The 57,671-nt window shown below is 44.9% G+C and carries 30 protein-coding genes (1 of these 30 running past the window's edge); 11 read left to right on the top strand and 19 right to left on the bottom strand.

Annotation, left to right across the window (positions count from 1 at the left end):
- From ICN24_RS09060 to ICN24_RS09020, 9 genes are all read right to left on the bottom strand, one after another.
- Positions 1-9,092 carry part of the coding region annotated (locus ICN24_RS09060) for an autotransporter-associated beta strand repeat-containing protein (RefSeq protein ID WP_216223204.1) on the bottom strand (this coding region is incomplete at its 3' end). 2,584 nt of the annotated region lie to the left of the window's left edge, so 9,092 of the 11,676 annotated nt are shown.
- Positions 9,093-9,225: 133 nt separating this feature from the next.
- On the bottom strand, positions 9,226-10,974 hold the full coding sequence (locus tag ICN24_RS09055; RefSeq protein WP_216223202.1) for a ShlB/FhaC/HecB family hemolysin secretion/activation protein: 1,749 nt from the start codon (positions 10,972-10,974) through the stop codon (positions 9,226-9,228).
- Positions 10,975-11,082: 108 nt separating this feature from the next.
- Positions 11,083-11,691 (bottom strand): response regulator transcription factor, encoded by a 609-nt coding sequence (locus tag ICN24_RS09050; RefSeq protein ID WP_216223200.1) that lies wholly within the window; start codon positions 11,689-11,691, stop codon positions 11,083-11,085.
- Positions 11,692-11,897: 206 nt separating this feature from the next.
- The gene (locus ICN24_RS09045) at positions 11,898-13,385 is read right to left on the bottom strand and encodes a sensor histidine kinase (RefSeq protein ID WP_216223198.1); all 1,488 of its coding nucleotides are present in this window, start codon (positions 13,383-13,385) and stop codon (positions 11,898-11,900) included.
- A 169-nt stretch (positions 13,386-13,554) separates the two neighbouring features.
- On the bottom strand, positions 13,555-14,145 hold the full coding sequence (locus ICN24_RS09040; protein ID WP_216223192.1) for a hypothetical protein: 591 nt from the start codon (positions 14,143-14,145) through the stop codon (positions 13,555-13,557).
- A gap of 663 nt (positions 14,146-14,808) precedes the next feature.
- Positions 14,809-31,344, bottom strand: a complete 16,536-nt coding sequence (locus ICN24_RS09035) for an MBG domain-containing protein (protein WP_216223190.1) — start codon at positions 31,342-31,344, stop codon at positions 14,809-14,811.
- Positions 31,344-33,026 (bottom strand): ShlB/FhaC/HecB family hemolysin secretion/activation protein, encoded by a 1,683-nt coding sequence (locus ICN24_RS09030; RefSeq protein WP_216223188.1) that lies wholly within the window; start codon positions 33,024-33,026, stop codon positions 31,344-31,346. Before ICN24_RS09030 ends, ICN24_RS09035 begins: the two co-directional genes overlap by 1 nt.
- A 130-nt stretch (positions 33,027-33,156) precedes the next feature.
- On the bottom strand, positions 33,157-33,768 hold the full coding sequence (locus ICN24_RS09025) for a response regulator transcription factor (protein WP_216223186.1): 612 nt from the start codon (positions 33,766-33,768) through the stop codon (positions 33,157-33,159).
- 25 nt (positions 33,769-33,793) lie between these two features.
- On the bottom strand, positions 33,794-35,113 hold the full coding sequence (locus ICN24_RS09020; protein WP_216223177.1) for a sensor histidine kinase: 1,320 nt from the start codon (positions 35,111-35,113) through the stop codon (positions 33,794-33,796).
- A 537-nt stretch (positions 35,114-35,650) separates the two neighbouring features.
- On the opposite strand from ICN24_RS09020, the gene ICN24_RS09015 reads away from it, so the two are divergent.
- From ICN24_RS09015 to dacB, 4 genes are read left to right on the top strand one after another with little or no spacing between them, the layout of a single operon-like run.
- Positions 35,651-36,493 (top strand): diguanylate phosphodiesterase, encoded by an 843-nt coding sequence (locus ICN24_RS09015; protein WP_216223176.1) that lies wholly within the window; start codon positions 35,651-35,653, stop codon positions 36,491-36,493.
- Entirely contained in the window at positions 36,493-37,116 is a 624-nt protein-coding gene (locus ICN24_RS09010) for a response regulator transcription factor (RefSeq protein WP_216223174.1), read from the top strand. Before ICN24_RS09015 ends, ICN24_RS09010 begins: the two co-directional genes overlap by 1 nt.
- Positions 37,117-37,123: 7 nt before the next feature.
- Positions 37,124-39,541, top strand: coding sequence for an ATP-binding protein (locus tag ICN24_RS09005; RefSeq protein WP_216223172.1), 2,418 nt, complete (start codon positions 37,124-37,126; stop codon positions 39,539-39,541).
- A 48-nt stretch (positions 39,542-39,589) separates the two neighbouring features.
- Positions 39,590-41,125 (top strand): D-alanyl-D-alanine carboxypeptidase/D-alanyl-D-alanine-endopeptidase, encoded by a 1,536-nt coding sequence (gene dacB / locus ICN24_RS09000; protein WP_216223170.1) that lies wholly within the window; start codon positions 39,590-39,592, stop codon positions 41,123-41,125.
- Here the strand turns inward: dacB and ICN24_RS08995 are convergent.
- From ICN24_RS08995 to ICN24_RS08965, 7 genes are read right to left on the bottom strand one after another with little or no spacing between them, the layout of a single operon-like run.
- Positions 41,071-42,159, bottom strand: a complete 1,089-nt coding sequence (locus ICN24_RS08995; protein WP_216223168.1) for an L-threonylcarbamoyladenylate synthase — start codon at positions 42,157-42,159, stop codon at positions 41,071-41,073. The two genes, dacB and ICN24_RS08995, sit on opposite strands and share 55 nt — an antisense overlap.
- Before the next feature lie 2 nt (positions 42,160-42,161).
- Entirely contained in the window at positions 42,162-43,346 is a 1,185-nt protein-coding gene (locus ICN24_RS08990) for a 5-(carboxyamino)imidazole ribonucleotide synthase (RefSeq protein WP_216223167.1), read from the bottom strand.
- Positions 43,347-43,350: 4 nt separating this feature from the next.
- Entirely contained in the window at positions 43,351-43,845 is a 495-nt protein-coding gene (gene purE / locus ICN24_RS08985; RefSeq protein WP_216223165.1) for a 5-(carboxyamino)imidazole ribonucleotide mutase, read from the bottom strand.
- 40 nt (positions 43,846-43,885) lie between these two features.
- A complete protein-coding gene (locus ICN24_RS08980) occupies positions 43,886-44,782 on the bottom strand; it encodes a phosphoribosylaminoimidazolesuccinocarboxamide synthase (protein WP_216223163.1) in 897 nt (298 codons plus the stop codon).
- Positions 44,783-44,789: 7 nt separating this feature from the next.
- Entirely contained in the window at positions 44,790-45,854 is a 1,065-nt protein-coding gene (gene fba / locus ICN24_RS08975) for a class II fructose-bisphosphate aldolase (RefSeq protein ID WP_216223161.1), read from the bottom strand.
- A 48-nt stretch (positions 45,855-45,902) separates the two neighbouring features.
- Positions 45,903-47,339, bottom strand: coding sequence for a pyruvate kinase (gene pyk, locus ICN24_RS08970; protein WP_216223159.1), 1,437 nt, complete (start codon positions 47,337-47,339; stop codon positions 45,903-45,905).
- Between the two features lie 2 nt (positions 47,340-47,341).
- The gene (locus ICN24_RS08965; RefSeq protein ID WP_216223156.1) at positions 47,342-48,553 is read right to left on the bottom strand and encodes a phosphoglycerate kinase; all 1,212 of its coding nucleotides are present in this window, start codon (positions 48,551-48,553) and stop codon (positions 47,342-47,344) included.
- A 199-nt stretch (positions 48,554-48,752) separates the two neighbouring features.
- On the opposite strand from ICN24_RS08965, the gene ICN24_RS08960 reads away from it, so the two are divergent.
- The 5 genes from ICN24_RS08960 to ICN24_RS08940 are packed head-to-tail and all read left to right on the top strand — an operon-like array spanning position 48,753 to position 52,050.
- Positions 48,753-49,676 carry a branched-chain amino acid transaminase gene (locus tag ICN24_RS08960; protein ID WP_216223154.1) on the top strand — a complete coding sequence of 308 codons (924 nt, stop codon included), beginning with the start codon at positions 48,753-48,755 and terminating at the stop codon, positions 49,674-49,676.
- Between the two features lie 24 nt (positions 49,677-49,700).
- Positions 49,701-49,889 (top strand): zinc-finger domain-containing protein, encoded by a 189-nt coding sequence (locus tag ICN24_RS08955; protein ID WP_216223152.1) that lies wholly within the window; start codon positions 49,701-49,703, stop codon positions 49,887-49,889.
- 46 nt (positions 49,890-49,935) lie between these two features.
- Positions 49,936-50,967, top strand: coding sequence for a lipopolysaccharide heptosyltransferase II (gene waaF, locus ICN24_RS08950; RefSeq protein WP_216223150.1), 1,032 nt, complete (start codon positions 49,936-49,938; stop codon positions 50,965-50,967).
- Between the two features lie 22 nt (positions 50,968-50,989).
- Positions 50,990-51,424 (top strand): nuclear transport factor 2 family protein, encoded by a 435-nt coding sequence (locus tag ICN24_RS08945; protein WP_216223148.1) that lies wholly within the window; start codon positions 50,990-50,992, stop codon positions 51,422-51,424.
- Between the two features lie 2 nt (positions 51,425-51,426).
- Positions 51,427-52,050, top strand: coding sequence for a DUF2946 family protein (locus tag ICN24_RS08940; protein WP_216223139.1), 624 nt, complete (start codon positions 51,427-51,429; stop codon positions 52,048-52,050).
- Here ICN24_RS08940 and ICN24_RS08935 read toward each other — a convergent pair.
- Complete coding sequence (locus tag ICN24_RS08935; protein WP_216223138.1) at positions 52,047-53,747, bottom strand: M48 family metalloprotease; 1,701 nt, start codon at positions 53,745-53,747, stop codon at positions 52,047-52,049. The two genes, ICN24_RS08940 and ICN24_RS08935, sit on opposite strands and share 4 nt — an antisense overlap.
- Positions 53,748-53,770: 23 nt before the next feature.
- Between ICN24_RS08935 and moaC the strand changes: the two genes are divergently transcribed.
- A complete protein-coding gene (gene moaC, locus ICN24_RS08930) occupies positions 53,771-54,250 on the top strand; it encodes a cyclic pyranopterin monophosphate synthase MoaC (RefSeq protein WP_216223136.1) in 480 nt (159 codons plus the stop codon).
- Between the two features lie 108 nt (positions 54,251-54,358).
- Here moaC and ICN24_RS08925 read toward each other — a convergent pair whose 3' ends face one another.
- Positions 54,359-55,741, bottom strand: a complete 1,383-nt coding sequence (locus ICN24_RS08925; protein ID WP_216223134.1) for an autotransporter outer membrane beta-barrel domain-containing protein — start codon at positions 55,739-55,741, stop codon at positions 54,359-54,361.
- A gap of 237 nt (positions 55,742-55,978) precedes the next feature.
- A complete protein-coding gene (locus tag ICN24_RS08920) occupies positions 55,979-56,320 on the bottom strand; it encodes a hypothetical protein (RefSeq protein WP_216223132.1) in 342 nt (113 codons plus the stop codon).
- A 158-nt stretch (positions 56,321-56,478) separates the two neighbouring features.
- On the opposite strand from ICN24_RS08920, the gene ICN24_RS08915 reads away from it, so the two are divergent.
- The gene (locus tag ICN24_RS08915) at positions 56,479-57,543 is read left to right on the top strand and encodes a DUF563 domain-containing protein (protein ID WP_216223130.1); all 1,065 of its coding nucleotides are present in this window, start codon (positions 56,479-56,481) and stop codon (positions 57,541-57,543) included.
- Positions 57,544-57,671 lie beyond the last annotated feature (128 nt).

Raw genomic sequence — 57,671 nt, 5'->3', positions numbered from 1 at the left:
GTTGCACCAGAGCCTACGGTAACAATGATTGAGGTTGAATTGGTGCCCCCTAAGGAACCCACAGCCCCCATTTTGATGGTACCGGCCGTGATAGACATATTCCCAGTAAATGTATTTGAAGCGGACAGAGTTGTAATGCCTGTGCCAGATTGAGTAAATGTCGCCCCACTACCGGCCAATGATTCGGAAATAGTTACATTGCTGTTATTGGCAAAGCTATAGCTAGGGGCAGTTAAAACGCCTGTTCCAGAAATTGCACCACCGTTTGCACCTATATAGACTGCGCCAGATGTTTGTGAAACGCTGCCAAGCGCCAATGTACCGCCATTCACAATAATTGCATTACTAGAATTCAGGGTGCCAGGAGACAAGGTTCCAGCATTAATAAATAAACTACCCTGCGAAGATCCCGAAAGATTTAAAGCCCCGGATCCCATTTGTGTAATGGCACCAGCCCCAGTAAATCCAATGGTGTAGTTCTGTGTAGTGGAGAGGTTAAAAGCAAGATTACCGTTATTTGTTACTGCACCACTACCAATGGATCCTGTAGTACCCCCATTACCAAACTGAATGGTTCCTTGAGTAATGGTTGTAGTACCAGTGTAGGTATTATTCGCCGCAAGCACCAAAGTGCCATTGACTGAATTTGCATTAGTACTGCTTACTGTCACTGGTACACATGCTCCAGTACAAGTTTTAGTGACGCTTGTTGATCCAGTGACTGCACCAGTAATACTATTTGCAGCATTGCTGGAATTAATGGTGATGCTACCTAGATTAACGCCGCCACCAATAGTGACAGCACCACTGCCTGTATTCACTGACAGCGTAGTTAAATAGGAAGGAGGAGCAACGCCGTAACCAAGCATGACAACACCAGAGCCACCAAAGGCGCCATTACCAGCGCTATTACCGCCGCCGCCACCACCGGTGTTGGCTTGACCAGCTGTTGGACTACTTCCACCTATACCGCCGCCGCCAGATGCTGTTCCACCAGCAGCTGAACCCCCGCCGCCGTAATAAACCGTTTGACCTGTGATGTCAGAGGCAAGACCTGGGCCACCATTTGTCAGGGAGCCATTACCGCCTGAACCGCCACCGCCACCCGCGCTATTGGCGGTGCCAAGACCTGAAGAGTTACAAGGTATACAAGTACCTACCCCAGCATTTGAGCTGGTGTATGCAGTTGTCACTCCATATCCAACGCCTCCAAAGTTTGATCCCGAGAAACCATAGTAAAGAAGGCCGGTATCAGAGCCGCCATATCCACCTAAGGCGGTGACTGATAAACCTCCACCAATAGAGCTGCGACTTCCGCCGACGCCATTATCGTGACCCCAATATCCAACTACAGATCCACCCGCGCCAACAGTAATGCTGTAAGCAATTGAAGTTAAATTTGTTGAACCATACAATACGCCGCCACCGCCACCGCCGCCACCGCTGGCGCTACCATTACCCATGCCGCCGCCACCCACAACCAAATAGCTAGCATTCGCGTAAGTAGTTAAAGGTGTGAAAACATAATTAGTTCCGTTCCAACTTAAAGTTGCACCCCCTAAATTGACAGGAGTTCCTGTAGCAGTAAAACTACCGCCGTCATAAATATATGCTCCGCCGCCAAGTAGCTGAAGAAGGTTATATGACAGCGCAAATCCTGTCCCAGTCGTTGTAACTGATCCAGCAACACTGACGGAACCATTCTGGGTTGAGTTTAGATTGATGGCTACACCATTTAAAACAAGGTTACCTCCATAACTTTGATTCCCCGTGGTATTAACGTCAGCATTTAAGAATGTATTTTGACCAGTTGCTCCCGTGACAGTTAATGCGCTTAATGGCGTGACACCGCCGACGGTGCTTCCGAAAGTCACCGCTCCATTTCCTGGGTTGATAGTTAAAGCATAGTTACTTACTGAACTATCTAAAGTAGAGCCAAAACTCACGCTAGCATTGGTGGTATTTAAAACTGCATTAGAGACAATTAAGTTGGCGCCTAAATAATTTTGTGCGGCATTTGTAGTAACCGAGTTTCCAATAGAGCTGGCACCCAATACTGTCAATCCAGAATTATTCGTAGAATTAGTGATCGTTGCTGATGGGTCCATGCTGAGCGAGCCCAGGGTTACAGTACCTGGATAACGCAGATCCAGAGTGCTATTGGCGCCAATCGATACCAACCCAGAGCCTAAGGCTGTAGCACTTTTAGCAGCCAAAGTACCACTAGAAATTGTGGTGACACCGTTATAGGTATTGGCACCGGACAAAGTAACAACACCTGATCCGCTTTGCGTAATCGTACCTACTCCGGAAATATTGCCAGAGAGAATGACGCTTGCGCCATTAACAAAAGTAATACTTCCGTTATTAACGATATTGTCAGAGATCGATTGCGTGGCAGCCGTATCGTAGTTCACCGAACTTAAACTATTAATCTGAACTTTAAAGATAGCTCGTGAGCTTAAGATCAATGATATCGGCGCAATACCAAGGCTCCAATTGGATGCCGTAGACCACAAGCCACCATTGGCTCCCGTATAAACATCAAGCGCGATAAGAATGCCAGTACCGCCATTATTGGAGATACCTCCAGGGAAATTCGAGAGGCTAGTAATACTTAATCCAGAAAATATGACATTACCTGTGTTTGTCGTATCGCCAATATTTAAAGGAGTTGCTCCATTTGCAGTTACACCGCCACTGATCGTTGCGGTCTGATTTGCGGCAGCACCAATTTCATTTGTACCATTACCCAGAATGAAATTATTTCCAATGGTGCTCGTGGTTGAATCAATTAAAGTTCCACTATTCAGCGTGACATCACCTACTGAAAGATTAGACCCACTAGTACCACCGGAAGATACTTTTAAAGTAGCCCCGCTTCCAATCGTAGTACCACCAGCGTAGGTATTGGCACCAGTGAAAATAACAGTTCCCGCATAGCCAGTATTACCAACCTGCAAGCCAACTGTATTAGCACCAGCGCCATCTCCTACTACACCAGCGATTGTTAATGTTTGATTACCTGTTTTTTGGGCAATTACATCGGTAAGAGTTCCAGGGCTCGCAAAACTATTCGATAAAGTAATTGGCACATATTCAGTAACGGACGTGGTAGTGCTGCTATTAATTAATAGGGCTTGATTAGAACCAACACCTGTACCAGACAGAATAATTGTTGGTAAATTGCTTGTTTGAGCATTGCCACCAAAATTATGACCATTCAAATCTAGGATGCCGCCTGCATTAATCGTCACATTACCAGTGCCAACAGGTGATGATGTCACCGCAGAAGTGGTTACCGTGAAGTCAGAGCCCAACTTCAGTGTTCCGGCGTTAATTACAGTGCCACCACTATAGGTATTGAAATTGCTTGCACCGGATAGTGTTAATGCTCCAGATCCATTTTGGATTACTGAGCCAGATCCGCTAATGTTGTTGCTTACTATAATTGCATCATTACGGTTAAAGATTAAATTGCCATTATTAGCTAGTATGGCGCTACCTAAGTTTCCGCTTGTAGCAGCATTACCCACCTGTACTGATGAACCACTATTAATGGTGATTGTTCCAGAATAAGTATTACTTGTAGAGCCAGTCAAGATGACGGATCCACCCCCAGAAACAGACAGCGCACTACTTCCTGAAATGACGCCATTTAGATAGATCGGCGAGGCATTAGCATTGATAGTCGATGCAGACGTGACTGAGATATTGCCATTCCATGTTTGACCCTGAATATTGGTACCTTGCAAGGTGCCACCATTTAAGACTAACGCGTTGCCTAAAGAAGAACCATCAGTCAATAAAGTGGATCCAGAATTGATATTGACCGTTCCAGAGCCTAAGCCAGTATTTGCGCCGCTACCAGAGCCAAGAAATGCAGTGCCGCCATTCAATGTGGTGCCGCCAGAGTAGGTGTTGGCTCCAGCGAAGGTAAAGGTACCAGCAGATAAGACTACCGAACCTCCGGTGCCGCTGATAACCCCATTGAATGTGTCATTTGCATTAGTGATCGTTAGTATTTTTCCACCCAACACAGCTGTGCTAGTACTTGGGCCTGCAAGACTTACAATTGAAGCGCCGGTTGTTGTGCCGCTGATATCGAAGCTACCACCATTACTCGTAATCACACCTGCTGAAGTAGCAATTGAACCAGTACCAGTTAAAGCAAGCGTCCCATTGGTAATAAATGTTGTACCAGTAAATGTATTGCTTGCAGTCAGTGTTTCAGTGCCAGAACCATTTTGCGAAATCGAACAAGTAGTTGCTGATGCGCATGCAAGCGCTGTTGTCCAGCTCTGATTATTACTAAAGCCAAAAGCAAAATTGCCACTATTAGAGAGTGCGCCCACTCCAATTGAACCAGTAGTGCCGCCATTACCAATTTGAATTGTTCCACTTGTAATGGTAGTGGTACCTGTGTAAGTATTGTTTGCTGCAAGAATTAAGGTGCCGTTAACCGAATTAGCATTTGTTGCTGTGACCGCAACTGGCGTACAGGTACCGGTACAAGTTTTAATGAGATTAGTCGCCGTAGAAATCACGCCGCTAATAATGTTGGCAGAATTGCTAGAGTTAATCGTTAGATTTGGTAAGCCAGTGACAGTACCGCCAATGGAAACTTGGCCAGAACCAGAGTTGATGGTTAGGGATGTCGGAAGGGCTGGGTACAAAGTACCAAACCCAAGCATTACAACACCAGAACCGCCATATGCACCATTCTTACCATTACCTCCACCACCACCGCCACCGGTATTTGCTTGACCGGCTGTTGGACTACTTCCCCCTGTACCACCACCGCCAGATGCTGTTCCACCAGTAGCTGAACCCCCGCCGCCGTAATAAACTGTTTGACCAGTGATACTAGAGGCAACGCCTGGGCCGCCATTCACTCCAGAACCATTGCCACCAGAGCCACCGCCACCGCCAGAAGTAGTAGCTGTAGATAGGCCCGGAGAATTACATGGGGAACAAGTTTTACTACCTAAGCCAATATTTGATGCGTTGTACAAAATACCAACACCCCAATTGGCCCCAGCACCACCTATGTTAGATCCCGATGCACCGTTAGAGCCAGGTATGTAATCGGTGCCGCCATATCCACCTAAAGCGGTGACTGATAAACCTCCACCAATAGAGCTGGGATTTCCGCTGATGCCCAAATCATGATCCCAGTATCCAACTGGACCACTTGTGGGGACGTTTCTAGCTGAAGATCCACCTGCGCCGACAGTAATGCTGTAAGCAATTGAAGTTAAATTTACTGAACCAGACAATACGCCGCCACCGCCACCGCCGCCGCCGCCGAGCAAACCATTACCCATGCCACCGCCACCCACAACCAAATATTGTGAATTCGTAAAAGTGCCATTGGGATTAAAAGAGTAGTTGTAAGTCAGAATGCTATAACTACCGCTTGTACTACCAGAATAAGAAAGCGTTGCTGAAGTTGTCCCAAGAGTTTGATTGGTATAAGTTGTACTTGCACTAGGATTGGTAAAAGTAACGCCGTCAAAAATATAACTACCACCATCAAGTATTTGCAGTAAGTTGTATTGAAGTAAGAAGCTAGATCCATTTGTAACTACATTACCTGTAACTGTCACAGCGCTATTGGTTGTATTAAGTGCAATTGCTGAGCCAGTAAGCGTGAGATTTCCGCCATAACTTTGAAGACCAGTAGTTGTGACATTGCCACTTAGTGTAGTGGTCTGCCCAGTTGCATTACCACTGACACCCGTAATTGAGAGTGACCCCAGGGCGGTGGTTGTACCAACATTACCGCCAAAAGATACCGCACCACTTCCTGAGGAAATTGTTAACGCATTGTTTGTACTGGTATAGCTATCCACAGTGGAGCTAAAACTAACTGCGCTATTGGTGGTTGTCAGGGTGATGCCTGAAGCATTATTAATAACCACTGCACCAGTGTATGTCTGGCTGCCAGCAGTTGTGATATTGGCAGCGATGTTGATTGTGCCGCCAGTCAAAGTTAAGGTTGCAGAACCTGTTGTAGCTGAGATGGCGCTATTAACGAAAATGGTGTTGGCACTAGACGAACCAGTAGAAATACTAACGCTGGTACCACCAGTTAATGAAGAGTTAATAGCGCTAGCCAAAATCGTACTTGTAGCGCCAGCAGTAAAGGTTGCTGAATAAGCAGTCCCAGAAGCGCCACTAGCCGCAATGGTCACATCATAAGGATCTAACAACCAAGTGCCCGCAAGCCCATTTTGTGATGAAGCGCTAATTGCGATCGAATTAAGAATAAGCTGATTGCCTGAGGTTTCAATCAGGCCACCGTTGCCGCTTGTACCCAATGCCTGTGCATTGAAGGTTCCGTATGCCGCGAGGTTATCACCCCACACCAAAACATTGCCGCCATTGCCGCTAGTTATTGCATTTGCTGAGATGATGCTATTGGCATCCACTGTAGTTAGCTGGGAAGTTGGAACAGTAACTACTGAAGACAGACTTGGTAGAAGCGCATCTTGCGCTACGCTACCTGGAAGAGGACTTGCTTGGAAGTCGCGACCGGTGATGATGTTGCCGCCGCCTTGTTGGCCATTGGCTTCTAATGTTGCGCCAATGAGGCTGGTGCTGATAAGGCCTGACTGAGCAATCGTACCGCCTAGCCCTGCTCCGCCATTGGTTTGGACGTAACCCGTATTTTGGTAAGTACCCGCTGGGGAGCTGAGGATGATCAAACCACCGTTATCGGCATTGGCTTGAATAGTTGCTGCAGTGTTTAGGAAATTGTTGCCGGCAACGTAAATCTGGCCAGCTTGAGAATTGAGAACTACTTGAGGGGTGGAACTTGAATTACTACTTGCTGCATTCGCTGTGATAACTGTGGCGTTATCTAAAGAGGTATTACTTGAGAGAATATTGCTTGATGGTGTGAAATTAACCGCTGCTAATAAAGTAGCAACTTGGGAGTTAATAGAAGGGGGGGCTAAAGTAGAACCTGAACCCACACCATTGGCAATACCAATCTGAATTACCCCACCCTGGGTATATCCATCAGCAGCAATGAGTGCGCCATTAAAGGTATTGGTATTTTGGGCCGTTAATGTAATGGCGCCGCCAAGATTATTTTGGCCGACCGCATCTACGATACCGTAGTTATTAACATTACCGTTTACGGAAACAATATTAATTGAGCCACCATTTTGACCATTAGCAGAAATATAACTTGTCGCATTTGTATTGCTACCGATATTAATATCGCCGCTAGCGATGATATTAATAGCACCGCCATTTGAAGTGTAAATCGTGTTATCAGCAGTTAAGCCATTTTGGCCATTCATGCTATTACGGCGATTGTTTGCTGTAACGATATTTGCAGAATTTAAATTACTTGAGCTTGTATTGTTATTGCTATTACCGTTCGAATTAATATTACCCAGAATATTAATGATCGCACCAGCTAAGTAGATGCTCGAATTAGATCCACCATTGGTATTAAGCGACCCATTGATGTTGATCGTTTGCGCCACTGCATAGACAGTCCCTGCTGTGACATTGCTGTTCACATTAATAGACCCACCTTGGGCATTGAGGTACAGACTGGTCAATGGATTAGCGGAATACACATCAGCCAAGAAGGTAATGACAGGGGTACTACTTTGCGTGCACGCAACTATGCCGCAAGTTGCTGCTGTGGCATCTAAAGTAACGTTCGTTGTGTTCAGTGCATTAGAAAGCACGCTCGCATTGCTTGAATCAATGATGATCGTTAGCGGATCAGTCGTCCAGTTACCGGTTTTGCCATGGGGCGCAGTGGTATCAACAACTAAAGAACTACCGTAAGTGACTGTTTTTGCAGAGCTGGTATCGATGTTGCCACCATTACCGCTAATAGCGCCGCCCATTGCTTTGAGCGTGCCAGCAACCATCGTTTGCACTTGCGACCAAATGGAAATGGAACCACCGTTACCGTTTTTGGTAGCTGAGGCATCAACAATTGCGCCTTTAGCAACAGCTACAACATCAGCATTTACTTGGCTTTGCGCAGTATTTGCATTTGTTTTACCAATGAGAATTTGACCGCCTGATGTAGCACCCGTTGCAGTCGTTTTAGAGCTCTCATTGAGCTTAATTTGATTACCCGAAATAACTACTTGGCCAGCATTTTGAGTTTCTGAATTTGCACTCACAGCACCACTTTGATTTACTGTGCCGGCAGTTAAAAATACTTTGCCGCCTGATGTAGTAATCGAATCTGAATTAATCGTGCCGGTGTTATTAATCACGGAGGCTTTTAAATTAGAAGCAGCATTTGCAGCAATAATAATTTGACCACCGTTAGTAATAATCGCATGTTTATTACTAACTAAACTATTAATAGCAGAAGCATCAACAGTAACATCAGTTAATTGGCTGCCGTTAAAAGATAATGTGACTTTTGTTCCAGAAACTAATGCAATTGAATTTGAGTTAGCAATATTGGCAATTAAAATTCCTTGATTTCTTACCTCTGGCGCCATTAATGCAATATAGCCATTAACGCCATTAGCAGTAATCGTGCCTTTATTAATTACTTTTCCAGATTCACCCCCAGAAAATTTCATTTTTCCAGACATGTAATCAGAATCTTTAATATCCATCGTAGTGGCAACTAAACCACCAGTGTTTACTTCTGCACCTTTACCAAACACAACGCCATTAGGATTCACAAAAATCACTTGGCCATTAGATCGGATAGCTCCATCGATCATGGATTTGCTTGCACCGTTCACTCGATTGAGCGTTGAACTATTAGCATTGGGTTGGTTAAAGTTCACTGTGGCATTTTTGCCGACGTTAAAGCTATCCCAATTAATCACAGCACGTTGTGTGCTCTGATTGATATTCATAACATTGCCAGCTTGATTAATACTAGCTTGCCCTGCGACCACTTGACCGTTGGTCGGTAGAGCGTTGGCAGCTGGAGCAGCAAAGGCACTTGGCACAGCAAGCAATGAAGCACTCAGTACCATGCCCGCAATAACTGTTTTGCGAACGCCAACACCATGACCATCATTGCGATGTGCATGTTTCTTACTTAGCAAGAAAGAAATCCCCAAATTGCGGGAAGCGTTAGTCAAAGGGAATGCCCCAAATTAAATTGATAAGGTTGGATTATTCAGAACTTAGTGGTTACCCTCAACCCGTCGATCGGAGGGATTGGTGAAATTTTTTGTAATACGACTGTGAATGGCTCAACTTGCCTAGTTTTTCCTAGAAAGGAATTGATGCCCTCACCCAAGCTTGCACTGATTTGTAGGCGTTATCGACGTTGAGCTGCTGACCGCTAGAGTTATATAAAGGATTATTTCCAATGCGAGCAGCAAGTGAAGCGCTCACCAATAACCTCTCATATGAAAACCGCGCTGTAATACCAGCATCACCTAACTGGTAATTATTGTTGGCATTCGTTAAGCCCTGCCATCCGCTGTAGAGATTCACATACTGCTGGACCAAGCCCAAGTCACCAAAGGCGCCAACTTGCCAGTTTTCGTCAATCCGGTGCAGGAGCTCAGTCGATAGGATGGCGCCTTGAGAGCCGCCGCCTTGTGATGTTGGATATGCGCGTAAACCATAAGCACCACCCAAATATATCTGCTCTGATGAGTTCAAGTTCTTACTAGCAAACTGTCCATAAATGGAATTGGTCCAGGTGGTATCTTTTAAAAAAGAAAGGCTCTGCGTGTGACTTAAGTTAAAAGTCCACTTTGAATATGAGCCTGCGGTACCTACGCCATTTTGGTCCTGCTGAGACTGGGCTAAGTCACGAATGCCTAAATGACCCAATACATAGCCGGCGGAATAACTTAAGAATCCATTTTCATTAGTCGCCCAATCGCCACCGATACTCAGATTAGTAGCAGTGATTTGATAACTGCTTAAGGTTGCAATGTATGGGACCGTTTGTACGTTGTTATATGACCGGTTCTCGATACTCAATTTTGCTGTGGAGTTAGCACTTTGACTACGCTGTAATGCATAAGTAGTATTTGCTTGAAAAGTTGCTGCGGAACCCGCTGACGGTGTAGAAGAGTTCCAATTAGGCAGCGTCATATACTGCAAATAAGAGCTTTGCACCCCAACTTTCCATCCGTCATAGCCAATAGGGGCAATATAGTTACCCACTATATATCCAGAGCCTTGAGACTGAATCGCATTCAAATTGATTTGGTCACCAATTCCAGAAAGATTATTGAGGCTTAGATTGGCAATCGCCTGTGCGGCGCCGGTACTAGCGGAGCCATAGTTGCTAACAGCAACTTGGCCGCTAAACCAGGGTGTATCGGATACCTTGACCTTAAAGTTACTCAGGCCCGCACTATCTCCTGGCTCAAATGCACCGGTAGCAGATACCCCGGGCACTTCATTGAGCAACAACATAGCACGCTCGGTTGCCTGGGTATTGATAAAGACCTCACCACTCACACCATGGGTAATATATACCTTAGCTCGCTCTAAAGAAAAACGTTGACTTGACTGACCAGTTGTATCGACAGGCTCAACAATCACAGAGCCCATCTTGCCTTCCAAGATTTTGATCAGCACTATGCCATCTTTAATCTCTTGCGGAGGCAAGACTGCCTGAGCAATACGATGATTCACAGAGTAAAAATTTTGAATTGCTACTGCGGCATCTTGTAGCTCACTAATTTGCAGTGTTTTATTAGACCAAGGTGCTACAACTTGCTCTAACTCTTTACTACTAAAAAGTGTATTACCTTCAAAAGTAAAGCGTGTGATAGAAATCTTGGGTCCGCGGTTTTCGCTTGGTGCTTTTTGCTCTGGTTTTGGTGGCTGCACTAAAGGCGCCTGTGATTCACGCTGAATCTGCAAATCAAGCTGGTTTTGCAATGCGCCTGCGTCAGGGGCAGCTTGAGACCACGCCATTGTGGAAGCTGTCGCACCCATTGCGAATAGCGGGATATATAAAGCCGTTCGGGAAGACAAGGAAAATAGCTTCATTCGTATCCATTAAAAATAGGCAATAGCGAGCTCTTTGCTTGCCAATGGCGATATTGTTGCAACTAGGAAAGTGTTTGATAACCCTACTATCGTAGGGATAAAGCAATGCTAGAGCATCGCCAAGGACGTATTGAGTGAAATCAATTCTGAAAGAGACCGAAGACGAAGTTTGTACATCACTTCTGATTTGTATTCTTTAACGGTTGGCAGCGAAATACCTAATTCATCGACGAGCTCTTTATTGCCATAGCCTTTCGCTAATAAATCAAAAACTTGGCGCTCACGTGGCGATAATTTCTTGAGCGCCTCAGCTAAGCGCGTTTTACGGATAAGCTCCATCATCACAATCGCATCTTGCTCTATGGCTTTTTCAACGGCAGAAAGTAATGATTCTCGACTAAACGGCTTTAAAAGGAAGTCGAATGCACCATTTTTCATAGCCTTAATAATTTGCTCATCAGAACTTTCGCCGCTGATGAAAATAATGGGGATCTTATGTCCCTTGGCAAGTAAATCTGCTTGCAAATCAACACCAGAAAGCTGCGGCATACGCATATCAGTTACGAGCACAGCGGGAACCAATGGCTTGAACTCCCTCAAAAATTCTTCAGGATCGGCAAAGGAATGGGCAATATATCCGCAAAAGCGCAAAGTACGCTCAAGATCTGAGCGCAACTCATTGTTATCTTCGACCAAAAAAACGTATTTTTTATCCATAAATACTTATAAGACAGTCCTATAAACTACTAAATCCAACGTTAGCACTTCATCTGACATAAAAAGCGGCCATCAATTCAGTGATTGGGCGTCAGTATGATTGATTCTAGACTGTCTTTATACCCTTCGTTCGCAGGGTAAATTGAAAATCCCACCTAAGGTAGGGAAAGCAATGAAATCGATAAAAAAATTTGCGCAGAAGATGTTTATGCCGGCGCAATAGTAATGAAGAATGAAACCCCCTCGCGGTTTGGGAGATTCTTAAACTCTAAGGTGCCTTGATGGCGCTGCACTATATAACTTGAAAGCCAAAGACCAATACCCGTCCCAGATGGTTTATCACTGGAAAATAGACTGAACAACCTTTCTGCCTGTGCTGGATCAATACCCAAACCATTATCTGCAATCTCTAAGCAATATCGACCATATGCATCTAGGCTACTTTGAATTTGAATCTCCTTATTGCTTCTATCGACAATATCAAGTGCATCAATTGCATTTGCAATCAAGTTAGCAATTGCTTGCCGCATCAAAGAATCCCAAACCATAAACGATGCATTGGCTTGTAAATTCAATTTAATTTGAATTCTGGATTTTCTCGCCCGATCTTCATAAAGCGAGGCAATATCGAAAACTAAGGCATCTAGATCAACCGATACAGATTCCAGTTTGCCCGCCTGAAATAACTTCTTCAAACTAATGATTAGATTGGCGGCCGAGTGATTTGCTGTCAAAGTATTCTTAAGGTAAGGCTTCAGATCCTCTAACTCAGTTCCAGGGCGATTTATGTGCGCAAGCGCTTCATCGCTATTCATCTGAATCCGCGCCAAAAATTGATTGAGCTCATGAGCCAATCCCGCTGAGAGGGCTCCCGTTTCAACCAAGGCATTTTTATTCGATAAGTCCTGAATTAGTTGATCCTTTTCTATCAGAAGCTTGGCAATTCTAGCTTGGTTCTCATGCTCATCTATAGCTGACAACGTATAGTTTTGAGCCCAATAAGCATCCAGGATGATTATCAAAATACTAACTATACCGATATGAAAAAACTTGATGGGAAACAATTGGCCATAATCTTTGTAGCCAATAAGTCCCAGCTGATCAATCAATTCAGGGCTTAAAAGATAGAACTCGATATACACCAACCAAGCAACCAAGAGCAGAATAAAAATTGACAAGGTATTTTGAATAAAACTCATAAGAAAGTTTGGGTGAGTACGATCTTTTTTAGTTGCCTCATAAGAACACCAAATGATGGGTATCAGAACCCGAATAGGATCTATAGCAATATATAAAGTTGTCAGCTCAGTCACTAAATAGAGATAAGCCTTTTCGTTAAGTAAAGGAATAGTTAAAAGGAGAGATGTGACTGCAAATAAGGTCAGGGATATCACGAAGCAGCCACTAGAAACCCGCTTTCGAGTTGACCTAATGAATAATGGCATTAAACAAAAAATCAGATAAATTACTAATTCAAAAAATATTTCTCTCTGCTGAGGTAGAGCAAAATTCTCCCCGGAAAAAAGCTTGTAAAGCACTGCGAAAGCACACATTAATGCAGCAGAATTAAATGCCAAAAATATGAGAGTGGGTTGATTTTTTGGCGCCTTAATTAACAAAGGGGCAAACATGAGAAGGGGAAATAAAATCCCTCCAGCTATCAACATAAAAATTGAAAATAAGGTTACGTTCATTTAATACTTGTTTGCGGGGGCCATGGAATCTTTCATATAAGCATTCTATATCTCAAGAATTAATTTATGAGGGATTGGCTTAATCAATTGAGATTGGGGTGGCGGAAAATACGAAGGGGTTATGGAGCAGCCAGAGATATGAACCATGGAACAAGAGGGCTCATGGCGCCTAAAAAATACGAATTACCTTAATATCTTCGATTTTCTTAAGCGCATCGGCAAAGCATTCTTTGCCGAAAATCCCTAGCCTCTCATTAAAGTAGTCTTTTAATGAATCGGCGTATATCTTAAGAACCCGCTCAGATCTGGCTACTATTGTTGTTTTAACAAAAAAATAGAAAAGTATTGTCAGATACATCCAAGTAATTTTGTTTAAATTTGCTGCCTGTAAACCTAGCATCTCCAATGGGCTTACTGGATGCCGAACATCTATCTCGGGATTTCTTCCGTAACGCCAGCTTTCAATCTGCGGGAGGGGGTGTCGTTTCACTTGATGCTCTAGAAATACCTCATCAATTCGCTTAAGCACCTCTGCTTCACTAATTGAGTTCAGCTCAAACAAGTCCCAAAGCCTGGAATTAAAAACAATCGAGGTACCCCGACAATCAGGATGCGTCTCTACAGCCTCAACCAGCTCTTCAAGACCTCTTCTATGTCTAGCGTCCCGAGGATATATTCCACTTCGCCATATTTTTTCAAATGCTTTAGGGGGCTCAAAAAAAACTTCCTTAGGATCTTTGCCCAAAAACATTTCATCCAAGGCTTTATAAGAAAGATTTGTGCACCCCTTTACCTCCAGGCACCATAACTTAACCCGCGCTATTGCAAGGGGTGTCTTTTTTTGTCCACCTCTAGACTTTTTTTACTTCCAATTCCATGGGCAGGGGCGATTGAATCTCATTCATTGTTCCTTGAGTTTATGTGAACCCCGTCCCAAAATGAGCGAAATTTTGATACTCGCTAAATGATAAGAAACCCAGTTAATCAGGTTTGCCCATCTCAATAGGCTATGCGCGCCTGAAGTTGGGCTGCCTTAACTGCCCAACTACCCATTGAACTATTTGTTGGAGTTTTCTAAGGATTGAACTCTGGATACCCGTGATTGAACTGGGTAATCCTTAAAAATCAATGGGTTATGAAAATCGCCTCGAAAACCAAGGGATTTCAGCCTAAAAAATACTTTTTCCCAAGGAGGACTTTAAGAAAACTTCCTCTTAAATTCATCTAGCGGGATTAGCCCTTTTTGGGCGGTTTTGACGTACTTAAACTCGACTACCGAGACCCCATCAAGGTTGGGCATGAAAACGCGCTTAATGACCACGCTTTTGCCTTCCTTATCAACGCAAATTTGATTGACTAAGGGCTCAGAAATGAATTCTTGGGTCAAGGACATCCCCTGGCAAATAAAGCTCAAACGTGAGCTTTATTTAGTGACCAGAATCACCTTCTCAGCCAACACTTTAGACTGATTTTTAAGGGTTAATTTGACCTCAATGGGTAGATTAACCTTAGATAGCTGCTCAATGAAGAAAGTCTTGTTAGTGGCGTTAAAACGGATTCCCTCAGGCAATGGCTCGCCACTGACTAAGCTAGCCTCTACTGTCGAATCATTGGGCAATAAAAGTAACTTCACAACGCCTGCACTAGCTCCTTGAGCAATGGCACCACTAAAGCCATTGCCAGAGTTATTAATCAAATCCTGAACCGTTTTATCTGGCACTGGGAATCTAAATGCGCCACTCGAAAGCGGCTCAATCACCAACAGATGCTCTGTTAAAGAAGATGCATCTCTGACATAAATTGGCTCAGGTTTAGAGAAATAAGTCGGGCTAATCACCAAGCCATTCATAGCGAAGGAGTTGGCGCTCTCTTTGAAGCCAGCATTGTTATTTACTACCTGTAACTGACTAAAGGTCATATACGGCAGTTCATTTATCTTTGAATTATTGTTGTCATTACTTATATTTGGCAATGGCAGCACATTAATAATTACCTCGGAGCCATTACCATTATTTGGTCCAACAATAGGGTTGCCATTAGGGTTAATGTTACTAATGCTATTGTTTATATTCTGGCCATAAATAGTATTAAAAACTGCATAGTCACTTGCATTTACCCCGCTTAGTACCGTGCCAAGGTTAATAATTTTCTGATTACCAGGATTTACGCCAGCAAGCAAAAAGTTAGTTGAGCCTGAGACGTTTGTACCATTAAGCACGCCAGATAAAGTTGTCATGCTTGATAAAGAATTATTACCATCAAAAGTTTTTGTACCCGGCACAACATTTGCTATCAATGGTGCCGGCGAAATTGTTATGGCGCCGTTAACGTAAGAGATAACATAGTTACTCAATCCTGTACCTTGAGCGCTAGATAAGCTATCGCTATAGGTTCCAGCATGTAAACCAAAGCCTTGACCAGAAACGCTAGTCACGCTATCTGAACCTTGCAAACCGACAACGGTAAATGTATTGCGATTGGTCTGGATAGTGTTATTAAATACTACGCTAGTTGTTGTGCCAGTAATGGTCAGTGGAGCGGCATTAATAACAATGGCACCGCCCGGGATGACAGAAGGCGTCACAGTACCATTAGCGTCAGGTATTGGTGGTGCAATCGGATTAGAATTCGGAGTTACTCCGTTAGAACTATTGCTAATTAATAATGCGCCAGCAACCTCGTAATCACCTACCCGAGAGCCATTGAGTGCAGATAGAGTAGTTCCACCATATGAGATGGTCTGAATACCAGGATTCACGGAACTTGTATTGATAACAGATGAGCCAGAAATGTTGGCTATATCACTAGGCAGTGTGGTGTTGTTCGCTGAACTTAAAGTAGTAACAGAAGATATGCCTGTTTGGGCATTATAGGTTTTAGCTGATGGAGTAATGTTTGCATACAGCTGATAAGGCGTAATGTTTATAGCCCCATCAACATAACTAATGGTGTAGTTTCTCAAGTCGTTACCAGATGCCTGCAAACCAGAGCTGTATGTGCCAACGTGCACTCCAGATGCTAGACCACCCACAACAACATCATCGGCAGATAACAATCCTGGTGCAGTGTAGGCACCTACTTGCATTTGGCCGCTATAGACATATGAAGCTGGAGTTGCAGCTATTGTTACCGCTAATGGCGTAACAGCTAAATTACCATTTACTGCTGCGATTGTAGAAGTTAAATTGCTTCCTGTTTTTTGGAAATTCTGGGCTACTAACCCGTAATTAGATGCAGGTATATTGCCTGAGCCCGATGTGTTACCTGAAGTATTGGGCGCCAAGTTAAAGCTGACTGTTGTACCTGCACCATCGTTGAAGGTATATGTAGTCACTCCATTATTGGTTACAGAGGTGCCATTCAAATTACTAATAACCTGGTGCGCTGAATTCATATAACTAACCGTTGGCATTAAGAAAGTAGCCGTAGTTCCGTAAACTGTTGTCGTATTTCCTGTGTTAATTAGCAATTGGCCCACAGGAACTACCGTATAAGTTCCCGGTACATAAGTAATCGCATAATTAGAAAGGCCAGTACCTGTTGCACCAGAAATATTAATTGGATAGTTTCCTGCATTAGAAGAACTATTCACGACCGTACTCAAAGTCGCCCCTGTAACTGTGTCACTGCCCAGTAAGCCTATTGCAGGTGAAACTGTAAGCAAATTCGTATTTTGAGTTACGAATGAAGCCTGATTGTCAGCATAAATTGTCAATGGGGCCTTTGCAATTACGATAGTGCCGCCTTGATTTCCACTGGTATTACCATTTGGTGTCACCTGATTATTTGCAGAACCACTCGCACCATTATTAGCTACTACAGAAGAAGTAATGTTGTAGTCTCCAGCGTTTGAACCTGATAAGGTAGTGCCGTTATTAACTAAAGTTTGAAGGCCGGCACTTCCTGAACTAATAGACAAACTAGTGATGCCGCTGACATTAGTTCCGGGAATTACACCACTCAAAGTTGTTGTTGAGTTAATACTTTGCGCAACAGATGAGCCGTTATAAGCAGTCTGATTCGGTATGGCAACAGCAGTTAATTGCCCTGGAGTAATGGTCAAACCGCCATTGACATAGGTAATTGCGTAATTAGATAGGCCAGAACCTTGGGCAGCCAAATTATCAGAATAAGCAATTACATTACCGCCACTATCGCGATTTACATGCAAACCTATTGCTGAGCCCGTTACGCTTGTAATTACATCAGACCCATATAAAGTGCCAGTAATAGTATAGGTATTGGTAAAGGTCGTATTATTAAATGCTTCACTCGTTACCGCACCGGAGATGGTAATAGGCGCAGAATTAATAACAATAGAGCCTCCAGGAATTACGACTGGCGTAACGGTGCCACTACCATTGGAAGTTGGTGGCGCAATTGGTGTGATATTTGGAGTTACTTGGTTGCCATTTGCGCTAGCTAGAATCATCCCGGTAACCGAATAGTCAGAAGCCTGAGTTCCATTTGCACCACTCAAAATAGTTCCGGAGTAGTTAATGCCTTGTACGCCAGCGCTGCTGCCTGTCAAATTAATAGTAGAGCTACCAGTAAGCGTATCTGCAGGCAATACACCAACTAATTGAGTTGTGCTGACTAAACTGGTAGTGCCATCATAGGTTTTAAGATTGGGTGTTACAGTGGCCGTAATACTCTTCGGAGTAATCTGAATCGAGCCATTATTAACAGTGACAGCATAGTTCGACAAAAGTGTTTGGCCACCTGCTGTCACCAATAGGGCGTCAGGAACAATTCCTTGAGCTACGTGCGTAGCAACACCAGAACCTGTAGTGGTTACCGTATCACTGCCCAGTAAACCTGTGACGCTGTATGTGTTGGCATGACTTGTGCTGTCATAAGCAAGACTGGTTGTTGCGCCCTGAATAGTCAATGGCGCCTGTGCAATCACAATAGTTCCGCCTTGATTTCCACTGGTATTTCCGTTTGGCGTCACTTGATTATTTGCTGAGCCGCTTGCACCATTATTGGAAATAATTGAACTAATTACGATGTAATCACCGGCATTTACGCCCGACAATGTTGTGCCATTATTAATAATGGTCTGTGAGCCAGCATTACCACCTGTTGTTGATAGTGAGGTCGAGCCTGTAGCGCTAGTTCCCACAATTAAACCGGTAAGGACCGTGGTAGAGCTAATATTTTGGGTTGCTGAGCTACCGTTATAGATAAATTTATCGGGTATCGCTACTGCAGTAAGTGAAGCAGGAGTAATAGTTAAGCTGCCATTGATGTAAGTAATAGTGTAGTTTGATAAACCGGACCCAGTTGCATTAGATAGAGCATCTGCATAAGGCAGTCCACCGTTAACATGCAAACCGCTGGCCAATCCTGAAACGCCAGATACAGCGTCTCCATTTTGGATACCAGATACTTGGTAAGTATTAACGTGTGAAGTGTTATCAAACACTGCACTATTAGTGTCTCCAGTAATACTAAGTATTGCCTTATTTACTACAATTCCGCCACCCGGAATGACAGTGGGGGTCACGCTGCCATGGGAATCGGGTGAAGGCGGTGTGACAGGAGCGGTATTCGGTGTGACACCATTGTTGCCATTATTGACCAGCAATGCACCTGAGACTACATAGTCGCTAGCTTGGGATGAACCGCTAGCCGACAAGGTAGTGCCGCTATAGGCAATTCCTTGGGAGCCTGCGTTTGCGCCTGTCATAGAAATGGTGGAGCTACCAGTAATATTACCGGCATCAATTGGAAGCAATCCCGTCAATGATGTAGTACTGCTCAGATTCGTACCGGCGTTATAAGTTTTAGAGGCTGGTGTTATGTTGGCAATAATACTTACTGGCGTAAGGGCAATTGAGCCATTATTTGTAGTAATAGCGTAATCAGATAACTGAGTTGAGCCACTAGCAACAGCGCTCAAATTATCGCTAACAGTTCCGGTCGAAACGTGAGTAGCAGTAGCAGAACCAGTGGCAGTAACAAGGTCGGAGCCTAATAAACCAGTAACACTATAAGTATTTTTCTGGGCTGCACCGTTGTACTGATTGGTTGTCGTTGCACCTTGAATAGTTAGTGGAGCTGTTGTCAATGTCAAGCTGCCATTAGTGATATTTAAAGTGTAATCGCCTGGATTGGACAGAGTAACTTCAAGACTGTCATTTACTTTGCCTTGAGAAACATGAGTGGCTACGGCATATCCAGTAAGTACGCCAGTATCACTTCCTTTATATCCCGTTACAGTAGCGCCGCTATTAGTTTGTGCAGAACCGTTATACATAGCGGTATTGTTGACGCCAACCACAGTTAAGGTAGCAGGAGTAACGGTAATTAAACCATTCGTATAAGTAACGTTGTAGTTAGCTAAGACACTACCGGAGGCTGACAAAATATCAGCGTATGAGCCAGCGTGAGTTCCAGTAGCACTTCCAGATACTGTAATGCCCGCTAAATCTGAACCAAGGAATCCAGATGTAGTGTAAGTATTTGTTTGAAGGCTAGAGTTATAAGCATTAATAGTAGTATTGCCGACAATCGCCGCACTAGCTTTAGTAATAGTGATTGAACCATTGTTTGTAGCGCTAATAGAATAATCGGCGTTACTTACGCTCGCAGTTAGATTGTCATTATATGAACCAGCATTTTTACCTAAAGCAAGACCACTAACAGACAGTCCTGCAGTTGTTGCAGTATCTGTGCCACGCAAACCAGAAACAGTGTAGCTATTAGTCTGATTAGAGGCGTTATAAATAGTTGAGCTAGAGTTTCCATTAATAGTTAATGGCGCGGCCGTGACCTTAATTGAACCATTATTAACGGATATGTTGTAATCAGATAATGATGTGTTTGGACCAGCAACCGCAACCAAGCTATCCAGTACAGTACCATCAGCTACGTGAGTAGCAACACCTGAGCCTACTGCTGTTACCGAATTACTGCCAACCATTCCTGACACAAGATAAGTATTGGTTTGCCCAGCGCCGTTATAAATTTTTGTGGTGGTAGCACCTGTAATCGCTGCAGATGCAGGGGTAATGAATAAAGCACCGTTCACGATGCCACCATTCGCAATAGTTGGGACGATATAGTCAGCGGCCTGTGTTCCCGAGGCAAAAGCAACAGACAAATTATCAGCTACCGTACCTTGTACTACGTGAGTGGCTGACGCAAGACCGGAAACGACAACCCTATCATTAGCCACTAAACCAGTAGTGGTGAAGGTATTGGTTTGCGCATTGCCGTTATAAACATAGCTAGCCGTATTACCAGTAACAGTAATTGCTACGGGAGTAATGCTTAATGAACCCTGCTGAACGCTCGCAACAGTATAGTTACCGCTTGAGATAGTTGCAGATAAATTATCTGCAACAGAACCCTGGGATACATGAGTGGCCGCAGCATATCCGCTAATCGAAATACCAGCCGAAGACACGCTATCGGCCCCTAATAAGCCGCTAACAATCGCGCCACTATTATTTTGAACTAAACCATTGTATGAATAACTATTATTCTTACCAACAATAGTTATGCTTGCCGGATGTATAACCAAAGTATCAGCTGTGCCAGCAACAAAGTTATAGTTTGCGGCAGCGCTTCCGGAAGCGCTTAATGAACCAGTATAGGAACCAGCACTGGTGCCCGATGCTTGACCACTGATAGTGATATTAGACGCATCATTGCCTAATAAGCCATTAACAGTTGCGCCAGTATTGGTTTGTGCGCTGGCAGTATAGGTCCTACCACCAGTTGCGCCATTTAATGTTGCCGTAGCCTTACCAATAACCAAAGAACCATTAACGTAGGTGATGTTGTAGTCTGAAGCATTTCCGTTGCCCAATCCTACTGCGCCATTTAAATTATCTACATAGGTATTAGCATTTCTTCCACTTGCAACCCCCTGAACAGAGAATGTATCTCCATTTTTAGCTCCGCCAAAGGTTGGTGTTGCAGTATTTGTTTGTGTAGCAGCGTTATAAGTCACAGTCGTATTACCACCAGTGATGGTAAGGTTCGCTGGAATAACATTTAATATTCCACCAATAACTTGAACGCTCGAGAAATTACCGTTCGACAAGGATGTACCAGAAGTAGTGGCAGTCACACCGTTGGTATATGAACCCACATGTGACAATACACTCACCCCACTTGTTACTGGTGAGATAGTCAATCGGCCGCTAGCGGTATCGTTCCAGGTAATACCATTATCCGATGTTGTAAGTGTTGAAACAATTACCCCCGAGCCCGATGTCGTTGCATACTGCACTTTAGATACTGAATTGCTAGTTCCCGACGAATTTGCTGAGCCAACGCCAGTGAGTGTTGCGGCGGTACCATAAGTTGTTGTTGCATCAGCCATCGTAACAACAGCTACTCCAGCAGGAGTGATGGTCAATACACCTGGAACATAACTTACTGCGTAGTTGCTAGTACTTGTTGCACCGGTAGGAGTAATAGCGTACGTATTGGCAGATTCGCCTGCCGCACGTGAATTCGATGTTGTTAAGCCAATAGATGCCAAGGTGTCGCTACCTTTTAATCCACTAACAACAGAGCTTAATGTTGGGTCATTTTGAGTAATAAATTTCTGGGCATTATTGGCAGCAATAACTAAAGAGGCTGGATTAATAGTTAGTGTTGGATTATTAGAAACTGCAGTGTAGTTACCCGCATCAGCACCAACTAATGTGTAGCTAGAATTATATGTACCAGCATTAGTGGCAGTAGCGCCGCCATTGATGCTAACGTTATCTCCAGCAATCAAACCGCTTAGGTTAGCAGCACCTAGTGATTGAGCGCTAGCGTTATAGGTTACGGTCGAGCTCGTACCATTAATGTTTAATGTTGCAGGGGTAATATTGGCTGTCACATTAAAAGTGGTACCGCCAGCTAATTGGTAATCTGAGGCAGAAGGGCCTGATAAGGCAACGCCAGAGACAACAACACTCTTGCTTGTACCAACATTCTTATTGGCGAAAGTGCCAATAAGAGAACTAGTATTCAAACTCAAATTACCAGCATCAGCAGATAAAAGACCGCTATAGGTTGCACTAGAAGAATTTAATACTGCAGACGTTGTACCATCATAAATCTTATTATTGGCAGTTACACCGCTTACAGTAATGATAGCTGGGGTAATAGTTAATGCCCCATTGGTTACTGTCAAGTTGTAGTCGCTTTGATGAGCAAGGGTTACTGACAGGTTGTCAGCATAAACTCCAGTGTGTATACCGGAAGATAGACCAGTGACTGTAGCGGTATCCGCGCCAACCAAACCAGTAACAGTTGCAGCGGAATTTGTTTGTGTATTAGCGTTATAAACCTTCGAGGTATTTGCACCAGACACCAATAGATTTACTGGTGTCAATTTTATTGAACCATTATTAATGGTAAATGTATAGTTCGTCGCCGCACTACCTGACACTGAAAGCTGGTCGGGAACAGTGCCATCGGCTACGTGGGTTGCACTAGCTAAACCACTAACTGTGATGTGTGCAACATCAGAAGAAACAATACCAGATGTCGTGTAGGTGTTTGTCTGGGTGGAAGCATCATAAGAATTGACTGTAGTAGCTCCAGTAATCGTAGCAACAGCTTTATTAATGGTTAATGTGCCATTATTTACTGTCAATATGTAGTTTGATAATGGCGCGCCAGTTACCCCAAGACTTGAAGTGTAAGTACCGGCATTGGTACCAGTTGCTGCGCCAGTAATAGTAAGACTTGATGCATCGGTACCCTTAATCCCACTTAAGGTATATCCAGCAGTCTGGGATTGACCGTTATAAGTAACGATATTACTTGCGCCACTATTTAAACTCAAAGTTGCTTTATTGATAGACAAAAAGCCATTACTTTGCGTCAAATTATAGTTTGACAATGATGTACCAGGGACGGCAGCAACAACAAGATTATCTGCATAGCTACCAGCATTCGTACCAGATGCATACCCAGTAATAGAAATGCTGTCTGTGCCCTGAAGTCCGGTGATGTTCGCAGCTAAATTAGATTGTGAATTAGCGTTATAGGTTGTGGTGCTATTAACGCCAGACACATTTAGGTTAGCTTTATTAATACTCAATGTTCCTGGGTTATATGTGATGGTGTAGTTTGATAAACCGGTTCCTTGTGCACCAGAGAAGCTACCCAAATAAGTTCCAGCATTAGTGCCGGTTGCCCCAATATTAGAGCTAAGCCCAGTTAGGGTATCGCTACCCAATAATCCAGATGATGTGTAACTTATGCCCGAAGTTTGTGAAGAACCGTTATAGGTAACAGTGCTAGACGATTGTGTAATTGCAAGATTAGCCTTTGAAATCGTCAACGTACCAGGTACATAGCTAATGGTGTAGTTCGATAAACCAGTACCAGTAACCCCGCCTATAGTTCCTGTATAGGTTCCAGAATTAGTGCCAGCTTGTGTATTTGTACTAAAGCCAGTAATGTTATCTGTACCCAAAAGAGATGTTGACAAACTATAGGTTGGTGCAAAACTTTGAGTTGTGCCAGTATACGTAGCGCTAGTATTTGCTTGAGTAATTGTGAGGCTCACGGGATTAATAGTGAGCGAACTACTTCCATAAGTAATGGAATAGTTGGATAGTCCAACACCTTGGGCATTAGATAATGTGCTGCTATAAGTACCTACATTAGTTCCGCTTGTTAAACCACCTACGCTGGTAACGGTATCAGAGCCTTTTAAACCGACTGGCGTAAAAGTGCTATTACTTTGTAAATTGCCGTTATAGGTATTTGTGACTGATGCACCGTTGATTGTTAAAGTAGCAGGCGTAATCGTTTCGGCGCCATTAGTTTTAGTAATTATGTAATTGGTGAGTAACGTTCCAGCATTAGCACTTACTGCCAAATTATCAATATAGCTACCTACGTTTGTTCCAGAACCATAACCTGTAACAGTAATGGCATCAGTACCCTTAAGACCGGTAATAGTTGCAGTGCTATTGGTTTGAGCTGCCCCGCTATAGACCCTACTAGTCGTTGCTCCAGCAATATTTAGTGCAGCAGGATTAATCGTTAACGTACCTGGCTGATAAGTAAAGGTTAACGGGGTTGTACCAGTATATGTAGCACCAGAGAATGAACCAGTATAGACACCAACATTTGTACCCGTCAGTGAGTTTTGAGAAAAGCCAGTAATCGTATCGCCTGCCGGCAATACTCCGCTAGTAATTGTGTAGGTTGGCACAATGGTTTGTACGCTACCGCTATAAAGTACGATTTGCCCAGCCTGGGTCAGTGTTAAAGCAACAGATGGGGCAAGAATTTTATCTTGCGCCGTTCCATAAGTAATAGTGTAGTTTCTAGAAAATGTGCCGCCCGTATAGGTAGTTGCAGTGGCGCCAAAGTTCGTAGAGTTAATTGAAGCAGTAAATTGTGTTCCAACAGTCGTGCTTGTGTTATTGGTTGTAGTAATACTATTGCTTGTGCCGGCAGCAGCAGCCAAAGCAGCGTCGTTATAAGCAAAAGGAGTTGAGCTAGTGAGACCTTGTGCTTGAGCTGCTGCCAACCAAGTTTGACCTGTTCCCACAATACTTAAATTTCCGACTGGCGATATTGTTATCGCCAAGGGACTAATAGTCCAAGTGGATGCAGTAATGTTTACAACGGCACCTGGAATACTTGATAACCATGTCCAGGTAGCAGAACCACCGCCAGGTATGCCTGATGAAGCAACGTTCCTCCAATCAGCCCCATTCAATGTTCCACTTGCATAAATCGAAGCCAACGCCGTACTCAGTGTAGGTGTTGTTACACCAAAAAGACTGGTGACTGTTCCACCAGTATAGTGAGCAGCCATGTACGCACCAACGGAAGCTTCTGTAACACTTCCATAGGTACCTGCAAAATTACAAATAGTACAGTTAATTGTTACTTGTGCTGCATTGGTACGATAGCTTACCGTGTTTACTGTGCCAGAATTTGGTGCTGCAAATACACCACCGACTAGATTGTAGGCAATATTACTACCAGTCGATGCATTAGTATTCGTAATACCAATGGCAGCCTCGACAACCCCACCTGTACCTGCCGTCGCCCCACTTGGCTGTGCCATAGAAATACTTGCTACTCCACCTCCGGTATTGGTAACAGTGCCAAGCCCAGTGATGGTTCCAAAGGATGTGGTACCAGCTGCAATGCCATATCCGCCTGTAACTTCTACGTTACCAAGGCCTGAATTATTTATAGTACCCGCGGTGACATTACCAACAGAGTAAATTTTGACAGCACCGCCTGTGTTGGTAATAGCGCCTGAATTTATTACTGCGTTTGTAGTACCGGCAGAGGACAGTATTCCCATGCCCTGTATGGTGATACCGCTAGCCGAGGTAAAAGCATAAACATTATTACTAACTGCATTACCACTCGTAGATGTTCCCCTAAGAGTAATACCTTGAGTACCAAATGAACCAGAAATTAAGGCACCCCTTACATTAATACCTACAGCAGGTGCAGTATTGGTAGCATTGGCGTTAATTGAATTGAACCAGCCACTTGTTGGTGTGCAGCCGGTACCTGAGCAACCATAAGTATTATCAAAAGTAATATTGCCTGAGACAGATAGGGTGCCAGTAGGTGTATTTATATTGCTGGCAGATGCTAGCTGGGAGTAGTTGACGGCTGCTGTTGAGCCAGCAGCAAACGATGGGCTATTAGTAACACTAATTACACTCAATTTATTACCTAATGTAGTGTCATAAACAATATTCACATCATGACCAGAGGTATTGGCGGCAACAGATGGGCCAAAGCCAACAGTAATACAATTATTAGATTTATATAGAGCACTGACACCGCTACTCAGGTTCCAAGCACCGGTACTCTTAATGCCAGTTACCCCCCCGCTCGATGCCGGACCCATCAAAGCAGTAACTGCAATATTGCCACCGGTTACCGTAGAGGTGACGCCCGACATCATGATGTCAGTAGCTGAACTGGAGGATGAGAGGCCAGTAATATTGAGGCCGCTAGCAGAATTAAGCGAAGCAGCCGTAGCTATTGTTACAGCTGTAGCAGTAGATGTGCCATAGATGTTAATTCCACTACCCAAAGAGCCAGCCGTTAATGAAACGGTATTAATGCCTCCAGACCCAGCATATGTTCCTGCGTTAGTCTCTGAAATGAAGTGGTCAGTAGCGCCATTGGTACCCCCCCAGGAATTGTCTAAAGTAATCGTGCCAGGAACACTAATTGCATTATTTAATGTGAGTGCGGCACCGCTTGCTTCTTGTGTGTAGTTAATAGCAAAGGTGGAGCCAGCAGTAACGCTTAGCGCACCAGTAGTAATAGCCGATGTGCTATTCCCTGTTCTTGTATCGTAAGTAATATTAGATGGAGTGCCACTTGTGTTGGCAGCAAGAGTAAGCGTGCCAGTCTGACTAATACTGTTGTTAGATGTGAATAAAACATTACCACCATTGGCGTTTTGTGTGATTGCACCAGAAGTAGTAATACCAGTATTTGCGCCTCCAGTAGCATCCATCGCAGTAACAGCGATATCGCCTGATGCATTGGTAATCGTGCTATTGCCAAGATTTACAACGGTAGCTTGATTAGTGCCAGTAACGGTGGCATTGATATTTACGCCGCCAGCAGACACGATAGGCACCATTGTGCTGCTCGAGAATATCACTGGCGTTGCGGCACCAGTTGAATTCGTGCTTGCATTTAAGGTGATGCCGCCTACAGTTGAGGTTAAGGTGCCAGTATTCATCAAAAAGGCTGGACTTGTTGTTGTGGCACCATTGCTAGCGGTAATATTCCATGTGCCAGCTTTGTAGTTTCCGCCACCGTTACCATACCAAACACCGTAGCCACCACCTGTAGTGGTGTTGTTAGTTCCATTTACTGTAGCTGTACCAGCAACTTTCAAACCGGTAAAAGTGCCTGTATTAGGGCCGGTAGAAATTGTGGTTGCTGTAGTTCCTGAAGTTAGCATCACGCCATGGGCGTTGCTACCAGTAGCAGTTGCTGCGCCGCTTGCAAGAATGGCGTAATTATTAGTATCTAAAACTGCATTTTGAACATTAAGATTTCCCCCGGCGTAAACTGGGTCAGAGCTTACCCACACGCCACCAGCGCCACCTTGGCCGCCAATATTAATATTTCCACCAGCCAAAAGAGCGCCGCTCGTATTGACGCCTTTCATATTGCTGCTTGAGCTATAGCCTGCAATATTGATATCTGTTTTGGCAGAAATCATTGATGTTGGAGTGAGGTAAACCGCGTCATTTACGCCAGTGGTGTTTCCGTACTGAGAGCCATAAATATTGATGGCGCCAGTTGTGCTGAAAACATTACCGCTTTGAACCCAAACACCAGGATTATTTGATGTTGCGCTATAACCTGTAGTTTTCCCTTTTAAAGTTACAGTGCCACCAGTAATGTTCCCAACTGTGCCAATGCCAACACCCTGCAACGCTGAGCCCCATAGGTTAACGCTACCACCAGCTTGTGCACCCATAAAGGTGCCTGTTACTGGGCCTGTGCTAACGGTTGTCGATGTAGTACCTACGTTTAAATAGAGTGCAGTGCCGTTAATGGCAACGGTATTGGCAGACGGCTTGGTTGTATCAACATAAGCCCAACCATTTGCATCTACTGATGCACCTTGAATAGTTAAATTACCTGTTTTAGCTACCAGCAATCCACCATTTTGTGCGTAAACACCGCTTGATGCGCCAGTTCCGCCAAGTGTTAAGTCCCCACCGGCAAGAATATTGACGCCACCAGTAATGTTAATACCGCGCTCACCACTGGCAATAGTAGATGCATCATTACCAGCAATCGTGACATTGCCACTAGCGGCAATGCCACCAGTGTTGCTAAACATAATGCGGTCAAGGCCTGAAGCTGTAGTTGAAGTTGATGAACCAGAAATATTGATATTGCCAGCATTGGCTACAAAAGCTGCTGAGCCAGATGTGTAAAGGCTGTACCAATTAGCACCAGTACTCAAAGCTTGAATATTAATGTCACCACTTGTAGCTGTAATGGCACTACTAATATTTACAGCGCCATTACCGTTGCTCACGCCAGTGATATTAATGGCATTTGCTTTAGCTTTGATATTTGCAGCAGTTAAAATCCCGCCCATACTAATGCCTTGACCAGTTGTGGCATTCGAAATATTTGCAGATGTAATAGCACCAGCAGTATATATATTGGGTGCTGCAGTCGAATTAAAGTAGGTGTTATCTAAACTAATTGTTCCAGTGACGTTAATGGCACCGCCAACAGTGATGTTTCCGCCCGTGCCCCTAACATCAACGTTTACTGCATTACTTCCGGTTGCAGTAATAGCGCCCAATGAGATGGTTGCTTTTGCAGTGGGGCTTAAACTGGCGAAAGTTAAGGTTGCCCCAGTTGCAGAATTATTGGTAAATGTTAATGCAGCGCTCTGGGTAATAGCGCCTGTAGAAGCGAGGTTTACGCTCGTACCGGCATTAATAGCATTTTGAATATCTGTAGTTGTAACTGTCACAGCACCTGCATTGATTAATGCAGCAGCTAAGGTACCACCGGTTGAGCCGCCAGCTGCGCCTGTATTAATGGTGATACTAGTTGGGTCAAGTAACCACTCACTAGCCAAAATAGTATTTCCGTCAACACTCAGAGCCTTACCCGATGTTTCTACTTGAGATGCACTGAAGGTGGAATTGGTCACTTGGGTATAAGCTGCTAAAGCTCCCTGACCATAGCCCTCGCGACCAATAGCAATTGAGCCATTTGCGACCGTGAAGCTCGAATTATTAACTTGAATTTGGTCACCAAAGACGACAATATTGCCGTTTGATGAAGAGATGCCTGTTTGGCTATCTATTGAAATATTGCCTGAAACGATACTGCTGTTACTGCTAATAATGCTATTTACCTGGGTGGTAAATGCAGGAGGGGCAGTTGCTGGTGGCGCTAATGTTGAACCACTGCCATTGGTATTAATAAGGCCAATACTCATAATGGCACCTTGAGCTTGTCCATCAGCAGCAATCAATGCGCCAATGATGTCGGTTTGGGTTTTACCAACAATCGCAATTTGACCACCAGAACCGACCTTACCAATTGCATCAATCACGCCATTGGCACTTACTTTGCCACTCGTTGAAACGATATTAATTGTTCCGCCATTTTGGCCATTGGCTGAAATATAGGAATTTGCAACCAGATTGATGTCACCAGAAGCTAATAAATTAATTGCCCCAGCATTAGAGGTGTAGGTATTAGCATCAGAAGCTAGTGCTCCATTGACACCATAATTTCTACGAGTAGTAGCGTTGCTGCCACCAGTATTAGTGCTGCTCTGGGTTGAGCCATTTGAACCAATGGAACCTAAGACATTCAGACTTGCACCAGCAAGGTAAATATTGCCATTTGAACCACCAGTGCTAGCTAATGAACCATTGACATTAATGGTCTGTGCTACGGCATAGACCTGACCAACCGCTACTGTGCCATCAAAATTAATGGTGCCACCAGCGGTATTCAGTGTGAGGCTAGTGTTGGGATTGCTTGAATAAACATTGGTACCAGCTGAGAAACTAATGAGTGGGCTAGCTGATAAGGAACATGCACCAATACCACTACAAGAACCCACAGTTGCGTCTAAAGTGACATTGGTTGTTGATAAGGCATTAGACAAAATACCCGCAGCAGTACTGTCAATGATGATAGCTAATGGGTCGGTAATCCAGTTGCCCGTCTTGCCGTTCGGTGCAGTAGTGTCAACGGTTAAACCTTTGCCGTAAGTCACTTTACCTGCAGAGCTAGTATCGACTGTGCCACCGTTACCTGATATTGCACCACCATTGGCTTTGAAAATTCCGGCTACGTTAGTGGCAATTTTCGACCAAACAGCAATGGTGCCACCGTTACCATTTTGCGTGCTTGAAGCATCAACCAAAGCACCTTGCTCAACGCTCACAACCCTAGCATTTACCTGGCTTTGTGCAGTGTTGATATTAGTTTTACCAATGAGAATTTGACCACCATTCGCTGCTCCAGTTGCAGTCGTTTTAGAGCCACTAGCAAGTGTGACATTGTTACCAGAAATCACTACCTGACCAGCATTGGCAGTGTCTGAATTAGCCGATACTTCACCGGCTTGAACAACAGTATCAGCTACCAATTTAACGGTGCCGCCTACTTTGCTAATGCCCGATGCAGAAATCTGACCAGTGTTTTTGATGGTTGAGCCGATTAAATCTTGAGCAGCATTCGCCGCAATGATGACTTGACCGCCATTGGTCTGAATCAATAATTTATTGCTAATTAAAGCGTTGACTGTGGATGCATCAACCGAAACACTCACTAATTGACTACCAGCAAAAGTAAGGCTCACCTTTTCGCCAGCAACCAGTGCAATCGCATTTTTACCGCTCATCATCGCGGTAATGACGCCTGTGTTTTTAACGCTGGGCGCCATTAATGCAATATAAGAATCTGCGTTATTACCATTAATACGACCTTTATTGACCACAGCCCCAGAGCCATTACCAGTAAAGGTGAGATTATTCTCTCCTGCCATGAACTTTTGGCTATCAACGTTCATGGTGGTGGCTACCATACCGCCAACGTTCACTTCTGCATTCTTACCAAATACAACGCCATTGTTATTCACAAAAATGACTTGGCCATTAGCGTTTACTGCGCCATTAATCATTGACTTGGAAGCGCTATTGACATAGTTCAGTGTTGCAGCTTGTGCATTGGGCTGATTAAAATTGACGGTTGCATTCTTACCTACATCAAAACTATTCCAATTAATCACCGCACGCTGTGATGATTGATTGATATTCATCGTATTGCCAGCAGTATTGATACTCGCCGACCCCGCCACTACTTGGCCGCCCGTTGGCAATGCATTGGCTGCTGGCGCTGCAAAGGATGTTGATACCCCATACAGAGCTAATCCCGCTGTAATAGCGCATATGGCAAAAGAAGGGTTATAGGTATTTAACTTCATTAGAAGAAATAAGTTCCCTTAATCCAACCTTGAACCGTGCGGTAGTAGTTATCAACATTTATCTGCTGGCCGCTAGAGTTATAAAGCGGGTTGTTACCCACTCTAAATGCTAAAGATGCAATTAGCTGTAACTTGTCATAGTTGTATTTTGCAATTGGGCCTGCCGCATATAAAGGATAGGTATTGCCAGCATTCGTTTGCCCTTGCCAACCAGTCCAGGTAGTAATGTATTGCTGAATCACTCCAGCATCTACAAATGCGCCTACTTGCAGTTGATTCGGTAGGCTATGCATCACCTCAACAGAAGCAACAGCGCCTTGAGCGCCGCCGCCTTGGGCTACTGGATAAGCGCGCACACCATAAGGGCCGCCTAAATAGAGTTGCTCGGCGGTATTAAGGTTCTTATTAGCTAATTGCCCGTAGATAGAAACTATTGCAGTAGTTCTGTCGATAGGCAGTGCTGAGGTCAATGCTCCATTAAAGCTGAGCTTTGTAAATGTGCCATTGGTAGCGGCGCCTGCTTGGTCATTGTTGTATTGATTGGTGTTGCCGATATTGAGCGTTCCCACTATTGCGTTCACACCCCAATTGACAAACTGCTCTCCAAAATTTTTGGTGCCATTAAAACCAGCAGTGACGTTATTCAATTGATAACGGCTCGTTTCACTACCATTGGTGCTGTTGTTGTAATTCTTATTTTCGTAGTTCACAACAAAGTTGGTTGTCGATGTAGCTGAGCGTTCTAATGCATAGGTACCATAAAGGCCATAAGTCTGGGCATTACCTTGCGACACGGTTGGTGAAAAGCTGGGAATACTCTTGTAATCAAGCGCACTCACGCCAACAGATAATCGCCAGCCATTACTGCCTATAGGCAAACCATATTTGAGCGTTCCATAAATAGAACCTTGCGAACCAATCGCATCAAGAGATACTTGGTCACCAATACCAGATAAATTATTCAGATTCAAACTTGCAACCGCTTGAGCGGCGCCAGTACTAGGTGAACCATAGTTAGAGGCATCGATACGACCGGTAAAGAAACCTGTATCTTTTGCAGAGACAGAGATATTGGTAGATTCTTCTTTATCGCCAGCAAGTAACTCAGCAGCAGATTCATTACCGGGTAGTTCATTAAGCAGCGCCATACTGCGCTCAAGGCCATTTAAATCAATGAAAGCACCATCAGGATTATTGTCGCTAATGAACTCTTGAATCACAGAAGACTTCAAGCGGCTCGGAGCAGTTTTATCCAAGTCAATAATGACTTTGCCAACTTTGCCTTCCAAGATATTGATTTTGATAACGCCACCCACCACATCTTGCGGAGGAATGACTGCCTGAGCTGTTCTGCCAATCTTGGTATACAGAGCAGTGACTGCATTGGCAGCTTCACGAATTTGGTCAAAAGACAGTTCACGATTTTCAAATGGTGCAAGTGTCTGCGCAATTTGGTCTGGACTAATTAAGGTTGCTCCAGAGACAACAAATTTTTTCACCTCTAAGGTTTCCTTGCTTGCCGCAGGCTTAGAGGGTGATGGCGCTTTTTTAACAAGAGGTGCTGGTGCTTGGCTTGGACGGTTTTGGTCTACTTCGCGCTGCAATTGCTGCTGTAATGCACCCGCATCAGGAGCTTGAGCCCATATTGCTTGAGCGTGCATTAACCCAGCAGCTAGCGGCATACAGGCTAGCGGCTTTACAAGTCCTTGTAATGCAAGCTTTTTAAACAATGGCTCAAAAATCTAAGAATGAAGAAATGCTATTTTTCTAGTATTTTTCTTCCCGCAAAATCCCCCTAAAGGGGGATAAAAGCTAGTTATCTTGGCTCATAAAAGCAATCAGACCAGCTAAATCTTCAATAGCCAATTTTTGATAGATATTCTTTTTGTATTGCTTGACCGTCTCTATGGACAGATAAAGCTGGAAGGCAATTTTGGGGTTGGTATGGCCCAGCACTATCAAATCACACACTTCCCGCTCACGAGGCGCTAGCCGTTTGAGTTTTTCTTCTTTAGCAATTACTTTGTAGCTCTTAGCCAAACTAACCCTTTGTCTCTCTAAGGCTTTTTCTACAGCAGCCACTAAAGCCTCCATAGCAAAGGGCTTTTGTAAAAAGTCGATTGCACCCAGCTTCATGCCAGAAATCGCTTCTTGTATCGTACTTTCGCCAGAAATAAAGATAATTGGAATTCCTAAAGCGGCGTCCACTAAGCTTTGCTGCATTTGCACGCCAGACTTTCCGGGCATACGCATATCGGAAACTAGGACCGCAGGCCAAGCTATATCCTCATGCCCTAAAAATGCATCGGCAGATTCAAAGACATGTACTTGATAACCCAATGAGGAAAAAGCCTCTTTTAGGCTAGCTCTAAAAGAGGCATCGTCATCAACTAAATAGATGTGGCTATTTTTTGCCGTACTCATTTGAATTTGATTATTCCAAAGTCGGCTACTGAGCAATATCCCTCTTTAGAGGGATATCCACAACAAATTCACTGCCCCCACCAACTCTTGGGGCATAAGAAATCTCACCGTCAATTCTTTGGATGCAATACTGAGATAGCCAAAGGCCAAGACCCATACCTGCTTTTTTACTTGTTTCAAATAAATCAAATATACGAGGCGCCAATTGCTCTGAAATACCTGGGCCGTTATCAGAAATGAGTACCTGAACGCTATCACTATGCTTCATACATCTTAGCCAAATGGATTTTTGCTCAGTTTGCTGATTAGTTTTTAAGGCATCAATCGCATTATTTAATAGATTCAAAAATACCTGTTGCAACTCAACACGATTGGCATTTATCAGAGCGTCATCTATATGAACTTCTAAAGCAATACCTAAGCGGATACATTCACCTTGAACAAGGCGAACTACTGAATTGAGAGCTTCAGCTGTTGAAATGCAAGAGGTGATAACACCCTCTTGTGTAAAGATAGAGCGCAATGCGGCAACGATATCTCCAGAACGTTGATTATCCAGCTCAATGCGACTAATTATTTCTTCAATAGCATCATCATGGATGTCTCTACCAGTAAGCATCCTTCTCAACGTAAATAAATTAATTCTGCTGGCACCAATCGGTTGATTTAGTTCATGGGCTAATGACGCTGATAGAGCTCCAGTTGCTACCGACTTATTGGCTGCCAATAAAGAGCCTATCAAACGCTCACGCTCATCTAGTAAAGCGCTAATACGCGCATTCTCTATAGAGGCTTCAACCTGCTTGGCGGCAGAACGCTCAGACCAAAATCCAAGCATCGTCAAGTACGAGAGCACATTGAAAGACAAGTTAAACCAGGTAACAGCCATCAGGCTCATTGGAACAGAATCAATGGTCAGGACAGGGTTGACCTGTAGCGCTGAAACTACTAACCTCAAAATGACAGTGACTAACTCAAGGAGGGTAAATATGAATAAAAATTTAAGTTGCAAAGATGATTGCACGCGCAAAACTTTTTGTAATTGATAAAGCTGCATTACAAGTAGGATGCAAATAATGCTGGCAACTTCTAAAACACGTCCAACAAAATTACCTGAGCCCCTTAAATACTCAAAATGAATTCCGAAAATTACAATGCCAAGTATGAATAGATAAATACTTTTTTTAGATACTGGTTTTCTAAGAGAAACACAAAACAGCAATTGAGTAGCAATAGAACCCAAATAAAATACATTGGCAAATGTAAAAACAATGGAATTGGATTTCATTGCTTCTGCTGTAGTAGCGGTACCTATAGCGAATAAGGTCAATCCAATAATTGCCAAGGAAATTGAGTAAATCCATAGCTTGGTCTCCTGAGATTTAGAGTATTCGTCACGCAAATAGCTCCAGGAGCTCATCAGCACGCCACCGAGCATAAGGGCGAATAAGAGGAAGACAAGAACGATGGGGCTTCTCATGGGAGCATTCTAAATATTAACTTAAGGGCTTTATAACTAAATTCTACCGTCCTTGAATAGCCTCACCTAGACGTCGAGCCAATTCCTTGCGGGTTTTATTTTTGACATACGTTTCATCTTTTAAGCCATACAAGAAAACTCTCTCAGAGCTAGTATCTAGTTTTCCATTTTTGAGTATGAATTCATCCCCGCTCTTTGCATCGACAACGGTGTTGGGGTTCTTTAAGGATTGAATTCTTAAAGAACCCCAACAGCAGATCCCCATAAATTCTTTAAGGATTTAGCCCCCACCTATACTCTTTCATGGCTGGTAGGTCATTTCCTACAGATAAATCAGCCTTAAGCCCTTACCCCTCCAATCTGTCCTGCCTAGACTGAACAGTCACCGATTGGAGAATGCTGATGAGCCCGAAATCCCGGCTGTACACGCTTGTAAAGGCATGGAAGAACAAACCCTTCCAAGAAGTACATGACGCCTGTGGCGCACCCTGGCTTGGCATGAGTAGTCAAGCCCTCGAAGAACATCAATCTTGGTCTAAGCGACAAGCGATTAGCCATGAACCTATTTTTAATAGCAAAGGAACAAAACTGACCGGTTCTTTATTTAGACCACTGCTCAACGCCTCTGATGCGCAATTACTTCGCTTATTCATGGAGGGATTAGATGCAGCATCTTACTGGTATCGCAGCGGCCGCTTTATACCTGGAATTTTGCCAATCTCACCTCGCACGATCGCCTCCACGGAATACGTAGATGCTTTGAGTGATCTCATCCTCAACTCTCGATTACCAGTTGGTCTAATTACCTTAGGCCTACAGGCCATTCCCAATCCAGAAGTGGCGCAAGCATGCAAAGAAGGCTTGCTGCGACTGCGGCGTATTGGCGTTTTGCTGCATCTGATGCATTTTTCAGGGAGCGCCGAAGATTTGCAATGGATAGACGAAATGCAAATGGAGGGCATTCATCTGGATATGGGCTCTCTGAGAGATCAGTCTTTGTCTTGTGACGTGCTTGCCAAAATCAGACGCTCTCCGTATTCACCAACACAAATTTACGCCGCCAATGTTGCGCTCGTAAAAGATTTAGAGAATATCTCTGACTGGCAAATTGATCACTGCTATGGCGGCCTGATGATGGCACCAGTCAGTCGCCATCAAATGCTTCAGATAAGCGATAGCCGTATCGCTAAAGCTATTTTTTCGCTGCACCCTCATCAACAACCAAAACCCCATGGAGACCAGTAATGAGAAAACGCGTGATGTTGGTAGATGACCATCCAGCAATGCTGATGGCACTTAAAAGTATGTTGCAAGATCAATTGCTCTTTGAAATAGCCGGACAAGCCCAAAATGGCGAAGAGTGCCTCAGATCTATCAAAGAGGTCAACCCCAATATGGTGATTCTGGACTTAGACATGCCCAAGACCGATGGCTTCGATGTGATTCGTCGGATTGGCTTGATGCACCCAGAAATTCGTATGCTAGTGCTATCGAGTCTTGATGAGGCAGTTTATGGTGGCAGGGTACGCTCCCTTGGTGCCCATGGCTTTGTCAATAAAACAGCTGGAGCAGATGTCATTCTGGCTGCTTGTGTCGCCATCTCACAAGGCTATAACTTTTTTACGCATGGCAAAAATGGAAATAGCTCATTAACCGATAACGATAAGCTGGCATTAATTTCCGACCGCGAATTGCAGGTCATGAAATACCTTGGTAAAGGCAACACCAACCAGCAGATTTCCGATATGTTGCACATCAGCAATAAAACCGTAGCTACCTATAAGACCCGCGTATTTGACAAGCTTGGCATTAATAATATTGCCGACTTAATTTTGTTTTGTCGCATGAATAACATCATCGAAAGCTAGAGCCAATATGCATCGATTTGTTACTCTGAGCGTCTGGATCCTCGGATTAGCGATCTGGGGATCAGCACGCGCAGAACACTTAAGCGCCATAGAACAAAAATGGATCGATGCACATCCTATTGTCAAATTTAGCATCCATGAAAAATATGCACCATATCTACATGAGAGCCCAGATCCCCGAAAAAATGGGGTCTTTAAAGCTTTATTACAGCAGTTTAGTCAATACACCCAACAAGAATTTCAGCCGGTTTGGAGAAAATCTGAACGAGAGGGATTGGAACAGTTAGCACAAGGGGAGGTCGATTTCATCATTGACCCACCCACCTTCAATGATGCCCACCCGCAATTTGGCATGCTCTCAGAGGCCATCTTTTGGGGTCATGATGTCATTCTGACTAAGCGTCTCGCCCCAACTCAAAATATCTCCCCTGAAAAAATTGCATTCTTTGATCGTGGCTATGAAGATCCGCCGCCGCCAAGCAATCCCCTAAGCAATGTCTCGCCCAACTTAGAAAAACTCATCGCTGACCTCATCAAAAATGATGTGCAAGCTTTGGTACTTCCCTTGCGCCTTGCGCAACACTGGCTTACTCACAATAGCGATTCTTCTATTCATGTAGATGGCTTTTATGGAAAAGATCCCTTTGCATATCGCTGGCTCATTTCGGATGATGATGTGCCATTGCATCAGTTGCTCAATCGTATTTTGAATCGCCTAGATCCGATAGAGTCACGACAGATTTTTGCCTTTAATACTCTGGAGCCACAATCCGAGAAGGCCCACTTGAGGGCGCTACCCTGGCTCTCGATAATCGCCCTTCTAATGGGGGGAGGTCTTCTGATTTGGCTGATGCACAAAAAACAAATTGAGCAGCAGCACAAAGCCGATGCCCTGTTGGCCTCTAAAGAATTGGCAGAAAAAGCCAATGCTGCTAAATCCTCTTTTTTAGCAACCATGAGTCATGAGATACGAACCCCTATGAATGCAATTCTGGGGGTTCAAGAGCTTTTGCTGAGCAGCCGACAGTTTCCCGCCCACGAAAAATCATTACTCAAAAGCGCTCACAACTCAGCCGAATCCCTTTTGGGAATACTCAATCAAGTCTTAGATCTTTCGAAGATTGAAGCAGGAAAGCTTACGCTCAATCTAGAGCCATGCTGTTTAAATACTTTGATCGATGACATTGATTCAGCTTTTTCAACCCTGGCATCACAACACCAACTCATCCTACAGACCTCGAAAGATCCAAGAATCGCGGAAGTTTTAATGATGGACGCCCTGCGCCTTCGTCAAATTCTGCAAAATTTAATTAGTAATGCAATCAAATTTACCCATCAAGGTGAAATTTATTTCTCGATTAGCGTGATAGCGGATGATCATGCAGGGCAACTGATTGAGTTCCGCATTATTGACACTGGGATAGGTATGAAAGCCGAGGATATTGAGCTTGCACTACAGCCCTTTGAACAGGTTCCCGGTAAACACGATCAGCAAAACGGTACTGGACTTGGCTTGACTATCACCAATCATCTCGTCAGCTCAATGAATAGTCAGCTGTATTTTGAAAGCGCACCCGGCTATGGCAGCAATATCCATTTTTGTGTCGCCTTTCCGCGCACGAGCATTGCTGCTTCTCGTAATACCTACAGAGATCTTCAAATTCATCGCACAAGAAGACTGGTATCTGCCCGATCTATCAAAGAAGGCAGACCGCTATCAGCGCTGGTGGTTGAAGATCATCCTGCTAGTCGCCAAATTATTTCACTCCAGCTTCAAGCCTTGGGTATCCATGTCGTAGTGTGTGATAACGCCAATAGAGCGCTTGATCAGCTCTGCCAACAACAATTTGACCTATTGATTACCGATCAGTCCATTCCTGGTATGCAAGGCTCTGAACTGGCCCAAGAAGTCCGTGCCCAAGGTTTTAATGAGCTCATCATTATTGGAATTACTGCAGATATCTACGCCCTAGAATCACGCCATCAATTTTTAGCCGCTGGCATGAATGGCGTACTCATTAAACCCCTGAGCCTCATGAGTTTAGAAAATGAACTTACTCGTTATTTCACTTATATTGACTCCGAAGCTGAAGGTTTAGCTCATGAATACTCATTTGAGATCTGTTCGGGGATGCTAAATCATGATCCGAAGCAGATCTCGATCATCCTAGAAGAAATCAAAAAGGTGCATGATGAAGTCTTGCAAACACTTTCATCAGAAAAAATCGATCAGGATATCTTTGCAAGCATACTTCACAAAATCAAAGGTGGAGCCCAACTTATCGGCGCCAAAGATTTTGTCAGTAGCTGCATACTCCTCGAAAATACAGATTCATTAACAAGCCGCGTAGACGCTTTAGCGCAGTTGCTTGAAAAACAAAATCAAATGATTGCAAGCTATCAACGAAAGCTTGACAAAAGCTAGTACTAGTTTGATGGCAGACATATCCTAAGTAGGTTTATCCTATGGGTAATGAATGCACGACATCACACCCACCTACTTGGGATTAGCCTATGGTTTGGCTGCAGCCTCATCGCAGCCTCAGTATGGGCCGATGACACTGTCTCATCCAGCATTCCTCAGGCTGTAGCTAAAAGCCTTGAGCGCAACCAAATACCTCAAGAAGCGGTCAGTATTGCCGTCATCGAAATCGAACCCGGCCGTCCAGGTAAGCACATCGCTAAAAATAAGCTAGGTTGGCGTGCTCAAGAAGCAATGAACCCCGCTTCTACGATGAAGGTATTAACTACGCTATCTGCCCTGGATATTTTGGGCACTCAATACCGCTGGCGTACGAATGTGTATACCGATGGCATCATTCGACAAGGCACCCTCAAAGGAAATCTTTACCTTCAGGGAACTGGTGACCCGAAACTCATCCCGGAAGAACTTGCGAAGCTCATGAAGGATCTACAGGGGCTGGGTATTCAGAAAATTGATGGTAATTTATTTTTTGATCGCAGTGCTTATGCGCCAAGCGTTATGGAACACAATACGATTGATGGTGAGTCATTACGCGCTTACAACGTACCACCAGACCCGCTACTCTATGCTTTCCGCACGCTCTCTTTTCAGCTGGGCAAATCTCGGACAGCAGACTTTATTGATATCAACTACACCCCAACACTTTCGCAGTTGAAAGTAGTCAACCAGATGCAATTGGTTGATCGGACTTGTGATAACTGGAAGAGCAATATTCGCTTCACTTTGGATCCAGAAAACAATAGCAATACCGATCAAGCACTCACCGCACAGTTTTCAGGGACATTTCCCAGCGCTTGCAGCGCAGTCAATTACAACGTCGTTGCTCTAGATGCCAACACTTTTCTGACCCAAGGATTTGCAGCAGCGTGGGAGCTTGCAGGCGGCACTTGGGTCAAGCCACCCACTGGTAAAGATGGAGCGGTACCCTTGGCTGCCAGATTATTGCTGCAATTTGAGGGCGTTAATCTCGGCGAAGATGTCTTAGATATTAATAAGTATTCCAATAATGTTATGGCTCGCCAGTTATTCCTTACGCTTGCATTAGAGAAGATGGGAAAACCTGCCACCACATCCAACGGGGAAATGGTGATTCAGAGTTGGCTGAAACAAAATGGTTTGAATTTTTCTGGTCTAGTTATTGAAAATGGTTCGGGACTCTCACGCAATGAGGCGATCTCGACAGAACAAATGAATCAGCTATTACTGACCGCTCGAAATTTGCCAGTAGGAGAAGTTTTCTATAACAGCCTGCCTATTGCAGGTACTGATGGCACCATGCGCAATCGCCTCATGACCCAGCTGAGAAAATTTTTACACTTAAAGAAAAAGCCTGAGGCCAGAATCAAAACAGGCTCACTTGCTGATGTGCGTGCAATCTCTGGTTATGTTGTAAGCAAGTCCGGAAAACTCTATGCAGTGAGCTCTTTCATTAACCATCCCAATGCTTGGAGAGGTTTAGAAGCACACGATCAGCTATTAGCGTGGCTAATGGAAGATGGGCCTGATCCAAAGCATGCCCGCTGAAGTCGATCGCGTACGCCATCCCACTCTTCACCTGCAGGTGGCTCCGGAAACAAGATTAAATCCCAGGCCTGCTCATCAAGATCTCTGAGTGTGCGATACAAGCGGCTAGCAAAAATACTGGGATCGCTAGAAACAATAATTTCTTCTACATCAATCGAGGGGTGATCCTCTAATACTAAAGAAGATTCAGAGTCCCACACGACTACCGCTACTCGAGACTTCGTATCCGGAAACTCACTCAAGGCATCCAATACTCTTCCGGGTGCATAAAGACGCAGTGGAGTTGTTGGTGCGTAGTGCGCTTTGAGACTGCCGGAAACTCTCGGCAGATCACCCGAAGAGGGCCTGTGATCACCAGGACGTGATACCTGAATACCCGTTTTAGCCAAAATCTCACTGGGGGTAATAGCCCCGGGCCGTAGCAGGACAGCATGATCGCCAGAAGATAAATCAATAATGGTCGATTCAATACCAACTTCACAATCGCCACCATCCAAAACCATCAAGTCCAAAACACCTTCAAACTCATGGCGGACATCGGCAGCCCTGGTTGGGGATACTTTTCCGAATCGGTTAGCAGAAGGGGCAACCACTCCGCCCTTGAACTTCCGCAGCAGCTCTTGAGCAACTGGATGTGCAGGCGCACGAATCGCTACCGTATCCTGACCGCCGGTGAGCTCATTCAAAACACGCTTATCTTTTTTAAATACCAGCGTTAATGGTCCAGGCCAAAAAGCATGTATCAACTTCAACGCATCTTCGGATATATCTCTGACCCAAGGAGCAAGTACAGAGACCCAATCAATCTCTGACTGATCAAATCGATCTGGTGCAGCCAAGTGAACAATTAAGGGGTGACTACTAGGACGGCCCTTGCTTGTAAAAACCTTATTAATAGCTTCTGGGTTACTGGCATCAGCGCCTAAACCGTAAACCGTTTCCGTTGGAAAGGCTACTAAGCCGCCCTCACGTAAGGTTTGTACCGCTTCATTAATAACTGCTGAAGATTGCAGTGGCGAACTATCGCTGGACATTTCTAGGGCTCGATCCCTAATTCTGTGGCAACGGCAGCGCAATTTTGACGCGCTTCATTTAAAGCTTCGCCTAAACAATTAATGTGACCCATCTTTCTACCAATGCGTGGAGCAGATTTTCCATAAAGATGTAACTTAGCATCAGGATGGGCGAGCACTTTATTCCAGGCAGGCTCTTTGGCTTGGTCTTCACTACCCTCAAACCATAAATCGCCCAATAAATTCAACATGGATACTGGTGCTAATTGGCGAGTATCACCTAAAGGCAGGCGAGCCATTGCCCGGACTTGCTGCTCAAACTGACTGCTGACACAAGCATCCATGGTGTAGTGTCCAGAGTTGTGTGGACGCGGTGCGATCTCATTGGCAACAATATCGCCATTTTTGAGCACAAAGAACTCGACGCAAAGCACACCAACATAATCAATTTTTCGAATGAGCGCCTTAGCAGCCTCAATAATTTTTTTCTCTTGCGCAGGCTTGAGTGATGGAGCAGGAACAGTGGAAGTATGCAAAATACCATCACGATGAATATTTTGTGAGACTGGATAAGCCACTACAGCGTCATCGTAGCCGCGCACTACCAGCGCAGAGACTTCGAAGTCCAGTTCCATGCGCTTCTCTAATACACAAGGCACCTGACCCAACTCTGCCCATGCAGCAGGCAGATCGGCAGCAGCATGCACAGTAATTTGGCCCTTACCGTCATAACCCATACGAGCAGTTTTCAGAATTCCGGGAAATAGCTCTGCAGGAGTGTGAACAATATCTGCTTGATGCTCAATGACAAAATGCGGTGCTGGGCCTATATTGGTTTCAGATTTCCAGGTTGCCAAAAAGTTTTTCTCAGCAATGCGGTTCTGCGCTAGAGAAACACAGCTGCTCCGAGGGGCAACAAAGACCCCAAGAGACTCTAATTCATCTAATGCTTGGGCAGGAACGTTTTCAAACTCCGTGCTGACAGAGGCGCATAAACTTGCCATCTCTTTTAGGGCAACAGAGTCGGTGTAATCGGCTTGAATGCATTTTTCTGCGATGGAGCCGGCAGGGCTATCGGTGCTTGGATCCAAAACACAAACCTTGTAGCCCATGGCTTGGGCTGCTTGCGTGAACATCCGCCCTAGTTGACCACCACCTAAAATACCTAAATATGAACCCGGCAAAATGGGTTCCATACGATCTGCCATGTAATTAATATCCCGGCAAATTCATTGAGCGCGCAGTGTCGGACTGCTTCACGCGAAACTCTTCCAGACGCTTGGCTAAATCGGCATCATGCAAGGCTAAGCCAGCAATCACATGCAAGGCCGCATTGGCAGCACCAGCTTCGCCAATGGCAAAGGTAGCCACTGGAATACCTTTAGGCATTTGGACAATCGAATACAACGAATCTTCACCACGCAAATACTTACTGGCAACTGGAACGCCATATACGGGAACAATCGTTTTAGAAGCCAACATACCTGGCAAATGGGCCGCACCACCAGCACCAGCGATGATGGCCTGTAAGCCATTAGCTTGCGCGTTTTCGGCGTACTGAAACATATCATCGGGCATACGGTGAGCCGAAAGGACTTTAGCTTCATGAGGAATGCCAAATTGCTCGAGCATTTGCGCAGCATGCTGCATCGTGTCCCAATCCGAATTGGAACCCATCACTATCCCGACTATTGGCTTTTTACTCATTTACCTCTCCAAATGCCCTAAATATTCCTGAAGGGCTCTATTATCCCTGAGTTAAGCGAGTCAGCGCTTCACGATACTTTTCAGCGGTTTTTTCAATAACCTCTGCAGGCAATTGCGGTGCAGGAGCTGTCTTGGGCCATAACTTCCCATCAACTTGGGCAGTTTCTAGCCAATCACGCACAAATTGCTTGTCATAGGAAGGTGGATTTGAGCCTACGTAATAGGTTTCCGCAGGCCAGAATCGTGAAGAGTCCGCTGTCAGAATCTCATCCATCAATACCAGCTGGCCAGCATCATCTAAGCCAAATTCAAACTTAGTATCCGCAATGATGATTCCCCGAGTAGCAGCGTATTCAGAAGCCTCTTTGTAGAGACGAATGCTAACCTCGCGAATTTGATTGGCCAATTTCTCGCCAATGAGCTCAATCACCTTTTCAAAGGAAATGTTTTCATCATGCTCACCAACGTCCGCTTTTGCGGCTGGCGTGAAAATAGGTTCAGGCAACTTCTGGGCATTCTCTAAACCAGCCGGCAGTGCAATTCCGCACACCTTACCAGTCTCTTTGTAATCTTTCCATCCACTGCCAGCAAGATAGCCACGCACTACAGCTTCAACCAGAATCGGCTTCAAACGTTTTGCTACAACAGCGCGCCCAACAACCTGATCAACCTCGTTCGGAGCAACTGCGGTAGCTGGATCAATACCGGTCAAATGATTCGGGATTACTTTGGCCAATTTATCAAACCAAAAATTGGCCATCTGATTTAAGACAATCCCTTTTTCAGGAATGGGCTCACCCATCACCACATCAAAGGCTGAGAGTCGATCAGTCGTGATCATTAAAAGCTTGTCATCGCCTAGCGCATAAACATCGCGGACTTTGCCCTTAGAGAGCAATGGCAAAGACTGAATAGAAGTGGCGTACAAAGCTGGCATGGTTAACTCACTTCACGATCTGAGCTAATTGACCGCTCTTGTATAGCTCTGCCATTTTTTCTAATGGAATAGGCTTAATTTTGGAGGCCTGGCCAGCAGAACCAAATGCAATAAAGCGCGCCATACAGACCTTTTTGGCCGCTTCGCGTGCTGGCTTTAAATAATCACGTGGATCAAACTTGCTTGGGTTTTCAATAAAGTAACGACGAATAGCGCCGGTCATCGCCAAACGAATATCCGTATCGATATTGATCTTACGGACACCATTCTTAATACCCTCTTGAATTTCTTCCACAGGTACGCCATAGGTTTCTTTCATATCACCACCAAACTCACGGATCTCGGCGAGCAATTCCTGAGGAACGCTAGAAGAGCCGTGCATGACCAAGTGAGTATTTGGAATACGGGCATGAATTTCTTTAATGCGATCAATTGCCAAAATGTCGCCAGTAGGTTTCTTACTGAACTTGTATGCACCATGGCTAGTACCAATCGCAATCGCCAAAGCATCACACTGGGTTGCCTTCACAAAGTCAGCAGCTTGCTCAACGTCTGTTAGCAATTGCTCGCGCGTCATCTTGCCATCAGCCCCATGTCCGTCTTCTTTGTCTCCCTGCATTGTTTCCAATGAACCGAGAACACCCAACTCTGCCTCAACAGTGACTCCAATAGAGTGAGAGAATTTCACAACCTCTCTTGATACATCAACGTTGTACTCGTAACTCGCAACCGTTTTGCCATCTGCCTCTAAAGAACCATCCATCATGACGCTGGTAAAACCACTCTTAATCGCCGCCATACAAACTGCTGGGCTTTGGCCGTGGTCTTGATGCATCACCACGGGAATATGGGGATAAGCTTCGACAGCGGCAGAAATCAAATGGCGCAAGAATGCTTCACCAGCATATTTACGGGCGCCAGCAGAGGCTTGCATGATGACTGGAGAATCGGCTTCATTCGCTGCTTCCATAATTGCAGTCACTTGCTCCAAGTTATTCACATTGAAGGCAGGTAATCCATAGCCATTTTCTGCAGCATGATCCAAGAGTTGTCGTAAAGATACTAAAGCCATGATGATCTCTTTGTTAGTAGTAAGTTAAGGTTATTAATAAGGGGTGAATTACTTCACATGAATAATTTTGAGAGTATTAGTACCGCCAGGCTCTCCCATCGGCTCGCCTGAAGTTAACACTACGGTGTCGCCTTGTTTAACAGTACCCAATTTTTTCAGGCAAGCCTCAACCTCTTGCAATGCGGTATCTCGATCCTTGGTGTAATCCAAGCCAATCGGTGTTACGTTGCGATAGGTACTCAAAGCCCGCTGAGTAGCAATCTTAGAGGTGAGAGCAAAAATAGGGACATGGATATTGTGGCGACTCATCCAGATTGCGGTTGAACCGGAATCGGTTAAAGCTGCAATAGCATTGGCATTGAGGTGATGAGCAGTAAACAAGGCGCCCAAAGCAATTGTTTGATCAATACGGGCAAAGGTTTGATCGAGGAAATCTGTATCCAACTTCACGGGATCAGACTTCTCAGCTTCGATACAAATTTCTGCCATCGCTTTAATAGTCTGCACGGGATAAGAGCCTGCTGCTGATTCAGCCGAAAGCATTACTGCGTCAGTACCATCGAGCACTGCATTAGCGACGTCACTGACCTCTGCGCGAGTTGGTACGGGCGCATTGATCATGGACTCCATCATCTGAGTAGCAGTAATCGTAAATTTATCGGCTTCGCGCGCCCATTTAATCATGCGCTTTTGCAGCGCAGGCACAGCAGCATTACCCACTTCAATTGCCAAGTCCCCACGTGCCACCATAATGCCGTCGCTCTCCGCAATAATACTTTTCAGAGCCTCTGACTCAATTGCCTCTGCACGCTCTACCTTTGCAATCGTGCGCACTTTACCAACCCCGTGCTTTGCACTTGCAGCATCAGCAAGCTTGCGTGCATAAGCCATGTCTGCACCATCTTTTGGAAAGCTAATTGCCAAGAAATCGACGCCCATCGCAATTGCAGCATCTAAATCGGCAATGTCTTTTTCGGTCAACGCTGGAGCAGTCAAGCCGCCACCAGCGCGATTGATACCTTTGTTATTGGAGAGCGGACCACCCTGCTCGACGATAGTAAAAATTTCACCGCCCTTGACTTTGTCAACGCGCAGCACTACCAAGCCATCATTTAAAAGCAAGCGGTCACCAGACTTCACATCGTTTGGCAACTCTTTGTAATCTAAACCTACACGCTCCTGATTCCCAAGCTCACAAGCCACATCCAAAATAAATTGCTCGCCTTCTTTGAGCAAAATCTTACTGTCGACAAATTTGCCAACACGAATCTTGGGGCCTTGTAGGTCAGCCATGATGCCGACCTCTTTGCCCACCTCTGCAGAAATACTCCGCACCAAATCATGACGTGCTTTGTGATCGGCGACTGTTCCATGAGAAAAGTTCATACGCACTACATCAACGCCTGCACGAATCATGTCACGCAGCACTTCTGGCTTTTCAGATGCCGGCCCTAAGGTTGCAATGATTTTGGTTGCTCTAAGCATATTTAGTCTTTCGCCCTTTCGGCAAGCACTGCAAAGGCTGGCAAGGTCTTCCCTTCGAGGAATTCTAAGAAGGCGCCGCCGCCAGTTGAGATGTAATCCACCTGATTTTCAATTCCATACTTTGCAATCGCTGCCAAGGTATCGCCGCCACCCGCAATCGAAAATGCTGGCGAATGTGCAATTGCAGCTGCCAGCATTTTGGTACCGCCGCCAAATTGGTCGATCTCAAAAACGCCGAGGGGGCCATTCCACACAATCGTGCCTGCATGAGCGAGCATGATCGATAAACGTGCTGCAGTCTTTGGACCGATATCCAAGATCATGTCATCTTCTGCAACTTGATCTGCAGGCACACGGTTCGCGCGAGCTAAAGGAGAGAGTTCATTGGCAACCACAACGTCTTCTGGGATGGGCACATGTGCGCCACGCTTTTCCATCAACTCCATAATCTCCCTAGCCTCATCGACTAAATCAGGCTCAGCAAGTGACTTACCAATTGGCAAACCTTTTGCCAACATGAACGTATTTGCGATACCACCACCCACGATTAACTCATCTACTTTTTCAGAAAGTGCTTTCAAGATGGTGAGTTTGGAAGAAACTTTGGAGCCCGCAACAATGGCCACCAGCGGGCGCTTTGGACTTGCTAGCGCACGACTTAAGGCATCTAACTCGGCAGCCATTAATGGACCAGCACAAGCGATAGGAGCAAATTTAGCTACACCATTGGTTGTGGCTTCAGCGCGATGCGCTGTACCAAAAGCATCATTGACATAAACATCACAAAGAGCCGCAATCTTTTTGGCGAGCTCATCATTATTTTTTTTCTCACCGACATTTAAGCGGCAGTTTTCTAGCAACACCACTTCGCCGGGATTCACTTCAAAACCACCATCTACCCAATCGCTAATCAAAGGAACTTTGCGGTTGAGCAAGGTAGCAATGCGATCAGCAACTGGTGCCAGACTATCTTCCGGCTTAAATTCACCTTCGGTAGGACGACCCAAATGGGAGGTCACCATCACGGCCGCGCCAGCATCCAAACACATCTGGACTGCAGGCATCGATGCACGAATACGGGTGTCTTCAGTGATATTCCCGGCTTCATCCTGAGGAACATTGAGGTCAGCACGGATAAAAACCCGCTTTCCCTTTAATTGGCCCGATTGGGCTAATTCGCTTAAACGCTTAACTTTAAATAAGGATTCCGGCATGAGATAGGCTAAATTTGGTGGTTTATGGGGAATGCTCCATTCTAAATCGTCCAGCCCCCTAACCCCAAGGGATGAGCGTATCTGACTTGAGCGCCTGCTCTACAATAGAGGCTTGGACGTATCTTGAGTCAAACGGCCTCAAAACCCACTGACCTGGCGCCCCGATTAATCCGATTTATAGACACAAAAGGTAGAAAAAATGTCGATGTCCGACCGCGATGGCTTTATTTGGTCCGATGGGAAGCTCATCCCTTGGCGTGAGGCCAATATTCACGTGCTAACCCATAGTCTCCACTACGGAATGGGTGTTTTTGAGGGCATCCGAGCCTACAAAACCCCCCAAGGCACGGCTATTTTCCGCCTTCCTGAGCACGTAAAACGCCTCTTTAATGGCACTAAGATCTTCCAAATGAACATGCCTTACAGCCAGGAAGAGATTACCAAGGGCATTATTGACGTGGTTAATAGCAATAAGCTCGAGTCTTGCTATATCCGCCCCATCATTTTTATTGGCTCCCAAAAGCTGGGCATCTCCCCTAAGGGCAACAGTATTCACACTGCAATCGCCGCTTGGGAATGGGGTGCTTATTTGGGTGAAGATGGCCTCAATAAAGGCATTCGTGTCAAAACCTCTTCCTTTACCCGCCACTTTGTCAATTCCTCATTGGTTCGCGCTAAAGCGTCGGGCTATTACATCAACTCCATCTTGGCAAACCAAGAAGTGACTGCCAATGGATATGACGAGGCTTTATTGTTAGATACCGAAGGTTATGTTTCTGAAGGTTCTGGCGAGAATCTCTTTATGGTCCGCAACGGAGTGGTATACACACCAGACCTTGCTTCTTGCTTAGATGGCATCACTCGCGATTCAGTCATTCAAATTGCAAAAGACCTAGGTTACGAAGTCAAAGAAAAACGCTTAACTCGTGATGAAGTGTATTCAGCGGATGAAGCCTTCTTTACCGGTACTGCTGCTGAAGTCACACCCATTCGTGAGCTCGATGATCGCACCATCGGTGATGGCAAGCGTGGTCCAATTACCGAAAAAATTCAAAAGACCTATTTTGATGCGGTCTACGGTAGAAGTGAACAGTACAAAGCATGGCTCACTTACGTTAAATAATATTTAGCTATCAGGAAGCAAAACATGACTCAAGCTCAAACAGTAATGGTGGATGGTAAAGATCTGCCATTGCATTGCCCTACCAACAATACCCCTGCATGGAATTCTCATCCACGGGTATTTTTAGATATCACCAAAACCGGGGAAGCAAAGTGTCCATACTGCGGCACTGAGTACAAACTCATTCCTGGCACAGAGCCTCACGGACATTAAGCCTTATCAGCGCCTCTCTACGGGGCGCTGAGTCGGGATACATTACATGCAAAGTATTCTGATCATTGCCCCCAATTGGATTGGGGATGCCGTCATGACGCAGCCTTTACTGGCTAGCCTTAAAGCGCAGTACCCACACAGCAAGATTGATGTTCTCGCCAGCACTTGGGTTGCTCCAATTTATCGAGCTTGCCCCGAAGTGAATGAAGTCATTGAAGCCAAGCTAGAGCATCGCCAGCTGCAGTGGGGTCTACGCAAGCAAATAGCGAAAGACTTAGAAGCCAAACAATATCAAGCTTGTTTTGTATTGCCGAACAGTTTGAAATCAGCCCTCATTCCGTGGCTAGCAAATATTCCTTTTCGCATTGGCTATCGCGGCGAATGCCGTTATGGTCTCATTAATGTATCTTTAAAAAATCCTAGCAAAGTGAATCGCCCACCCATGGTCGAGCACTATCTCGCTTTGGGTCAATTATTAAATGAGGATGGTGCATCTGCATCAACGGCATTAGCGCCTGTACTCAATGTGCTGCCCTCAGCAAAACAATCTGCTGAGCAAAAATTAGCCCATGAAAACATCAGCGGCTCCCCAATATATATTTTCTGTCCTGGCGCAGAATATGGGCCAAGCAAGCGCTGGCCAGCCACTCACTTTGCCGATTTAGCGCAAAGACTGATTGCAGAAAATAACAATCATCAAATCATTCTCTTGGGCGGCAAAGGAGATCATTCGATTGCCCAAGAAATTGCCTCACAAGCCGGTTGCCCAAATAATCTTCACAATTGGTGCGGCGATACCTCTCTAGATGAAGCCATTGCTTTAATTGGTATGGCAACTGCAGTGGTTAGCAATGATTCTGGCTTGATGCATATTGCAGCAGCACTCAAAACCCCTCAAGTAGCCATCTTTGGCTCCAGCGACCCAGCGCATACCCCGCCTTTATCAGAAAAGGCCAAAGTGATTTGGCTCAATCTTCCTTGTAGCCCATGCCATCAAAAAGAATGTCCACTTGGTCATTTGAAGTGCCTAAAAGACATCCTTCCGCAAGAAGTATTGGCTACACTTCATACATTGTGATTAATTTCAGGAAAAGTGAGCCATGACTAAGCTAGCCAGACTCTTTCATAACGCTGATGAAGTGGTTGAGGCCTGGCGTGATGCATTGCGCCATCGTGATGTCCAGGGTGCCTTAGATATTTGGCTAGATGATGACTCAATTACCTGCGTACTTCCAGAGGGACATCGTTTAACTGGTCACGCAGAGATTCGTGAAGGCCTTGAAAGACTGCTGGCTAAGCAGCCCTTATTTCTGGAGCCGATTGCTTGTATTAGCCACTCTGTATTGGGTGCAGCGGTCTACGACACAACCGAAGCGGTGCACTTAAGACCAGATCAAATCGAATCTGAATTTTTTCTCAATATCACCTTAGTGCTTTTACAAGACAGTCAAGGTTGGAGAATTGCACACTTACATGCAAGCCACTCCACTGAAGACACTTTTGATGCCCCTTCTACCCCACACGGATTGCATTAACAATGGATGAGCAAGTACTAAGGTCACTGGTTAAGTGGCCTAATGTACCTGACTGCTTTGGTTGGCTAGCCCTAGATCGTCGTGGTCAATGGCGCATGCGTGATGAATTTACCCAACAAAACCATTTACCGGGCCAAGTCATCACCCATCAGGCTCTCAAAGAATTTATCTCCAGAAACTATGCCTGCGATACCCTAGGTCGATATTTTTTTCAAAATGGGCCGCAACGCGTTTATGTCACGCTTGATGCCACGCCCTGGATTGCGCGTCTCATTCCAGACGGAGAAGTTATCCAGATTCTAAATCAATGTCATGACGCTATCGAACCCACTGCTGCCCTGAGCGACGAGAAGGGCAATATTTATATTGTGGGGTCTGCGCCTCAAACAAGCCATAGGCTATCTGACAATCATGCGTTCACAAGGAGGGATCATCAGAGTGTTGCTCTATTGCATGATCATGACTTGGACCAGTTTGCTGAATTAGCCCAACTTCGTGAAGAGGCTTGTAGCTTTGGTGGCTCATGGAATTGGCAAGGAAAGCAACTACCCTTAGATCCTATTCACACCGATGAACTCAGCAAACGATTTACTTACATTCAAAATCCGCAAGCAAACCCGCTTTAACTTGGCAGCTGCTTTTTCTCTTTCAGCTCATCGTTGTACTGTCGCTGCATCTCTCTTAAGCGCGCATCAATCGTCGAACCTTGATAAAAATCAGAGCCGGCTGCCGATCTAGCAATCCTCATCTGCTCTAAGGCTGATGGCCAGGCGCCTTCAAGCGCATACTTTTCCCCAAGCGCATAGTGCCGCATCGGGATGTTGTTTGCTTGATCGTAGGCTTTGGAGAGCAAGCTCCACCAAATAATCTCATTAGGCTGGGCTTTAGTGCGGGCTTTTAACCAAGTAATAGCGTCATTGGTTTTACCTAATTTCAGATCCGCATTAATCATCGCTACTGCCGCAGCATATGACTGGGGATTAGATCGCAGGGCGGCTTGGGCAATCTGCAAAGCCTCATCATTTTTTCCTTTGGCCAAGGCTAGCTCAGAAGACATGATGTCTAGAGCAAGACTTGGGCGCGCGGTGGATGGATTGCTGGCATTGTATTTCTGGGATAAATTGCGGGCCTGCTGTAAGTTAGTTTCAGCTACATCAATCTTGCCCTGTCGCTGCGCAATGAGCGCTAAACCATAAAACCCTTCCATTTGCTTTCCGGGCTGGGCTTGCTTGCTCAAACTATCAAACGTATTTTTTAAATCGTAAAGACCACTTGAGCTACCCGCCTGCTCCATACGTGCGCGAGCCTTAATAAAGTAAAACTCGGAGGTAGCTGGGACAGCATACTGAGGAGTACTCCGCACCCGATCTTGCATATCAGCAATACGATCAGTGGTCAGTGGGTGAGTACGAACATAGGTTGGTACACCCTTGTCCATAATCCCCGTGATTTTCTGTAAACGCTGGAAAAAATCTGGGGCGCCATTAACGTCATAGCCACTAGAGTTCAGAATTTGGAAGCCAACCCGATCTGCCTCGCGCTCCGCATCCCTTGAATAGGATAGTTGATTATTAATGGCTGCCGCTTGCCCGCCTTGCATTAAACCGGCAGCGGCTTGTGGATTACGGGACATTGCCAAAGCACCAAGCACCATGCCCGCAAGAGCGATCATGGTATTGGTGGCCTGCTTATCCATCTGCCGCGCTAAATGGCGTTGCAAAACGTGACCTGTTTCATGGCCCATGACCGAGGCCACTTCAGAATCGGTTTCTGCATCTACGATAAGCCCCGTATGAAAGCCAATAAAACCCCCTGGCAATGCAAATGCATTAATGCTTGAGTCTTTCACAGCAAAGATCTCAAAGTTATAGGCTCCACTGCCTTGCTCATTTGCACCACCAAGTTGTAATTTTTTGGCAGTTTGAATGAGGCGCCGCTCCATTTGATTCAGGTAGTCGTATAAAGGCAAGTCATTGGAGTAGTCTGGATCGGGCCGAATTTCACGCATGATCAGCTCGCCGTATTTGCGCTCATCAATCCGGCTTAAAGAATCCCCACCGGGATCCCCCATATCTGGCAAGACAATATTAGGCTGACTGGGCAGATTATTGCGAGTTGGCAAATTGGCAGAGCGAGCATCTGGAGACTGCATTGCGCGACCGATATTTTGAAGGGCTGCCGAGTTCCCCTGTACAGAAACATCGCCGGCAGGAGGCGCTCCAAAAGCAGGAGTAATACTGGAGACAGCCAGAACCAGCGAGAGCTGGGTAACCAGCAGACGCTTTCTAAAAGGGGTTTTGCTATCGTGCTTTATGTCTTGCATCCCTATATGGTAAAACTTATCCCATGAACAAACTAACTCATTTTGATGCCAGCGGCCAAGCCCATATGGTAAACGTTGGCGATAAGCCCTCTACCCACAGAGTAGCCATTGCCACAGGCAAAATTACGATGCTTCCAGAGACATTTAATATGGTTGAGGCTGGAAACCATAAAAAGGGTGATGTTTTAGGAATCGCCCGCATTGCCGGTATTCAGGCGGCTAAAAAGACATCCGACCTTATTCCCCTCTGCCACCCTCTCGCACTGACTCATGTCAGCCTGGAGTTTGTCCTGGATCAGAAAAGTAGCAGCATTCGCTGTCAAGTCAAAGCAGAGACCGCAGGACCAACTGGCGTTGAAATGGAAGCCCTCACCGCAGTCCAAGTTGCCCTACTCACAATTTATGACATGTGCAAAGCAGTAGACCGTGGCATGGTGATGGGTGACGTAAAGCTACTTGAGAAGAGTGGGGGTAAGTCAGGAGAATGGAGAGCAGAGAAGTAATCGCTAACCTCAGTAATATTCAAAACGTTTCTCAGTTTTTTTGTCCAAGATCTGACCATTAAAAAACCCGCCGTAGCGGGTTTTTTAATCTGAGTAAATCAAACTTCTTTAGAAACCGGCTGTATAGGTTGCCAATACAGTCGTAGTCGAAATCGATTGATACGCTTCTTGACGATAGATCCCGGTAATGCCAATGCTTTGGTTCTTCTCAATCTGGTAAGCAGCACCCAATGAGGCTGTTGGCCTATTTTTAATTGGGTTCTGATTAAAGTTCACCGGAGCTAAACCAGAGATCTTAGAGCTGTTGCCTGAATAAGTACCGAGGCCTGTATTGGTATCACTCTCGTAACCAGCGCTAGCAAATACGGTTGTTTGTGCAATGCCCTTATACGATGCGCCTACACCAAGTAAGGCAGTAGTGGAATTGGTATACAAAGCGCCATAAGACAGAGGAGCTGTCACAGCAGATGTGCCTTGCTCACTGTAAGCGCCCATATTGTTCTTGGTGTAACGAATGCCAGCATAGGGAGCAACATTGACATCTTGCATGACGTTAAAGCCGTACTTCGCAGCAACTTGCGCGCCTTGACTATTGAGCTGTGAGCTACCAACACCAGCTTCAGAAGCGGTTGTACCAGCACCAACCACACCGCGCGTCATGGTGGTGTTCTTTTGACCATAGGCAGCAGAAACTTTTACTTCAGTGCCTGTGCCGTCTAAGTTCTCACTCCAAACACCAAACAAGCCCATCAAAGGCGTATTGTTGCCCAAGGCAACACCCATATTGGCTTGGTTCACCCATAAGTTCTGGTCAGCATATGCGCCTACACGATATTTTGGCGCTGGGCGATAGCCCAAAATGACCAAACCGCTAGTGTTATTGAGACCGCCGGCAGAACCTACAGCAGTATTACGACCACCAGCAGAGACGCAGACATTGTTCTCACCATACTCAGTACAGTCATAAGTAAAGCTGTTGGTCAGAACCGCATTTTGCAAAGAGTAAATTCGTTGCAAAGAGTTAGCCATGTTTTGAATGGAGGCTTGGGTGTTATAGGTTGAGGGGCCGGTTGGGGCTGGTGCGGAACCGTATGTAAGCAATAAATTTGAAATATTAAAATTCAAGGGGTTAGTTGCAACGAACCACAGGCTATTTGCCGCGCCAGTGGCGCTAAAATTTCCGGTGTACGTTCCAGAGCTAGTGGTTAATGTTTGCACTAAGTTTCCTACACCTGTTGCACCATTGCGCAATTGAAATGTGATGCTCGGTGCCCCACCTGCGCCACTATATAAACCGGTTAACGAAAAATTAATAGTTTGTGCACCGCTTAATGTGACCGAACTAATTGATTGATTACCACCAGTACCACTTAATATGCCTGGCGTACCAGAGTAAACGGTTGTTACCTGGGCAAATGTAGATGCCGAAAAAACACTCCCAACAACTAGAGCAAAAAAGAATGCAATTTTCTTAATATTTAATAATTTCATAATTCTTAACTGGTTATTTTTATTGATTTAGCGGATTTAGCTAATTTTTAACAGCCAACATTATGCCAAATCACCAACATGGTTCGGCTGTTTTCTCCAGAAAATTACCCTAAATACAACGTTTTAGGAAAATCCCTGCGAGATGAGCGGGGCCCTAGGTTTCTAGGTTGATATCTAGCAGACAAGAGCTTTATACCCCCAGTACTCCCTGCTTCAAGCATTTGGGTTTCGAGTACGCTAATCTTTCACCACAAAAGAATATAAAACGCACAAGATCGCTGCTGCGGCACCCGTAAAGATGGCTTCCCCAGAAATGGCTGCCGGATGCACAACATAATCAGATGCAGCAGTAGCTAAGCCAGTGAGCGCACCAGTGGTGTAACGATTATGTAACCATTTTCTGGGCTCGATAAAAGATAGGCAAACCAGAACTGTGCCCGTAATGCTGCCCGTTCTGAGCGCGGTTTCCCAGTGGGTCCAACTGATTGCCTGCAGGTTTCCCTGCACCATCACCAGCAAACAAGCAGGCGTAGCTTCCGATAGACGACGACAAAAGATGATGACTTTCTCTTTGATCACTTTTCAATCCTTGAATATTGATCGCTAGTTCAATTTATATTAATGCTTACAATAATTGATATCTAAATTTAGTTATTAATTGCGTTCATTTAATTACATACCCGGGTGAAACATTCATTGCTTTATACCCTACAACACCGTCAGCCAGTGGAAATTTAATGTATATCAGCCAACTCCCAAGTATTCCACTAGATGAACTATTTAAGAACTATTCCACCAAGCTAGATTTGAGTTACTCATCCACCTTTAAGGGGGACATCACTTTTGGGCATCTGGGATCAAATGGGTTGGATAAATTTACCAACTACACCGGGCCAAAATACAAGCTGCCGAACTTTGTCTTCAAAATACCGGAAGGTATTTTTATCGGGGGTGCTTACAACATCTTCTCCCTCAAAGATTCAGTGAAGTTTCATCACTTTTGCATTGATCATGCACACAATACGAATCATGATTGGCTTGGCTATTTTGAGCAACACCACAATCAAATGATTCCAAGCGATCTACTAAGATTCAAAGGCAGAACCTTATTACTCAAAGGGACATGGTCTGAAGCTTTTTACCATTTCATCACTGAAACCTTAGCCAAAATATTCGTTGCACAGAAAGAATTTGATTTAAATAGCTTTGATCAAATCATCGTCTCTAGCCCCCACATGAGCTATGTCAAACAATGGTTGCAGTTGCTTGGTATAAATAGCACCAAAATTATTGACGTACCAGCCCATCAAGCCGTGATTAGTGATGAGCTGTATGTGCCTACCTATCTTCAAATGTGTGGCTTTACCAGTCTGGAGCTAATTGAATGGCTCAATACACGAGTACCCGAGAGCGCCATAATCAACCCTGCACTGGAGGGTGCCCAAAAAATCTACATTTCGAGATCCGGCTCCAGAAGACTGCTTAATGAAGCAGAGCTAAAAAAGCCATTAATAGAAGCCGGCTATAAGATTGTTCAATTAGAAAAATTACCCATTCTGGATCAAATCCTATTGCTCAAGAACGCTCGCTCGGTAATAGCACCACATGGAGCCGGACTTTCCAACCTGGTTTTTTCTCATGGAAAGATTTTGGAGCTCGTTGGCAAGGGGTACAACAATACTTGTTTTGCTGACATTAGCTTGCACACCAAATCAGATTACCAATACCTGGTATGTGACGAATCACAGTCCAATATCATCGCCCCTGAACCAATTTTTAAGGACTATTTACTCAACGAGTAAATGCGCAGGCGCTAATCCAGCCTGATAACGCTCATACATCTGTTGATAGGCGCTCTCTAGATGTTTAGTAAACAGGGGTGTATCAAACAAGGGTGTACTGAGGCGATTGGCTGCTAGCTTTGCTTTAA

The sequence above is a fragment of the Polynucleobacter sp. UK-Kesae-W10 genome (assembly GCF_018881575.1).
Taxonomy (GTDB): Bacteria; Pseudomonadota; Gammaproteobacteria; order Burkholderiales; family Burkholderiaceae; genus Polynucleobacter.
Note: the sequence above shows the minus strand (reverse complement) of the source record. Positions and strands in the feature narration are given on the sequence as shown.

What these genes read in the sequence shown, in the direction of transcription:
- ICN24_RS09055 (WP_216223202.1), bottom strand. Translation starts at nt 10,974, where the DNA reads ATGAAGCTATTTTCCTTGTCTTCCCGAACGGCTTTATATATCCCGCTA.
- ICN24_RS09050 (WP_216223200.1), bottom strand. Translation starts at nt 11,691, where the DNA reads ATGGATAAAAAATACGTTTTTTTGGTCGAAGATAACAATGAGTTGCGC.
- ICN24_RS09045 (WP_216223198.1), bottom strand. Translation starts at nt 13,385, where the DNA reads ATGAACGTAACCTTATTTTCAATTTTTATGTTGATAGCTGGAGGGATT.
- ICN24_RS09035 (WP_216223190.1), bottom strand. Translation starts at nt 31,344, where the DNA reads ATGAAGTTAAATACCTATAACCCTTCTTTTGCCATATGCGCTATTACA.
- ICN24_RS09030 (WP_216223188.1), bottom strand. Translation starts at nt 33,026, where the DNA reads ATGCCGCTAGCTGCTGGGTTAATGCACGCTCAAGCAATATGGGCTCAA.
- ICN24_RS09025 (WP_216223186.1), bottom strand. Translation starts at nt 33,768, where the DNA reads ATGAGTACGGCAAAAAATAGCCACATCTATTTAGTTGATGACGATGCC.
- ICN24_RS09015 (WP_216223176.1), top strand. Translation starts at nt 35,651, where the DNA reads ATGAGCCCGAAATCCCGGCTGTACACGCTTGTAAAGGCATGGAAGAAC.
- ICN24_RS09010 (WP_216223174.1), top strand. Translation starts at nt 36,493, where the DNA reads ATGAGAAAACGCGTGATGTTGGTAGATGACCATCCAGCAATGCTGATG.
- ICN24_RS09005 (WP_216223172.1), top strand. Translation starts at nt 37,124, where the DNA reads ATGCATCGATTTGTTACTCTGAGCGTCTGGATCCTCGGATTAGCGATC.
- dacB (WP_216223170.1), top strand. Translation starts at nt 39,590, where the DNA reads ATGAATGCACGACATCACACCCACCTACTTGGGATTAGCCTATGGTTT.
- ICN24_RS08995 (WP_216223168.1), bottom strand. Translation starts at nt 42,159, where the DNA reads ATGTCCAGCGATAGTTCGCCACTGCAATCTTCAGCAGTTATTAATGAA.
- ICN24_RS08990 (WP_216223167.1), bottom strand. Translation starts at nt 43,346, where the DNA reads ATGGCAGATCGTATGGAACCCATTTTGCCGGGTTCATATTTAGGTATT.
- purE (WP_216223165.1), bottom strand. Translation starts at nt 43,845, where the DNA reads ATGAGTAAAAAGCCAATAGTCGGGATAGTGATGGGTTCCAATTCGGAT.
- ICN24_RS08980 (WP_216223163.1), bottom strand. Translation starts at nt 44,782, where the DNA reads ATGCCAGCTTTGTACGCCACTTCTATTCAGTCTTTGCCATTGCTCTCT.
- fba (WP_216223161.1), bottom strand. Translation starts at nt 45,854, where the DNA reads ATGGCTTTAGTATCTTTACGACAACTCTTGGATCATGCTGCAGAAAAT.
- pyk (WP_216223159.1), bottom strand. Translation starts at nt 47,339, where the DNA reads ATGCTTAGAGCAACCAAAATCATTGCAACCTTAGGGCCGGCATCTGAA.
- ICN24_RS08965 (WP_216223156.1), bottom strand. Translation starts at nt 48,553, where the DNA reads ATGCCGGAATCCTTATTTAAAGTTAAGCGTTTAAGCGAATTAGCCCAA.
- ICN24_RS08960 (WP_216223154.1), top strand. Translation starts at nt 48,753, where the DNA reads ATGTCGATGTCCGACCGCGATGGCTTTATTTGGTCCGATGGGAAGCTC.
- ICN24_RS08955 (WP_216223152.1), top strand. Translation starts at nt 49,701, where the DNA reads ATGACTCAAGCTCAAACAGTAATGGTGGATGGTAAAGATCTGCCATTG.
- waaF (WP_216223150.1), top strand. Translation starts at nt 49,936, where the DNA reads ATGCAAAGTATTCTGATCATTGCCCCCAATTGGATTGGGGATGCCGTC.
- ICN24_RS08945 (WP_216223148.1), top strand. Translation starts at nt 50,990, where the DNA reads ATGACTAAGCTAGCCAGACTCTTTCATAACGCTGATGAAGTGGTTGAG.
- ICN24_RS08940 (WP_216223139.1), top strand. Translation starts at nt 51,427, where the DNA reads ATGGATGAGCAAGTACTAAGGTCACTGGTTAAGTGGCCTAATGTACCT.
- ICN24_RS08935 (WP_216223138.1), bottom strand. Translation starts at nt 53,747, where the DNA reads ATGCAAGACATAAAGCACGATAGCAAAACCCCTTTTAGAAAGCGTCTG.
- moaC (WP_216223136.1), top strand. Translation starts at nt 53,771, where the DNA reads ATGAACAAACTAACTCATTTTGATGCCAGCGGCCAAGCCCATATGGTA.
- ICN24_RS08925 (WP_216223134.1), bottom strand. Translation starts at nt 55,741, where the DNA reads ATGAAATTATTAAATATTAAGAAAATTGCATTCTTTTTTGCTCTAGTT.
- ICN24_RS08915 (WP_216223130.1), top strand. Translation starts at nt 56,479, where the DNA reads ATGTATATCAGCCAACTCCCAAGTATTCCACTAGATGAACTATTTAAG.